At 66.5% G+C, this 57281-nt stretch carries 51 protein-coding genes, 1 tRNA gene and 1 pseudogene (2 of these 53 running past the window's edge); 25 read left to right on the forward strand and 28 right to left on the reverse strand.

Going from position 1 to position 57281, the window contains the following annotated elements:
• Positions 1-735: the 3' portion of a DUF1214 domain-containing protein gene (locus GOARA_RS03445; RefSeq protein ID WP_007320900.1), read on the forward strand. It extends 615 nt beyond the left edge of the window; only the last 735 of its 1350 coding nucleotides appear in the window; its start codon lies off the left edge, out of view; the stop codon is at positions 733-735.
• A gap of 78 nt (positions 736-813) precedes the next feature.
• Here GOARA_RS03445 and GOARA_RS03450 read toward each other — a convergent pair.
• Both GOARA_RS03450 and GOARA_RS18815 read right to left on the reverse strand, forming a co-directional pair.
• Positions 814-887: transfer RNA gene (locus GOARA_RS03450), tRNA-Leu, on the reverse strand.
• A gap of 68 nt (positions 888-955) precedes the next feature.
• On the reverse strand, positions 956-1501 hold the full coding sequence (locus GOARA_RS18815; RefSeq protein WP_050947146.1) for a nitroreductase family deazaflavin-dependent oxidoreductase: 546 nt from the start codon (positions 1499-1501) through the stop codon (positions 956-958).
• 95 nt (positions 1502-1596) lie between these two features.
• On the opposite strand from GOARA_RS18815, the gene GOARA_RS03460 reads away from it, so the two are divergent.
• Together GOARA_RS03460 and GOARA_RS03465 are read left to right on the forward strand one after the other, a co-directional pair.
• Positions 1597-2514, forward strand: coding sequence for a helix-turn-helix transcriptional regulator (locus GOARA_RS03460; RefSeq protein ID WP_007320902.1), 918 nt, complete (start codon positions 1597-1599; stop codon positions 2512-2514).
• Positions 2505-3071 (forward strand): dihydrofolate reductase family protein, encoded by a 567-nt coding sequence (locus GOARA_RS03465; RefSeq protein WP_007320903.1) that lies wholly within the window; start codon positions 2505-2507, stop codon positions 3069-3071. The genes GOARA_RS03460 and GOARA_RS03465 overlap by 10 nt, the downstream gene beginning before the upstream one ends.
• 19 nt (positions 3072-3090) lie before the next feature.
• Here GOARA_RS03465 and GOARA_RS20880 read toward each other — a convergent pair whose 3' ends face one another.
• Entirely contained in the window at positions 3091-3885 is a 795-nt protein-coding gene (locus GOARA_RS20880) for an efflux permease Rv1217c-related protein (RefSeq protein WP_007320904.1), read from the reverse strand.
• On the opposite strand from GOARA_RS20880, the pseudogene GOARA_RS20885 reads away from it, so the two are divergent.
• Positions 3772-4014: pseudogene (locus GOARA_RS20885) on the forward strand (acyl-CoA dehydrogenase family protein); the annotation flags it as partial. The gene GOARA_RS20880 and the pseudogene GOARA_RS20885 sit on opposite strands and share 114 nt — an antisense overlap.
• 37 nt (positions 4015-4051) lie before the next feature.
• On the forward strand, positions 4052-4786 hold the full coding sequence (locus GOARA_RS03475) for a dienelactone hydrolase family protein (RefSeq protein WP_007320906.1): 735 nt from the start codon (positions 4052-4054) through the stop codon (positions 4784-4786).
• A 10-nt stretch (positions 4787-4796) separates the two neighbouring features.
• Here the strand turns inward: GOARA_RS03475 and ykgO are convergent, their stop codons facing one another.
• The 3 genes from ykgO to GOARA_RS03490 form a co-directional block, all read right to left on the reverse strand.
• Positions 4797-4919, reverse strand: coding sequence for a type B 50S ribosomal protein L36 (gene ykgO / locus GOARA_RS03480; protein WP_040521608.1), 123 nt, complete (start codon positions 4917-4919; stop codon positions 4797-4799).
• Positions 4920-5005: 86 nt separating this feature from the next.
• Positions 5006-6139 (reverse strand): Rv3169 family protein, encoded by a 1134-nt coding sequence (locus GOARA_RS03485; protein ID WP_007320908.1) that lies wholly within the window; start codon positions 6137-6139, stop codon positions 5006-5008.
• A complete protein-coding gene (locus tag GOARA_RS03490; protein WP_007320909.1) occupies positions 6136-7284 on the reverse strand; it encodes a phosphotransferase family protein in 1149 nt (382 codons plus the stop codon). Before GOARA_RS03490 ends, GOARA_RS03485 begins: the two co-directional genes overlap by 4 nt.
• 136 nt (positions 7285-7420) lie before the next feature.
• Between GOARA_RS03490 and GOARA_RS03495 the strand changes: the two genes are divergently transcribed.
• From GOARA_RS03495 to GOARA_RS03505, 3 genes are all read left to right on the forward strand, one after another.
• The gene (locus GOARA_RS03495; protein ID WP_007320910.1) at positions 7421-9625 is read left to right on the forward strand and encodes an MMPL family transporter; all 2205 of its coding nucleotides are present in this window, start codon (positions 7421-7423) and stop codon (positions 9623-9625) included.
• 106 nt (positions 9626-9731) lie between these two features.
• Entirely contained in the window at positions 9732-10379 is a 648-nt protein-coding gene (locus GOARA_RS03500) for a TetR/AcrR family transcriptional regulator (RefSeq protein WP_007320911.1), read from the forward strand.
• 96 nt (positions 10380-10475) lie between these two features.
• Positions 10476-11339 carry a Bax inhibitor-1/YccA family protein gene (locus tag GOARA_RS03505; RefSeq protein ID WP_007320912.1) on the forward strand — a complete coding sequence of 288 codons (864 nt, stop codon included), beginning with the start codon at positions 10476-10478 and terminating at the stop codon, positions 11337-11339.
• A 97-nt stretch (positions 11340-11436) separates the two neighbouring features.
• Here the strand turns inward: GOARA_RS03505 and GOARA_RS03510 are convergent, their stop codons facing one another.
• Complete coding sequence (locus tag GOARA_RS03510; protein ID WP_245548344.1) at positions 11437-11964, reverse strand: VOC family protein; 528 nt, start codon at positions 11962-11964, stop codon at positions 11437-11439.
• 65 nt (positions 11965-12029) lie between these two features.
• Here GOARA_RS03510 and GOARA_RS03515 point away from each other — a divergent pair, with 65 nt between their 5' ends.
• A complete protein-coding gene (locus GOARA_RS03515; protein ID WP_007320914.1) occupies positions 12030-12980 on the forward strand; it encodes a helix-turn-helix transcriptional regulator in 951 nt (316 codons plus the stop codon).
• A 73-nt stretch (positions 12981-13053) separates the two neighbouring features.
• On the opposite strand, the gene GOARA_RS03520 is transcribed toward GOARA_RS03515, so the two are convergent.
• Together GOARA_RS03520 and GOARA_RS03525 are read right to left on the reverse strand one after the other, a co-directional pair.
• Positions 13054-14277: an acetyl-CoA C-acetyltransferase gene (locus tag GOARA_RS03520; RefSeq protein ID WP_040521656.1), complete on the reverse strand. Its 1224-nt coding sequence runs from the start codon at positions 14275-14277 to the stop codon at positions 13054-13056.
• A gap of 24 nt (positions 14278-14301) precedes the next feature.
• Complete coding sequence (locus GOARA_RS03525) at positions 14302-15243, reverse strand: SGNH/GDSL hydrolase family protein (protein ID WP_007320916.1); 942 nt, start codon at positions 15241-15243, stop codon at positions 14302-14304.
• 88 nt (positions 15244-15331) lie between these two features.
• Here GOARA_RS03525 and GOARA_RS03530 point away from each other — a divergent pair, with 88 nt between their 5' ends.
• The 4 genes from GOARA_RS03530 to GOARA_RS03545 all read left to right on the forward strand — a co-directional run bounded on the left by GOARA_RS03530 (position 15332) and on the right by GOARA_RS03545 (position 19772).
• Complete coding sequence (locus GOARA_RS03530; protein WP_007320917.1) at positions 15332-16741, forward strand: cystathionine beta-synthase; 1410 nt, start codon at positions 15332-15334, stop codon at positions 16739-16741.
• A complete protein-coding gene (locus GOARA_RS03535; RefSeq protein ID WP_007320918.1) occupies positions 16734-17891 on the forward strand; it encodes a cystathionine gamma-synthase in 1158 nt (385 codons plus the stop codon). The genes GOARA_RS03530 and GOARA_RS03535 overlap by 8 nt, the downstream gene beginning before the upstream one ends.
• Before the next feature lie 164 nt (positions 17892-18055).
• Positions 18056-18376 (forward strand): hypothetical protein, encoded by a 321-nt coding sequence (locus tag GOARA_RS03540; protein ID WP_007320919.1) that lies wholly within the window; start codon positions 18056-18058, stop codon positions 18374-18376.
• 121 nt (positions 18377-18497) lie between these two features.
• The gene (locus GOARA_RS03545) at positions 18498-19772 is read left to right on the forward strand and encodes a glutaminase (protein WP_007320920.1); all 1275 of its coding nucleotides are present in this window, start codon (positions 18498-18500) and stop codon (positions 19770-19772) included.
• Here GOARA_RS03545 and GOARA_RS03550 read toward each other — a convergent pair.
• Entirely contained in the window at positions 19762-20259 is a 498-nt protein-coding gene (locus GOARA_RS03550; RefSeq protein WP_007320921.1) for an SRPBCC family protein, read from the reverse strand. The two genes, GOARA_RS03545 and GOARA_RS03550, sit on opposite strands and share 11 nt — an antisense overlap.
• Before the next feature lie 124 nt (positions 20260-20383).
• On the opposite strand from GOARA_RS03550, the gene GOARA_RS03555 reads away from it, so the two are divergent.
• A complete protein-coding gene (locus GOARA_RS03555) occupies positions 20384-22288 on the forward strand; it encodes an amidohydrolase (RefSeq protein WP_138947516.1) in 1905 nt (634 codons plus the stop codon).
• 24 nt (positions 22289-22312) lie between these two features.
• Here the strand turns inward: GOARA_RS03555 and GOARA_RS03560 are convergent, their stop codons facing one another.
• Positions 22313-22915 carry a TetR family transcriptional regulator gene (locus GOARA_RS03560; protein WP_007320923.1) on the reverse strand — a complete coding sequence of 201 codons (603 nt, stop codon included), beginning with the start codon at positions 22913-22915 and terminating at the stop codon, positions 22313-22315.
• 2 nt (positions 22916-22917) lie between these two features.
• A complete protein-coding gene (locus GOARA_RS03565) occupies positions 22918-25137 on the reverse strand; it encodes an MMPL family transporter (RefSeq protein WP_007320924.1) in 2220 nt (739 codons plus the stop codon).
• Positions 25138-25355: 218 nt separating this feature from the next.
• Here GOARA_RS03565 and GOARA_RS03570 point away from each other — a divergent pair, with 218 nt between their 5' ends.
• On the forward strand, positions 25356-25712 hold the full coding sequence (locus GOARA_RS03570) for a helix-turn-helix domain-containing protein (protein WP_007320925.1): 357 nt from the start codon (positions 25356-25358) through the stop codon (positions 25710-25712).
• A 12-nt stretch (positions 25713-25724) separates the two neighbouring features.
• Here GOARA_RS03570 and GOARA_RS19645 read toward each other — a convergent pair whose 3' ends face one another.
• From GOARA_RS19645 to GOARA_RS03590, 4 genes are all read right to left on the reverse strand, one after another.
• Positions 25725-27584 (reverse strand): hypothetical protein, encoded by a 1860-nt coding sequence (locus GOARA_RS19645; protein WP_040521616.1) that lies wholly within the window; start codon positions 27582-27584, stop codon positions 25725-25727.
• 8 nt (positions 27585-27592) lie between these two features.
• Positions 27593-30943 (reverse strand): DUF499 family protein, encoded by a 3351-nt coding sequence (locus tag GOARA_RS03580; RefSeq protein WP_245548345.1) that lies wholly within the window; start codon positions 30941-30943, stop codon positions 27593-27595.
• A gap of 111 nt (positions 30944-31054) precedes the next feature.
• The gene (locus GOARA_RS03585; RefSeq protein WP_007320928.1) at positions 31055-33835 is read right to left on the reverse strand and encodes a DUF1156 domain-containing protein; all 2781 of its coding nucleotides are present in this window, start codon (positions 33833-33835) and stop codon (positions 31055-31057) included.
• Positions 33836-33910: 75 nt separating this feature from the next.
• Complete coding sequence (locus GOARA_RS03590; protein ID WP_007320929.1) at positions 33911-37396, reverse strand: helicase-related protein; 3486 nt, start codon at positions 37394-37396, stop codon at positions 33911-33913.
• Positions 37397-37546: 150 nt separating this feature from the next.
• On the opposite strand from GOARA_RS03590, the gene GOARA_RS03595 reads away from it, so the two are divergent.
• Entirely contained in the window at positions 37547-38743 is a 1197-nt protein-coding gene (locus GOARA_RS03595; protein WP_007320930.1) for a Fic family protein, read from the forward strand.
• A gap of 87 nt (positions 38744-38830) precedes the next feature.
• Here GOARA_RS03595 and GOARA_RS03600 read toward each other — a convergent pair whose 3' ends face one another.
• From GOARA_RS03600 to GOARA_RS03625, 6 genes are all read right to left on the reverse strand, one after another.
• Positions 38831-39319, reverse strand: a complete 489-nt coding sequence (locus GOARA_RS03600) for an Rv0361 family membrane protein (protein WP_007320931.1) — start codon at positions 39317-39319, stop codon at positions 38831-38833.
• Positions 39320-39427: 108 nt separating this feature from the next.
• On the reverse strand, positions 39428-40144 hold the full coding sequence (locus GOARA_RS03605; protein ID WP_007320932.1) for a hypothetical protein: 717 nt from the start codon (positions 40142-40144) through the stop codon (positions 39428-39430).
• The gene (locus tag GOARA_RS03610) at positions 40141-40998 is read right to left on the reverse strand and encodes a hypothetical protein (RefSeq protein ID WP_007320933.1); all 858 of its coding nucleotides are present in this window, start codon (positions 40996-40998) and stop codon (positions 40141-40143) included. The genes GOARA_RS03605 and GOARA_RS03610 overlap by 4 nt, the downstream gene beginning before the upstream one ends.
• A 121-nt stretch (positions 40999-41119) precedes the next feature.
• Entirely contained in the window at positions 41120-41605 is a 486-nt protein-coding gene (gene greA / locus GOARA_RS03615; protein ID WP_007320934.1) for a transcription elongation factor GreA, read from the reverse strand.
• 156 nt (positions 41606-41761) lie between these two features.
• Entirely contained in the window at positions 41762-42565 is an 804-nt protein-coding gene (locus GOARA_RS03620) for a queuosine precursor transporter (protein ID WP_007320935.1), read from the reverse strand.
• The gene (locus tag GOARA_RS03625; protein ID WP_007320936.1) at positions 42562-43011 is read right to left on the reverse strand and encodes a DUF4307 domain-containing protein; all 450 of its coding nucleotides are present in this window, start codon (positions 43009-43011) and stop codon (positions 42562-42564) included. Before GOARA_RS03625 ends, GOARA_RS03620 begins: the two co-directional genes overlap by 4 nt.
• A gap of 23 nt (positions 43012-43034) precedes the next feature.
• Between GOARA_RS03625 and mca the strand changes: the two genes are divergently transcribed.
• The 3 genes from mca to GOARA_RS03640 all read left to right on the forward strand — a co-directional run bounded on the left by mca (position 43035) and on the right by GOARA_RS03640 (position 44818).
• Complete coding sequence (gene mca / locus GOARA_RS03630) at positions 43035-43895, forward strand: mycothiol conjugate amidase Mca (protein ID WP_245548346.1); 861 nt, start codon at positions 43035-43037, stop codon at positions 43893-43895.
• Positions 43892-44245: a hypothetical protein gene (locus GOARA_RS20510; protein WP_040521621.1), complete on the forward strand. Its 354-nt coding sequence runs from the start codon at positions 43892-43894 to the stop codon at positions 44243-44245. The genes mca and GOARA_RS20510 overlap by 4 nt, the downstream gene beginning before the upstream one ends.
• 84 nt (positions 44246-44329) lie before the next feature.
• On the forward strand, positions 44330-44818 hold the full coding sequence (locus tag GOARA_RS03640) for a hypothetical protein (protein WP_212763254.1): 489 nt from the start codon (positions 44330-44332) through the stop codon (positions 44816-44818).
• Between the two features lie 2 nt (positions 44819-44820).
• On the opposite strand, the gene GOARA_RS03645 is transcribed toward GOARA_RS03640, so the two are convergent.
• Positions 44821-45231 carry a helix-turn-helix domain-containing transcriptional regulator gene (locus tag GOARA_RS03645; protein ID WP_007320940.1) on the reverse strand — a complete coding sequence of 137 codons (411 nt, stop codon included), beginning with the start codon at positions 45229-45231 and terminating at the stop codon, positions 44821-44823.
• Between the two features lie 240 nt (positions 45232-45471).
• Here GOARA_RS03645 and GOARA_RS03650 point away from each other — a divergent pair, with 240 nt between their 5' ends.
• Both GOARA_RS03650 and GOARA_RS03655 read left to right on the forward strand, forming a co-directional pair.
• The gene (locus GOARA_RS03650) at positions 45472-47460 is read left to right on the forward strand and encodes a thioredoxin domain-containing protein (protein ID WP_007320941.1); all 1989 of its coding nucleotides are present in this window, start codon (positions 45472-45474) and stop codon (positions 47458-47460) included.
• Between the two features lie 252 nt (positions 47461-47712).
• Positions 47713-48795: a 3-deoxy-7-phosphoheptulonate synthase gene (locus tag GOARA_RS03655; RefSeq protein WP_007320942.1), complete on the forward strand. Its 1083-nt coding sequence runs from the start codon at positions 47713-47715 to the stop codon at positions 48793-48795.
• Between the two features lie 27 nt (positions 48796-48822).
• On the opposite strand, the gene GOARA_RS03660 is transcribed toward GOARA_RS03655, so the two are convergent.
• The 3 genes from GOARA_RS03660 to trhA form a co-directional block, all read right to left on the reverse strand.
• A complete protein-coding gene (locus tag GOARA_RS03660; protein ID WP_007320943.1) occupies positions 48823-50232 on the reverse strand; it encodes a PepSY-associated TM helix domain-containing protein in 1410 nt (469 codons plus the stop codon).
• Between the two features lie 82 nt (positions 50233-50314).
• A complete protein-coding gene (locus GOARA_RS03665) occupies positions 50315-50866 on the reverse strand; it encodes a hypothetical protein (RefSeq protein ID WP_007320944.1) in 552 nt (183 codons plus the stop codon).
• Between the two features lie 28 nt (positions 50867-50894).
• Positions 50895-51569, reverse strand: coding sequence for a PAQR family membrane homeostasis protein TrhA (gene trhA / locus GOARA_RS03670; RefSeq protein ID WP_007320945.1), 675 nt, complete (start codon positions 51567-51569; stop codon positions 50895-50897).
• Between the two features lie 60 nt (positions 51570-51629).
• Between trhA and GOARA_RS03675 the strand changes: the two genes are divergently transcribed.
• Positions 51630-52415 carry an isoprenyl transferase gene (locus tag GOARA_RS03675; RefSeq protein ID WP_007320946.1) on the forward strand — a complete coding sequence of 262 codons (786 nt, stop codon included), beginning with the start codon at positions 51630-51632 and terminating at the stop codon, positions 52413-52415.
• 36 nt (positions 52416-52451) lie between these two features.
• Positions 52452-53105: a CYTH domain-containing protein gene (locus tag GOARA_RS03680; RefSeq protein WP_007320947.1), complete on the forward strand. Its 654-nt coding sequence runs from the start codon at positions 52452-52454 to the stop codon at positions 53103-53105.
• On the opposite strand, the gene GOARA_RS03685 is transcribed toward GOARA_RS03680, so the two are convergent.
• Entirely contained in the window at positions 53106-53678 is a 573-nt protein-coding gene (locus GOARA_RS03685; RefSeq protein WP_040521625.1) for a TetR/AcrR family transcriptional regulator, read from the reverse strand.
• 53 nt (positions 53679-53731) lie between these two features.
• Between GOARA_RS03685 and kstD the strand changes: the two genes are divergently transcribed.
• Positions 53732-55399, forward strand: a complete 1668-nt coding sequence (kstD, locus tag GOARA_RS03690) for a 3-oxosteroid 1-dehydrogenase (RefSeq protein WP_007320949.1) — start codon at positions 53732-53734, stop codon at positions 55397-55399.
• Between the two features lie 11 nt (positions 55400-55410).
• Here kstD and pdxR read toward each other — a convergent pair whose 3' ends face one another.
• Positions 55411-56856, reverse strand: a complete 1446-nt coding sequence (gene pdxR / locus GOARA_RS03695; RefSeq protein ID WP_007320950.1) for a MocR-like pyridoxine biosynthesis transcription factor PdxR — start codon at positions 56854-56856, stop codon at positions 55411-55413.
• Positions 56857-56950: 94 nt separating this feature from the next.
• On the opposite strand from pdxR, the gene GOARA_RS03700 reads away from it, so the two are divergent.
• Positions 56951-57281, forward strand: partial view of an SDR family oxidoreductase gene (locus GOARA_RS03700; RefSeq protein ID WP_007320951.1) — the 5' portion only. The gene runs 434 nt beyond the window's last position; 331 of the gene's 765 nt are visible here — the first part of the coding sequence; its start codon is at positions 56951-56953; the stop codon falls past the right edge of the window.

Here is a 57281-nt window from a genome sequence, read left to right on the forward strand (position 1 = left end):
TGGGAGAAAATCAAGGCCTCGCTGGATGCGGATGTGGCCTCGCGCGAGTACTACCAGACGATGGGTATGCTGGCCGACCTCGGTTTACGTAAAGGAGAACCGTTCACGCCGCTCCCGTCCACCAAAGAACTCCTCGCCGAGGCGGCTCGGATTGCGAACGAGCAACTCGTTGTCGCGGCGTTCGCCAGCGATTCACCCGACCGTCTCGTCTGGCCCGATCGCCAGTGGGAGTGGACCGTGCTTGCCTCGGGGGATCAGGGCTATTACGAAACCGGCTACCTGCGGTTGGCTGCGCGCGAGCGTTGGTTCTACCAGGCCACGCTCGAGACGCCCAAGATGTTCAAACGGGCCCCTGGGGCGGGCTCGCTCTACTGGCTCGGCAACCGTGATACCAGCGGTAGCCCCCTTGACGGGGGTGCCATATACACACTGACGGTCTCTACACCGGTCCCCGCTGCACAGTTCTGGTCGGTGACCGTCTATGACCTCGATACGCGCTCGGAGATCGTGGCGCCGCAGAACAAGCCGCTTATCACTTCGCTGCGTGACGACGTGATGCCCGACTCGGACGGCAACATCGTTCTCCACTTCGGCCCTGACCGGCCTGCCGACGAATCCGTCCCGTGGGTTCAGACGGTCCCAGGACGGCAGTGGTTTGCCTACTTTCGCATCTACGGTCCCGGCGACAGGGCCTTTGATGGCTCGTGGAAGCCGTCGGACTTCGTTCGCCGATAGGCCCTTCGCACTTCGGCGATCTCAGAGATGAGTTACCTAGTCCCACTGACACCGCACCACAAACCGGGGATGCCACGGTGCCCCCAGTCGGACTCGAACCGACACTGAACGGATTTTAAGTCCGCTGCCTCTGCCAATTGGGCTATGGGGGCGCGACCCATGACGATACCGGTCGATCTCGCCGATCAGCGGTCTCCACCGGTGCGTGGGAGCGGCCGGGTCAGTCGGCTTCGAGGATCAGCGCGGTTCCACCGTCGAGCCACGCCTTGTGCAACTCGACGATCTTCTGCCGATTCGGCAGGCCGCGCCGGTGAAACATGTTCTCCATGTAGTCGAACGGATGCGTCTGGCAGAACGCGTCGGCGATGGCGCGACGCTCCTCGTCGTCGCGCGGATCGCGTGCGGCCCCGCTCAGCGTCGTACCGCGGAAGCGCAGAGTGATGTGCGGATCGGCGCGAATGTTCTTGAGCCACAACGCATGCTCGCCGGCAATCGACATGAGGCAGGCGCGCTGTCCGTCTCGGTAGGCGCGGACGAGCGTCGAGCGAGGCTGACCCGACTTGCGGGTAACGGTCGTCAGTTCCGCGACCCCGTCCGGCATCCGGACGGCGAACCACGGGCGGTGAATGGCTCGAAGGAATCGGGTGAACCGTTGCCTGGTGCGCAGCGAGGCCGTGGTGGCGGCCGTGCCCGCGAAACGCTCGAAGACGTACTGCCCGTCGCGGTAGCGAAGGTGCTCGGGGATGTCGACCGACTCCTGGTCCATCGAGCCCCAGGCTAGCAATCCGGGGCTGATTCGATCAGGCCATCGGAGCAAGAACCGTCAAGCATGCGGCCCGTCCAACGACCACACTGAGACACATGGGCGAATCACGGGACCGGTTGCGAGAGCTGCTCGACGCCGTCCTCGACGAGGACAACCGCACACTGGCCGACATGGCCGGCGATGCCTACGCATCGCCGTTCCACTTCACCAGGCAGCTTTCGCGCGACGCGGGCGAAGCACCGGTCGCCATGCGCCGCCGGGTGATGCTCGAGCGCGCGGCGTGGCAGCTGAAGCAGGGGAGCACGGTCACCGACGCGGCGTGGGAGGCCGGCTACTCGTCGGTGGAGGGCTTTAGCCGAGCCTTCGCCCGCGCGTTCGGTCATCCGCCGAGCACGGCGTCGTCGTCGCACTGGTTGCCCGCGCCCAACGGCATCCACTTCCATCCGCCCATGTCGCTTTGGGTGCACACGAAGGAGTCCGCGATGAATCCACTGACCGAACAGCTGGTCGCCCACGACCTCGACGAGACGCGCGAGTTGCTCGACAAGGCCAAGCAGGTGCCAGACGAGACGTATAGGCGCATCGTCCTGACCGATCACACGCTCGCGGAATGGGAAGGGCCGGAAGGGTCGCTCGCCGAGGTGCTCACGAGACTCGTCTTCGCCAAGGAGGTCTGGCTCGCCGCGATCGAGGGCACCGACTTCCCGCCCGAGCGCCCCGACGACCCGTCGTCACTGATCGAGCGCCACGACGAGGTCGCACCGCGGTGGCTCGCGACCGTCCGCGACATCGACCGGCGCGGCGCCTGGGACGACCGCTTCATCGACGCGCTCTGCGAGCCGCCGGAGAGTTTCGTCGTCAGCGGCGTCATCGCCCACGTGCTGACCTACGCCGCCGTCCGTCGTCACCTGGCCCGTCATCTGCTGACCGTCGCCGGAATCGAGGCGGGTGACGGCGATCCGATCAACTGGGCCCGCCGACTGCGGGGAGAGGAGACCAACCCATGCCCGTGACCAACGTGCACTACTACACGGCGACGACGCTCGACGGCTTCCTCGCCGATCCCGACGACTCCCTCGACTGGCTGTTGCGCCAGCCGCAGGACGAGGACGGCTACGGGTCCTACGACGAGTTCATCAAGAACATCGGCGCGATCGTCATGGGGTCGACGACCTACGAGTGGGTGCTCGACCATCTGGATCGGTCCGGCGAGAAGTGGATGTACGACATGCCGGCCTGGGTGATGACCACCCGCGACCTCAAGCCCTTTCCCGACGCGGACATCCGTTTCGCGGCAGGGGAGATCCGGCCGGTGTACGAGGAGATGGTGGCCGCGGCCGACGGGAAGGATCTCTGGGTGGTCGGCGGCGGAGACCTGGTCGGCCAATTCGCCGACGCCGGGTTGCTCGACGAGATCTTCGTGTCGATCGCGCCCGTCGTCCTCGGCGCGGGTCGGCCGCTGCTGCCGCGCCGCTACGACCTCGAACTGATCGACACCGGTCGCAACGGCGCGTTCGTCTGCGCGCGGTACCGCTTCACCGGAGTTCTCACCGAGGACCGCCAGGCTTGAGTGCGTCTCGGTCGGCGCCTCACTCCAGGTCCCGACGGGCGAACGCGAGGACGCCGACCGCCGCCAGGGCGACACCGGACGCGAGCAGGATCAGGCTCGGCGTCGCATCGACGGCGACCCCCGGCAGTCGCGGCACGTGGTGGAAGACGGACAGGTTCATCACCGCCGTCGGCAGATTCATCGGCGGTCCGACAATGGTGACGATCGCCGACTCGGCCAGTACCACCCACGGAAGCCAGGAGAACTTGGGCACCAGGCCGACCGCCGCGACGGTCAGTCCGATGAAGAACACCACGGCGGGCAGTTGACCGAGGGCGGCGCCGACCAGCCGGGGGAGTTGTCCGGCGTCGCCGGAACCGAACCCGTGGCTGGCGCCGATCGTCGCCCCGATCACCAGGAGCAGCCAGAGACCGGCCATCACCGCCAGCGCGATGTGCAGCATGGGCAGGCGCCAGCGCTGCACCGTGCCCGCCAGGACGAGATCGGCACGACCGGACAACTCCTCCGAGCGAAGACTGAGCGCGAGGGCGATCGCCGCACCGGTCGCCGCCAGCGCCAGCAATAGCGTCGACACGGCGAGGAAGCCGTCGACGGCGTCGGAGTTGAACTCTTCCAGCAGTTTCCGCATGCCGGACGGTCCCTCCGCGATGCTGCCGACGTCGCGGGCCGTCACACCGAAGCCGACGCCGAGCACCGCCAGGGTCGCGACGCGGCGTGGGGGCGGCGGCTGCAATCGGCCAAGTTCCACGCGACCACGGGTGCGAAGAAGGTCGTCGATCTCAGCATCCAGGTCGTCGGTGGCCGCGCGCTGCACCAGGGTTCGGTGATCGAACGGCTCTACCGCGACGTGGCTGCCGGACAGTTCCACAACCCGACGCCCGATACCGTGCGGCGCACGCTGGGCTCGCCCGAATCGCTCGACCGCGCCAACTTCGACCGTTGACCCGTCTCATCGACCTCCACAGACAAGGACTCACGACATGACCGATACGACCGCCGACCCCGACGATTTGCGGGGCCGGGCCATCGAATCCGACGACAGCGAGCACAACGTCACCTTCGACAGCGGCGGGCGGACCGTCCACGGCTTCCTCAAACTGCCTCCGTCGGGCAGTGGACCGGGGGTGATCGTCATCCAGGAATGGTGGGGGTTGACGACCCACGTCGCCGATCTCACCAGACGGTTCGCCGCCGAGGGTTTCGTCGCATTGGCACCGGATCTGTTCGGCGGCCGGACGACCCATGACTCGGCCGAGGCGGCCGGCCTCCTCGAGGCGCTTCCCGTGGATCAGGCCGCCGCCGACCTGTCCGGCGCGGTCGACTACCTGCTCGAGCGGCCAGAAGTCGTCGGCGACGCGGTCTCGGCGGTGGGCTTCTGCATGGGCGGCGGATTCGTCCTCGTCCTCGCCGCCCAGCAGGCGGAGAAGATCGCCAAGGCGGTGCCCTTCTACGGACTGCCGAGCGTGCCGCAGGACTATCGCAACCTCAAGGCGCGGGTGCTCGGCCACTATGCGGAGACCGACGAGTGGCTCGACCGCGCCGATATCGACGCGGTGGCCGAGCAGATCGCGCGGGAGAGCGGCCAGGAGGTGACGTTCCACTTCTACCCGGCCGGCCACGCGTTCCTCAACGACGAGAACCTGCTCGGCACCTACGACGCCGAGCAGGCGGATCTCGCGTGGCGTCGCACCATCGAGTTCCTGCGCGACGCGTGACGTCTGCCGACTAGCCCTGCCGGCCCTTGAAGCGAGGGTTGGTCTTGTTGATCACGTAGGTCTTCCCGCGTCGCCGCACCACCTGTGAACCCGGCTGCTTCTTCAGTGATTTGAGTGAGTTCCGGACCTTCATTGCGTCTCCCTTATTGACAATGGTTGCCATTAGGGTAGCCGATGGGTGGATGCGACGTGATGGCCGACCGCACGGGCTGAGCCGGTTCAGGGTGCGACGGCGCCCCAGTCGCCGAATCCCGACGGGTCGTGACGGCCGAAGCTGGCGTGCTCGAACATGCCCCAGCCTTCACGCTCGGTGCCGTCGGCCTCGCGGCACACCGCGTGTCCGACGTGGTCGATCACACCGAAGGCGGTGCGCCCCGCGACGGCGGGATCGGCGAGGTCGTAGGTCACGCGCTCGACGAAGCCCTCGCCTTTCCAGAGGCCATGAGTCCAGTCGGGATCACCGCCGTAGCCGCCGCCCACGTGCAATGGAGTCGCCAGCTTGGCGTCGACCTCGATGGTGACCGGCGAACCGTCGGCGGCCGTCGCGTCGATGGTGGCACCGGTCGGCAACCGGGTGCCGGATCGATAGTGGATCGTGACGCGCGGCCAGCCGAGCTGCTCGACGCGTCCGTCGCGCCACACGCGTGTGCAGTCGTTGAGCGTGCGGAAGCCGGACGGATCCTCCTGAATGATCAGCACCAACCCGAAATCGTCGAAGGCCATCGGCACATACAGCCACCACATGCCGTCGAACGGCGGGTCGGCCGGACGCCCGGGGGTGTCCGGTTCGCCGACCGGGCGGATACCCCACGACCGGTCCCGGGTGCCGATCCAGTTCTGCGGGTCGACGGTGAACTCCTCGCCGTCGACGACCAGGCGGCCGGCCCACGTACCGACCTGTGCGAAGCGCTGGGCGTCGAGGGTGACCCGGGTGCCCTGTCGCATGAGGTGGCGCTGCTCCTGGACGACGTCGAAGAGCCCGGTCCACGTCAGATCCGCTGCGATGCCCTCGGTTTCCTCGAGGGTGACGCGCAGGCTCCTCAGCGGCTCGACGACCTCGAGTCCCAGTCCGCCGACGCGCTGGTTGAGGCGGTCGCCGTCCATGGCGTCGGAGAGGTGTACGGCGGTCTGGTTACCTGCGCCGTCGGCTCCGCCCGGTCGGCTAACCAACAGGAACGCGTCTTTCACGCCGAGGATCGGGTAGTACCCGACGCCGATGATGACGAAGATCTCGCCGGTGCGGTCGTGGGCGCACATGTAGGAGCGGTCGTAGAAATTGCGGTCCGAGGTCGTCGGCCAGGCGATGGGCAGCGGCGCCTGGTGGATGGGGTATTCGTCGGCCGGGGTGATCATCGGTTCGCCCCCACTCCGCCCCAGTAGGTGCCGTCCATCATGGCGGCCAGGGTCGCCTGGTTGAGAATCTTGTCGTCCGGATTCGCCGGCTCCTCGGCCTGGCCGAAATCGACCGCGCGGCACTGCACTCGGAACAAGACGATCGAGTAGCACAGCGTCGCGTAGGTGATGAAGAAGTCCATGTCTTCCAATGTGGCGCCGGAGATCTCGGCATAGGCCTGCTCGACGTCGGAGCGGCGCCAGAACGCCGGCAGGCCCGGCATGCCGGCCATTTCGGCGATGTCCTGGAAGAAGCGGTGCAGTGCGATGCCCCACGCCACGTCGAGTTCGCGCGGCGCGCGGACCGCCATCTCCCAGTCCAGGACCGCGACCGGGCCGAAATCGCGGTAAATGACGTTGCCGATGCGCGCGTCGCCCCAGCACAGCACCTCGTCGCCGGTGGTCGGCAGATTGTCGCGGCACCAGGCCAGCGCGCGTTCGAGAAGCGGTGACCCGGCCCTGCCCCGGGTGATCCACGCGTAGAGGTCGTCGAGTTCGCGCAGATGGGCCGCCATCGGTGTCTCGCCGGGGCGGGGAGCGCTGAGGAGGTCCGCCGGGATCGGCGCGGCGTGGATCGCCGCGAGCGCCTCGATCGTCGTTCGCTGCAGCGTCGCACGGTCGTCGTCGGTGGCCTCGGTCAGCCAGGAGCCGAAGGTGTAGGGGAGGACGTCGGGCGGGATCTCGCCGTCGACGCGGCCCATCACGATGAACGGCGCACCGATGACCGCCTCGGAGGGTTCGCTCCAGTACAGCGGCGGCACCGGGACGCTCGTCGTCTTGCCGACGTAGTCCATCAACCGGAACTGGTTGTCGAGGTCGTACGACGGGAAGATGGGGTCGCTGTCGGGCGACGGCGCCACCCGCACCACGAGATGGTGCGGCTGCCCGTCCCACTCGGCGTCGACGATGATGGTTTCGCTGGACATGCCGTTGCCGTCGGGCGGGTGGATCTCGGTGAGTGTCACCGGTGCTCCGGCCTTGGAGGTGAACCATGCGGTCAGCGCCGGAGCGATCTCCTCGGGGTGCAGTCGTGATGCCGAAGGTCTGGCGAGTTCGGCGGAGTTCTCAGGGACGGCGTCGTCGGGTATCGCGGGCTGGTCGGGCATGCCAAAAGTAGAACACGTTCCAGTTTGATTCGGTTGTGATTCGCGACTTCTCCCGCATTTGCTCGCCGGAAGATATTGACTGCCTAAGTTAATGCCGATAACTTAACGCGGGTAACCAAACGTTGTGGAGGTTCTTGTGGAGCGACTGACCCGCGCCGTCCTCGCCGCGCCGAAGGCCATTCTGGCCGGTGCGTTCGCCCTGCTGATCTTGTTCGGCGTCTACGGCGCCGGGGTGGCCAGCCAACTGCTCGGCGGCGGGTTCGAGGATCCGCACGCCGAATCGGCGCAGGCCAGCAAGATCCTGGAGGACGAGTTCGAGCGCGGCGGCATCACCGTGGTGTTCAAGCTGGACGCGCCGGACCGCGACGTCACCGACGACCCTGTCGTTGCGAAGGTCGGGCAGCAGTTGGTCGCCGAGCTCAAAGAATTCGACTTCGTCCAGGACCCGATCCGCTCGATCTGGACCGATCCCGCCTCCGCGACGGCGCTGGTCAGCAAGGACAAGTCGTCGACGATTATCGTCGTCCCGCTCGGCGGCGGCGAATCGGTGGCTCCCAACCACGCCGAGGACCTGTCCGATCGGCTGGCCGGCGAGCGCGACGGGGTGAAGATCACCGCCACCGGTCAGGGCAAGGTCTTCGCCGACACCAACAAGCAGGTCTCGCAGGATCTCTTCATCGCCGAGGCGATCGCCATCCCGATCAGCTTCATCGCCCTCGTGGTGATCTTCGGCGGCGTCATCGCGGCCTCCCTCCCGCTGGCGGTCGGCATCTTCTCGATCATCGGCACCCTGGCGCTGCTGCGGCTGTTCTCGGTGTTCACCGATGTGTCGATCTTCGCGATGAACCTCGCCACCGCGATGGGTCTGGCGCTGGCGATCGACTACACACTGCTGATCATCACGCGCTACCGGGAGGAAGTCGCCGGAGGGATGACCCGCGAGGCGGCCATCCACCGCGCGATGGCGACCGCGGGGCGCACGGTGACATTCTCCGCGATCACCGTCGGACTCTCGCTATCGGGTTTGCTGCTCTTCCCGATGTACTTCCTGCGCTCCTTCGCCTACGCCGGTCTCGCGGTCGTGGTGATCGCATTGCTCGGGTCGCTGGTCATCACCCCCGCGCTGCTCACCGTCCTCGGTGACCGCGTCGACGCGTGGGATCTGCGCAAGCCGGTCCGGCGCTTGCTGGGGCGCCCGGAACGCGGATTCGTGCCGACCGAGCAGACCTGGTGGTACCGCTTCGTCCAGTGGGTGCTGCGTCGCGCGGCGCCGGTCGCGATCATCACCACGACGGTCCTGCTGATCCTCGGTGCGCCGTTCCTGTCGATCAAACTCGGTTTCCCCGACGACCGGATCCTGCCGACGTCGCACAGCTCTCGCGTCGCGATGAACGAGATCCGCGACGACTTCACTCAGAAGCTGGGCAGTGAGGTCACCGCCGTCGTCACCGGGTCGTCGAACGAAGCGGTGGACGACTATGCGGCCAAACTGTCCGGCGTCGCCGACGTGGAGGCCGTGACCAGTCCCGGTGCCGTGTTCGGCAAGGGCCGGGTCATCGCGCCGCGGCAGTCCGACGACCAGCACGGCGAGCACCGCGTGCTCACCGTCGTCACCAATACCGATCCGTTGGAGGAATCCGGGAAGACGCTGCTGGCCAACCTGCGCGACGTGCCCAAACCCGGTGATGCCGACGTCAAGTTCACCGGTATCGCCGCCTCCACCGAGGACACCGTCGCGTCGATCTACCGTCACCTGCCCTGGGTGCTGCTGTGGATCGCCATCGCGACCTTCATCCTGCTGTTCCTCTTCACCGGAAGTCTGGTACTGCCGCTGAAAGCCCTGGTGCTGAACCTGCTTTCGCTGTCGGCGACCTTCGGTGCGATCGTGTGGATCTTCCAGGAGGGGCATTTCGGTGCGCTGGGCACGACCGCGACGGGCTTCATCACGGCGACGATGCCGATCTTGATGTTCTGCGTCGCCTTCGGCTTGTCGATGGACTACGAGGTCTTCCTGCTCGGCCGGATCAGAGAGGAATGGCTCAAGTCCGGCAAGACGCGCGAGGACAGCGACCATGCCGTGGCATTCGGCCTCGCCAGCACCGGTCGCGTGATCACGGCCGCCGCGCTGCTGATGTCGATCGTGTTCGCCGCGATGATCGCCTCGCAGGTGTCCTTCATGCGTATGTTCGGACTAGGTCTCACGATCGCGGTGCTGATGGATGCGACGCTCATCCGGATGCTGCTCGTACCGGCGTTCATGCGGTTGGCCGGACGAGCCAACTGGTGGGCGCCAGCGCCGTTGCGGAGGCTGCACGAGAAGATCGGACTGTCGGAAGCGTGAGCGAGGAACCATGAGGATCGGTCGAGCGGGGGGAAGTCCATCACGACGGGCCCGCTCTCCGCGCGGCTCGGGCGACCAACTGCGGGGCGAAATCCTCGATGCGGCGATGGCGCTGCTCGAAGAGCACGACAGCGCCGAGGCGGTATCGATCCGCGCGGTCGCCAACGCGGTCGGGGTGAGTTCGCCGGCGATCTATCTGCACTTCGCCGACAAGGATGCGCTGCTCGACGCCGTGTGCGGCCAGTACTTCGACCGCCTCGACGAGGCCCTCGCCCTGGCGGAGGACGACCAGACCCATCCGCTGGACCGCGTGCGCGCCCTCGGCCGCACCTACGTGCAGTTCGCCCTCGACCACCGCGCCGTCTACCAGTTCGCCTTCGGGCACACCGGCAGCGACGGCACCCCGATGGTCGACGAGGCGCTGCGCACCGCGGCGTTCAATCGGCTCGCCGGCACCGTGCGCGAGCTCGTCGACATCGGCTGGGTGGCCGAGGCGTCGTCGGGTGTTGACGAGGATGCACACACGCTGCAGGTCGCACTGGAGCTGTGGACCGTCGTGCACGGCGTGGCGTCGCTGATGATCGCCAAGCCAGACCTCCCGTGGGGCGACGACCTGGAGGTCGCGGAATCCGTCATGCGGTCGGGGTGCCTGGGGCGGGCGCTGCTGCCGGTCGTCGGCGAGCGGGCAACCGGTGCGGAAGTGGAGCGATTCGTCGACGATGTCCGATCGGCCGATGGGCATCGAGCGAAATAGTCAAGAAAGGGTAAAGTTGGAACTGATCGGCGGCTCCGGGCGTTAACGGTAATGATGGAGCCACCGTGCTTTCCCTCTACCAATAAGGAGCCTGCTGTGCGAGAGTCCAGCAACCCCGTGATGCGCGGCGTCGTCCGCGACAACGAGAAGTCCGCGTCACCCTATGCCGGATTCGGGCAGATGGTGCCAGGCGCGCAGAGCGTCATCCTCGATTCGGCCGGTCAGCCGCAGTACGCGCCGGCGACGCCCGGCCGGGCTCTGACCATCGATGACGTGGTCACCAAGACCGGCATCACGCTGGCGGTGCTCGCGGCGTTCGCGGTGGCCGCCTACGCCGCCATCTCCGCCGAGATCGTCCCCGCCTTCCTGCTGTGGGGCGTCGGCATGATCGGCGGCCTCGGCCTCATCCTGTACGCGACGTTCAAGCGCAAGCAGGACAACCCCAAGATCGTGCTCGCCTACGCGGCCTTCGAAGGCCTGTTCGTCGGTGCGTTCTCCCACCTGCTGGCCAACATGGACATCGCCGGCGGTCCGGGCGACGGCGGCGCCAACGCCGGAATGCTCATCGGCCAGGCGGTACTCGCCACCTTCGGCGTGTTCTTCGGGATGCTCGTCGTCTACAAGACCGGCGCCATCCGCGTGACGCCGCGCTTCACCCGCATGCTGGTCGCCGGCATCATCGGCGTCGTCGTCCTGATGCTCGGCAACCTGGTCATCAGCCTGTTCACCGGCGAGGTCGGCATGCTGCGCGACGGCGGACCGATCGCGATCATCTTCTCGCTCGTGTGCATCGGCCTCGCGGCGTTCAGCTTCCTGGTCGACTTCGACCAGGCAGACCGCCTCATCCACGCCGGTGCCCCGTCCAAGGCCGCATGGGGAATCGCGCTGGGCCTGACCGTCACCCTGGTCTGGCTCTACACCGAGATCCTGCGCCTGCTCTGGTACTTCCAGGGCGACTAGGCAAACATTCCCGGCCACTGCCGGGAGTCGCGAACGGCCCCGAGGTTCACCTCGGGGCCGTTTCGCAATGCTGACACCGCGTGGTCGCGTAGTTTGCTTAGGTGTGGCGACGGGGCTCGACATCGATGACCCAGGTCAGGCCGAAGCGGTCAGTAAGCATCCCGAACCCCGGGCTCCATGCCGACGCAGCCAGAGGTTCGACGATGTCGGCTCCGTCTGCCAGCTCGTTCCAGATGCTGGTGACTTCCTCGAGACTTTGACCGCGCACGGACTGAAAGAAGGTGCGGTCGGTGATGGTCGTGCCATTCTCGCGCCGTGTGGCTCCGGCGACGGTCGAGGTGTCGGTGGTGTCTCTACCGGGGACGTCGTAGGCCATGAGGCGGAAACCGCTGCCGTTGTCGATCTGGCCGAAGACGACCTTGTCCGCACCGGGAGTGTCCTGAGGCGCGCCGAAATCACCATAGGTGAGGATGGTGACGGTTCCGCCGAAGACGGACTGGTAGAAGTCAAGCGCTTGTCGTGCGGTGCCGGGAAGATTGAGGTGTGTCGTTGAGATGATGCTCATCTGTCTGTCCAATCTGTAGGTGGTTGCGGCGGGCGCCGCCAATACGAGACTGCACGGCATTCCGGACAGGATGGGTCCGCTATTTCTGCGACACTTGTGACATGCCCTCTGGAACGTCATCTCGGATGCTCATGTTGTTGTCACTGTTGCAGTCGCGCAAAGACTGGCCCGGCCAGGCGTTGGCTGAGCGCCTTGGGGTGACGACTCGCACAGTTCGTCGTGATGTCGAACGGCTCCGCGAGCTGGGGTATTCGATCGGTGCGGCCAGGGGGCCCGATGGCGGATATCGGCTCGCCGCAGGATCCGAATTACCGCCGCTGCTGTTCGACGACGAGCAGGCGATAGCCATCGCGGTGGGGTTGCAGTGCACGCCGTCGACGGGGGTCGATCTTGACGAGGCTGCAGATCGCGCCCTGGTGACCATCAGGCAGGTGATGCCGCCGAGACTGCGGCACCGAGTCGATAACCTCCGCTTTGCGGACACCCCGACCGCGTTCCCAGATGTGGACCCGAAGGTACTCGAGACGGTCAGCACCGCCACTCGTGACCGTCAGATACTCTGCTTCGACTATCGTGATGACATCTCCTTTCCACCTCGGCGTGTGGAGCCGCATTCCGTGATCGCGCGACAAGGTCGCTGGTACTTGATCGGCTGGAATCTGGACGCATCCGAATGGCGCGTTTATCGGTTGGACCGAATTGTCCCGAAGTTCGCGGGAGGCCCGACCTTCGAGCCCCGCGAACTCCCGGCCCCTGACGCGCCGACATTCCTGGCGGCGCGCTTCAAAGGCTCCGATGAGAAGGATGCTTGGCCATGCACGGGCGAGTTTCTGTTGCACTTGGCGCCCCATCAGATCTCCCCGTGGCTCGACGACGGCGAAATGGAGAAGGTAGCGGACACAGTCTGTCGCCTACGGGTCGGATCCTGGTCGTGGGCCGCCCTGTTGTCATGGATCATGCGATTTGATGCGCCATTCAGCGTTCTTGGACCTGAGTCGTTCCTAGCGTCGATGCCGGGGCTAGCAGCTCGTGTTTCAGCTGCGATACCCGACACCTGCGGTCTATCGGGCGGCTAGACCGGGATGTCGGAACCGACTGCGCGGGCCACGAGGATCTCCTCGTGGCCCGCGCAGCGGTTGGTATCGATGGTCAGCTGAGTCGTTCGAGCACCATCGCCATGCCCTGACCGCCGCCGACGCACATCGTCTCGATGCCGAAGGTCTTGTCGTGGGTCTGCAGGTTGTTCAACAGCGTGGTGGTGATGCGCGCACCGGTCATACCGAACGGGTGGCCGAGGGCGATCGCGCCACCGGACACGTTGAGCTTGTCGTGGTCGATGTTCAGCTGCTGAGCCGAACCGAGAACCTGGACCGCGAAGGCCTCGTTGATCTCGAACAGGTCGATGTCGGAGATCTTCTTACCCGCGACGCGCAGCACCTTGCGCACCGCCTCGATCGGGCCGAGACCCATGATCTCCGGCGACAGACCGGTCGCCGCGGTGGCGACGATGCGCGCCAGCGGGGTCAGGCCCAGCTCTTTAGCCTTGGTGTCGCTCATGATGACCAGTGCGGCCGCACCGTCGTTGAGCGGACAGGCGTTACCGGCGGTGACCGTCCCGTCGGGACGGAACACCGGCTGCAGCTGGCTGATCTTCTCGTAGGTCGTCCCGGCGCGCGGGCCGTCGTCGGCCGTCACGGTGGTCCCGTCGGCGAGCGTGATCGGGTCGATCTCGCGGGCGAAGAAGCCGTCCGCGATGGCCTTCTCGGTGCGGTTCTGGCTCAGCACGCCCCAGCGGTCCTGGTCCTCGCGGGAGATGCCGGTGTAGGAAGCGACGTTCTCGGCGGTCTGGCCCATCGCGATGTACACGTCGGGCAGCAGGCCGTCGTTGCGCGGGTCGTGCCAGGTGCCTGCTCCGCCCTCGGCCGCCTTGGCGGTCCGGGCCTCGGCCTCGTCGAACACCGGGTTCTTCGAGTTGGGCAGGCCGTCGGCCGCACCGGAGACGCCGAAGGACGACACGCTCTCGACACCACCGGAGATGAACACGTCGCCCTCGCCGGCCTTAATGGCGTGCAGCGCCATACGGGTGGTCTGCAGCGACGACGAGCAGTAGCGGTTGACCGTCACGCCGGGGACGTGGTCGAGGCCGAGCTCGACGCCGATGACGCGGCCGATGTTGTAGCCGCCCTGACCACCGGGCTGACCGATGCCCCAGTGAATGTCGTCGATGTCCTTGACGTCGAGCTGGGGCACCTTGCCCAGAGCCGCGGCCACCATCTGGCGGCTCAACTCGTCGGGACGGACATCTTTGAGGGACCCCTTACCGGCGCGGCCGATCGGGGAGCGGGCATGGGCGACGATGACTGCTTCAGGCATGCCGGTCACATTACTCCCGCGCGTTCATGACGATGACAGCGATGGCACCAAACGCCGGATCCGGTTCACCAGCCGGCGCGACTCGGCCACCTCGGAGACCTCAGGCGGTGTAGGCAGCGGCCCGCCCCACTCGCCGACGGCGTCGAGCACCTCCGGCAGCAAAATGCTTGCGGCAAGGGCGTATCCGGCCGCCGACGGGTGGTAGTTGTCCGGTGAGAACATGTGCTCGGGGCGGGCGAGGAATTCCTTGGCGAGCACGTCCGCGAGCGGGACCGGGCGCCCGCCGTGCGAGGCGACCGCCGACCGCTGTGCGGCGGCCAGCCGAAGGCTGTACTGCCGGATCACCCACCGCAACGGCTGCGGGATCGCGGTGACCACACCGAGATCCGGACACGTTCCGACGACGACCTTCGCGCCGGCGTCGACGAGGAGTTGCACGGCCTGGCCGAGCCGACGTGCCGACGACCGCACCCGGTTGACCGCGGTGACGTCGTTGGCACCGATCAGGATCACCGCGACGTCGGGTCGCGACCGGGTGATCAGCGAGGCGTCGATCTGCGCCGCCAGTCCCTTGGACGTCGCACCGACGATCGCCTTGTTGCTGTAGCGCACGATCTTCCCGGTTTCGCGCACCAGGTTGCGCACGAGCTGAACCCCTGGAGTCTCGTCGGCGGTGTCGACGCCGAGGCCGGCGGCCGTCGAATCCCCGTACACGGCGAGGTGCAGGTCGACCGTCATGCTGCGGGTGAACGGCACCGGCCCGCGGCCGTCGGGGTAGTAGACGCCGTCGCCGTTGGGCGGATTGTCGGTTCGGTGCGGGATGATCTGGCGCGCGTGCGCGGCCTGCGAGTTCAGGTAGCTGTAGGCGGCGTAGGACGCGGCGGCACTGGCACCAGCGGCCACGACCGTGGCCCCGACATCGCGGAGCAGCCGGTCGGCCTTCTCGTCGGAATCAGCTGACGGCACAAGTGAAACTCTACTGTGTTCCGCTCACCCTGACCGGGAACCGCGGGGCCGGTGCGCCCGGGCGCCCCACAGGTGGGACGATGGAGGTATGCGCATCGCCAATCACGTGATCGATCTGGTCGGCAACACGCCGCTCGTCAAACTCAACTCGGTCGTCGAACCGGGCTCTGGCACCGTGGCTGCCAAGATCGAGTACCTCAATCCAGGCGGAAGCTCCAAGGACCGCATCGCGGTGAAGATGGTCGACGCCGCCGAGGCGTCCGGAGAGTTGAAGCCGGGCGGCACCATCGTCGAACCGACGTCGGGCAACACCGGCATCGGCTTGGCCCTGGTGGCCCAGCAACGCGGATACAAGTGCGTGTTCGTGTGTCCGGACAAGGTCGGCGAGGACAAGCGCAACGTGCTGCGCGCCTACGGCGCCGAGGTCGTCGTCTGCCCGACGGCCGTCCCCCCGGAACACCCGGACAGCTACTACAACGTCTCCGATCGACTGGCCCGCGAGATTCCGGGCGCGTGGAAGCCGAACCAGTACGCCAACCCGGCCGGCCCGGAGAGCCACTACGAGACCACCGGGCCCGAAATCTGGCGCGACACGGACGGCAAGATCACCCACTTCGTCGCCGGCGTCGGCACCGGCGGCACCATCACCGGCACCGGCCGCTACCTCAAAGAGGTCTCCAACGGTGCGGTGAAGGTCGTGGGCGTCGACCCGGAAGGTTCGGTCTACTCCGGCGGTTCCGGGCGGCCCTACCTCGTCGAAGGCGTCGGCGAGGATTTCTGGCCGCAGGCCTACGACCCGAACGTGCCGGACGAGATCATCGCGGTCTCCGACGCCGATTCCTTCGACATGACCCGGCGCCTCGCCCGCGAGGAGGGTTTGCTTGTCGGCGGGTCGTGCGGGATGGCCGTCGTCGCCGCCCTGCAGGTGGCCAAGCGCGAAGGACCGGACTCGCTCGTCGTCGTGCTGCTGCCCGACGGGGGGCGCGGCTACCTCGGCAAGATCTTCAACGACGAGTGGATGAACAGCTACGGATTCCTGCGCTCGACGCTCGACGGGAAGGACGCCGCCGAACCGACGGTCGGAGACGTGCTGCGCGGCAAGTCCGGCAAGCTTCCCGACCTGGTGCACACGCATCCGCAGGAAACGCTGCGCGACGCGATCGAGATCCTGCGCGAATACGGTGTTTCGCAGATGCCCGTCGTCGGCGCCGAACCGCCGATCATGGCGGGGGAGATCGCCGGTGCGGTGACCGAACGCGACCTGCTGTCGGCGGTGTTCTCCGGACAGGCGAACCTCGCCGATCCCGTCTCGCAGTTCATGGGGGAGGCATTCCCGCTGATCGGCGCGGGCGAACCGGTGTCGGCCGCGACCAACGAACTGAGCAAATCCGATGCCCTGATGGTCGTCGAAGACGGCAAGCCGATCGGCGTCATCACCCGTCACGACCTGCTGGAATTCGTGAGCAAAAACCCCATCGTCGGAGGAAAGAATGACTGACCAGGATCTCTCGGGACAGGGCTTCGCCACCCGGGCCATCCACGCCGGATACGAGCCGGACCCGCAGACCGGTGCGGTCAACGTGCCCATCTACGCCAGCTCGACTTTCGCCCAGGACGGCGTCGGCGGACTGCGCGACGGCTTCGAGTACGCGCGGACCGGCAACCCGACGCGCCGCGCGTTGGAGGCCAATCTGGCGGCGCTCGAGGGCGGTGCCTACGGGCGCGCCTTCGCGTCGGGCATGGCGGCGACCGACGCGACGTTGCGCGCGGTGCTGCGTCCCGGCGATCATCTGGTGATCCCGAACGACGCCTACGGCGGCACGTTCCGGCTGATCGACAAGGTGTTCAGCCAGTGGGGGATCACGTACTCGGTGGCCGCGGTGAACGACGTCGACGAGGTGCGCGCGGCGATCACCCCGCAAACCAAGCTGGTGTGGGTCGAGACCCCGACCAATCCGCTGCTCAACATCGGCGACATCGAAGCGATCGCGGCGGTCGCCCACGATGCGGGGGCGAAGCTCGTCGTGGACAACACCTTCGCGTCGTCGTATCTGCAGCAGCCGCTGGCGCTGGGCGCCGACATCGTTCTGCACTCGACGACGAAGTACCTGGGCGGGCATTCCGACGTCGTCGGCGGGATCCTGGTGACCGACTCGGCCGAGATCGACGAGGCTGTCGCCTTCCTGCAGAACGGCGCCGGCGCGGTGCCCGGGCCGTTCGACGTGTACCTCACGCTGCGCGGCATCAAGACCCTCGCCGTCCGGATGGACCGGCACTCCGACAACGCCGAGAAGATCGTCGAGTTCCTCGGCGCGCATCCCAAGATCGAGAAGGTCCTCTACCCGGGCCTGCCCGACCATCCCGGCCACGCCGCTGCCGCCAAGCAGATGAAGCGCTACGGCGGCATGGTGTCGGTGCTGGTGGCCGGCGGCCGTCAGGGCGCGCTGGACCTGTGCGCCGGGACAAAGGTGTTCACGCTGGCCGAATCGCTGGGCGGCATCGAGTCGTTGATCGAACACCCGGGTGCGATGACCCACGCGTCGACGGCGGGGTCGCTCCTGGAGGTGCCCGACAACCTGGTTCGCCTGTCGGTCGGCATCGAAGACGCCGACGACCTCATCGCCGATCTGGACCGTGCGCTCGCCTGATTCCATTGGTGGACGGGCTGGTCACGCGAGTGTGATCCCTCGGGGGCTGACCTTGTCGTGTGCGGGTGTGATTCCATCGGTGGTCGGCCTGGGGTCGCGCGTGGGTGTGATTCCATTGGTGGTCGAGTGAATTCGAGCGGAGCGAGAATTTGTATCGAGACCCCGTGACCCGGCATGCCGACTCGGCGTATCGGCCGTTGTACAACGCCGCGTTGTCGGCCGATCCCGGTGACGACATGTACGGCAACTTGTTGCCGTTGCACCTGCGCTACCTCGCGGCCAACGGTCGGATGTCGGGCAGCACCGGCGGGATCAGCGCTGACGGAATCCGTTTCTTCCCGCAGTGGATCGGAGTGCCCGACGACGCTGGCGGCTTCCTGTATTCGCCGTCCGGGTCACCGGAGGGCTACGACATGTACGGAATGCAATGCCGCGGCCCGGTCGCGCTGGGAGGCGGCTGGTGGATGTGTGGCATGCGCGATTGAGAGCCGCCTCGTGGCAGGCTCCCCGATCGCTGGCGCTGCAATAACCCAACTGGCGTGTCACTATTGCTGGGGCCAGTCGACTGGCCGCCCGGCTGTCGCCCCGATTGAAAGTGTGGTTTGCATGCGGTCACCGATCCTCGACTACCTCGACACCGTCATCACCGAGACGGCGCACGTCACCTCCGGGGCGGTCGCCGACTACATTCCGGAACTGGCGTCGGCCCCGACCGACCGGGCGGCGGTGGCGCTCTGCACGGTGAACGGCGTCGTCTATGCCGCCGGCGATGTCGACGTCGACTTCTCCATTCAGTCGATGTCCAAGCCTTTCGCCTATGCGTTGGCGCTTGCCGACCGTGGTATCGACGACGTTGTCGCCCGAGTCGGTGTCGAGCCGAGCGGGGATGCGTTCAACGAGCTCTCGCTCGATCCGGAGACGGGGACGCCGCGCAACCCGATGATCAACGCCGGCGCGATCGCCACCCATGCGCTGATCGACACCGAGGACGCCCCGGCAGTGGACCGGGTGTTGGACTACTTCTCGCGGATGGCCCAACGTGAGATTCGGATCGACGAGGAGGTCGCGGCGTCCGAACTGGCCACCGCCGACCGCAACCTGGGTTTGGCCTACCTGCTCCACTCGTCTGGCGTACTCGAGGCCGAGCCACGCGCCGCGGTCACCGGCTACATCCGCCAGTGCGCGGCGTCGGTGAACGTCCGTGATCTCGCACTGATGGCGGCGACGCTGGCTAACAACGGCGTCCAGCCCAATACGGGCGAGCGGATGCTCAGCCGTGTTGAGAATCGTCAGGTGCTCAGTGTTATGGCTGCGTGTGGCATGTACGATGCCGCGGGCGATTGGTTCACGAACGTCGGCATTCCGGCTAAGAGCGGTGTCGCTGGCGGCATCATCGGCGTGTTGCCAGGGCAAGTCGGCCTCGCGGTGTTCTCGCCTCGGCTGGACTCACACGGCAATAGCGCCCGAGGCGTCGCGATGATGGAGATGCTGTCGGAGGATATGGGTCTACACCTCATGGATGTCGGACGTCCTGGCCGCACTTCGCTGCGCGAAACCCAGCTCGCCACCGTCGAGGGCGTCGACGCGACGGTCTACGTGCTGCAGGGTGACCTTGTTCTGAGCAGTATCGAAGCGCTCATCCACGAGATTGTTTCGAATCCCCCGACAACTCCGTTGGTGGTCTTCGACATGGGCCGGGTCGACGAAGTGCTGCCGGTCGCGCGCCGCACGTCATCGGCGATGGCGACCAAGCTGCACGACGCCGGACACCGCGTGGTGGTGATCGACCCCGAGGAGACGTTGACCGGCTTCACCGACGATCAGGGGCGTCCGGTCGAGCTGTGGACCGCTGAGCGTTTGGCGCGCGGGATCAGCCGCTGAAGTGCTTGAGCGTGTCCTTCTTGACCGTGCCGAAGGCAGCGGCGGAGATTTTCGAGGAGAGCGCTGACGGCAGCGCGACGCCACCGAGCTGCATCGCGAACTTCCACACGATGCGGCTGCCGCCGTCCGGCGCGGGCGTCACCTCCGTGTACTCGCCGAACTTCTTGAGCCAGGGGACCGATGAGTCCTTGGCGTAGAAGGCGTGCCGGTAGCGGTGCGCGGCCGGGTCCTCATCCCAGATGAAGAACTGCTCGTGCAACGTCACCCCGCCGGGGGCCAGCGCGGCCGTGCGGGTCGTCGTCTCGTCGTAGGGTTCGGCGCTGGTATAGGTCACCTTCTTCAGCGCGCGGCACCAGTCCAGCGTGTTCTGCCTGGTGAATTCCGACCAGACGTGGTCCGGGGCGGCGGGCACCTCGACGTCGATGACATAGCGCACCGGAGCATCGTCGAAGAAGGCCTCGGTGATCGGCTGCAGGGCGAACGGCATGAGGATGAGTGTATCGGCGCCCAGGGACGGCCGAAATGGATAGAGTGCATCGGACTACCGGTTCACTTTTCTGGAGGCGGCCATGCGGACTGGCGGGCGCGTATTGGGGATTCTCTCTGCGGCAATGCTTCTCGGCGTCGCCGCCGGATGCGGCACTCCCGACGACTCGGGCGAGCAGGGCGGGGCCACGACGGTTTACGTCGGCACGATCCTCACCGTCGACGCCCAGGACACGGTTGCCGAGGCGATCTCGGTGAACGATGCCGGGCACATCGTGAAGGTCGGTTCGGAGAGGCACGTTCGCGAGGGACTGCCCGCCGACGTCACGACGGTGCGACTCGATCCGGGTCAGGTGCTGGCTCCGGGCTTCATCGATCCGCACATGCACCTGAGCTTGACGATCATTCAGGATCTGTTGGGCACCAACAACATTGCGCCGTGCCTGCCACCGCCCTACGAATCGCGAAGCACCGAGGAATGCGGCAGGCTCGCCGATATCGGCTCGGCCCTGCAGTCGATGACGGCGGCGCCGGCCGACGGTAAGGACGACAACGAGTTCATCCTCGGCATGAACCTCGACCCGTCGCGTCAGCAGTTCGTCCCGGGCAAGTGCGGAACCAGCGGACCGACCACCTTCGCGCAGCGTCCCAGGGACTTCCTCGACGCCTGCGTGAGTAAGGATCGCCCGGTTCTCGTCCTCGACCAATCCGGGCACCTCGCCTACGCCAACGGCAAGGCGTTCGAAGTCGTGTGCGGCGGGCAGCCCACGTGCGCACCACCGGCGTCGGTCGCCGAAGGCGGCGGGTCCTGGGTGAAGGACGACAAGGGCGAGTACACCGGGGTTCTCGAGGAGTTCGCCGGCTACCAGTCCTTCGTGGCCGCGATGGAGAAGACGCACCTGGCTGGGCTCAGCGAGGCGAACCCGAAGAAGCTGGTCGCTGACCACTTGCCAGAGGTGATGAAGTCGATCGAGAAGCTGCGCGCGGCGGGTCTCACGACGATCGCGGACGGCGGCGTGCAGGGGCGTACGCAACTCGACATGGACAAGCTGTTGACCGACGGCAAGGAGTTCCCGCTCCGGATGACCGGTGTCGTCACCTTCGATACCGCCAACCGCGACGGCATCACCGCGACCGGCCCGGGCTGCGACCCGAAGTCCGACGCCGACTGTGTCCTGCCCAAGTGGCTCGGCGCCGGCGGCATCAAGCTCTGGGTCGACGGCTCGACCCAGGGCTGCACGGCCAAGCTGGCTCCGCCGATCTCGTATCGGCAGGGCGGTCACTGCGATGGGGCGGGCGAAGGCCGTGCGGACGTCTCCGGTCCCGACGAGATCGTCAAAGACCTGACCGACTACTGGATGGCGGGCAACTGGCGGATCCAGGTGCACGCGAACGGCAACGGCGCCAACCGGTGGATGATCGAGGCGATCGCGAGGCTGCAACTGCAGAAGCGGGCGACCGAGCCGGTGCTGCTGATCCACCACACCGTCGGCGACGAGTCGGTGTCGGCGGACCTGGCGAAGCTGCGTCGGGGCGAGTACGAGATCGACGGGAAGAAGGTGCCCGAGCTGGACGTGAGGGTGACGCACCTGATCGGACACGTCGGCTACTGGGGCGACGCGTTCAACAACATGCTCAGTCCCGGAGCCGGGGAGAATCTCGACCCGGTCGGGTACGACAAGAAGTACGGGACGCCGTGGTCGTTGCACAGCGACTCGTCGGTGACGCCGGCCAAACCGTTGTGGTTCATGCAGCAGGCCGTCACCCGCCAGACGTGGGCGTACCCCGACTTCGCGAAGTCCTACGTCCTCGGGTCACAGCATCGCGCCACCGCGCGAGAGGCGCTGCGCGCGGTGACGATCGAGCCGGCGAACCAGCACAGTATGCAGAAATGGATCGGATCGCTGGAGCCGGGCAAGGTGGCCGACTTCGTGGTGCTGGGCGGAAATCCGCTGACGGTGGCACCGGACAAGATCGGCGCCATCCCGGTCGTGAACACCTATCTCGGTGGGGTGCCCACTAAGAAGTAGCGCGGTGCGGGTTCCGCCGGGTGCTCAGCCGCGCAGCGGGAGGCCTCGTTCGAGCAGGTCGATCGCGGCGAGCAATCGGGCCAGCGCCTCCTCGTGATCGATCACCTCTTGTGAATTGGCGATGTAGAACATCACCCCACTGATTGCGGCGACGAAGACTTGCAGGTGCAGGTCGTCGGCCGGCACGCCGGCGTAATCGGCGATGAACTCGGCGGCTTCGGAGATCGCTCGCTCGGCCTCGACCTGATTGGCGCGATGTAACTCCGGCTCGCTGTTGATCAGTTCGACCCGCTCGTGACATGACGCCCACTTGTCGGCAAGTGCGATCTCGAATAGGTCGGAGATCATCCGGCGCAGCAGGTCGAAATGGTTGAGGCCGGGTGGTATGGCGGCCAGCGCCGCGTCACGCTGCTCCTGCAGGTCATCGCTGATGATGACCTGTTCCTTCGATTGGAAGTAGCGGAAGAAGGTCGTGTGGGAGACCCCGGCGGTCTGGGCGATCTGCTCGACGGTCGTGGCGGCGAAGCCCTGCTTGGCGAACAGGTCCACGGCGGCCGCGCGGATGGCGGCGCGGGTGCGAGCCTTCTTCGCGGCCCGCACCCCGCCGTCGGTGTGTGTTGTTGCCATGGCTAGACCGGGGCTGGTTCGAGTCCCCGATCGCGGACGGCTTCCCCCTCGATGTCGAAATTGACCACCAGCTTGTCCAGCCACTTCGGCAGACCCCACGCACGGTCGCCCAGCAGCGCGATGACCGCGGGCACGACCGTCATGCGGATGATGAACGCGTCGAAGAAGATCGCGATCGCCATGGCGAAGCCCATCATCTTCGCCATCGTGTCCGGGGCGAGCATGAACGCGGAGAACACGCTGATCATGATGATCGCCGCCGACGTCACCACGCGCGCTCCGTGCCGATAGCCGGCGACGATAGCGTCCTTGGCGCTCATGCCGTGGATGTACTCCTCGCGCATTCGTGTCACGAGGAAGACTTGGTAGTCCATGGCGAGGCCGAACACGACGCCGATCAGGAAGATCGGCAGGAAGGACAGGATCGGCTTGGTGTGGTCGATCAATCCGAGCGCACCCTCCTGGAAGAACCACACGGTGGCGCCGAAGGTCGCCAGCACCGAGAAGATGAACCCGAGCGTGCCGATGAGCGGCACCCACAGCGACCGGAAGACGCCGATCATGATCAGGAAGGCGAGACCGACCACGACCACCAGATAGGGGATCAGTGCCTTGTCGAGCTTGGCGGTCAGGTCCGACATGATCGCGGTCTGCCCGCCGACGTGGATTTCGGCGTTCTGCTTGGCGATGTCGGGACTGGTCGCGCGGATGCGCTCGACGAGATCGTGTGTAGCTTCCGACGACGCCGAACTGGTCGGGGTCACCTGGATGAGGGCAGTGTTCGCCTCGGCGTTCGGATTGGGTGCCTTGCCGTTGCCGATCCACTGAATCGCCTCGGGAACGGCCACGCCGGGCAAGCCCTTGATCTGGCTCACGGCGGCATCGGCCGCGGCGTTGACCGTGCCCTGCTTGGTGTGGACCACGACGAACAGGTCGGCGCCGGTGCCCTCGCCGAAACCGCGCTTGAGCAGCGACTGCGCCGCGACCTCGTCGTCGGAGACGGTGTCCATGCCCAGTTCCATGCGTCCCATCGGAATCGCCGCCAGCAGCAGGATGAGCAGGCCGCCGAGGATGAACGGAATGGGACGTTTGACGATCGCCCGTCCGTACTTCACGCCGAGCGTGTCCGCGGTCGCCGACTCCTCGGCATGCCGGATCCAGGGGATCTTCGGGGTGAACGCGAACCGGCCGGTCGCACCGAGCAGTGCGGGGATCAGCGTCAGGGCCGCGAGGACGGCGACCGCCACGGCGATGGCGGCGCCGAGACCCATCTGGGTGATCAGCGGGATGCCGATGACCATGAGCGCCGCGACGGCGACGATGACGGTGAGCCCGGCGAAGACGACGGCGGAGCCCGCGGTGCCCACGGCGCGCCCGGCAGCGTCGGCGGGATCGCCGCCGCGACTGCGTTCGGTCCGGTATCGCGACACGATGAACAGCGCGTAGTCGATGGAGACGGCGATGCCGAGCATGGTGACGATAGCGGTCGCGGTCTGGTTGACCGTCATGAACTTCGCGGACACCATCAGCAGCATCATCGTCAGGCCGACGCCGACGATGCCGGTGATCAAGGGGATGAAGGCGGCGATGATGGCGCCGAAGGCGACGATCATGACCACGAAGGCGACGGCGAAGCCGAGCATCTCGGCCTGGCCGGGCTCCTCCTGGGCCTGCATCACACCCATGGTCGCCTCGACCTGGAGACCGTGGCCGCGATGCTTGGCCAGGACTTCGGTCAGGGCTTCCTTGTCCTTGGTCTTGAGGTCCATGACGTTCAGCGACTGGTGGACCGTGATCAGGCCGACGCGGCCGTCGTCACCGAGAACCTTCGGGGCGATCGCCGGCATCTTATGCGCGGTGGTAACCGGGTTGGCGATCGTCTTCCGGTCGGCGACCGCCGGCAGATTCTGCAGATCGGCGACGAGCTTGTCGATCTCCTTGGTGTGGTTGGCCAGCGTGTCGCCGGGGTTCTTCTTATCGGTCGCGATGACGACGATGGTGTTGGCCTCGGTCTGGGACTTCGTCAGATCGGGGAAGTACTCCTGCATTTGCTCCATCGCGACACCGCCGTCGGTGCCGGGCAGCTCGAAATCCTTGGAGAACTTCGGCTGCAGGCCAACGATGAGGCCGAGGAGGATGGCGAGCGCGGCGACCCAGGCGCCGATCACCCACCACTTGTGACGGAATGAGAAGCGTCCGAGGTTGAACAAGTATGACGACATGTCGACAAGTGTTACTGACTAACACTTTTTCGCGCAACAGGAAATCTGGGCCCAGTGGCGAGCCTCACCCGCCGACCGTGCCCACTTTCCCGCCGACCGTGCCCATTTTCGCGCCGACCGTGCCCAGTTTCGCGCCGACCGTGCCCACTACCCCGCCGACCGTGCCCGCACATCACGGTGTGCTGACAATGTGATGTGGTTCGAGAAGATTGGACCGCGTGCCGGAACGAGTTCGCGGATCCCTCGACTGGGGGACGTACGCCAACTCATTCGCATTCCGATTGGCGCTGGTCAGACGCCAACGAGGCCTGTCGCAAGAGGCGTTGGCCCACAAGGCAGGTATGCACCGCAACCAGGTGTCCAACCTCGAGCGGGCGCGCAGCAACCGCGAGCCGTTCATCTCGGACCCGCAGCTCTCGACGGTGTACCGGCTTGCCGTCGCCCTCGACGTTCCGCCGACGTACTTGTTGCCCGACGCCAACGGCCTCCTTCCCGAGCAGTCGCCGGAGCTGACGGATGGTTCGCGGGTGGAGAAGGAGTTGTACGAGCGCCTGGCGGGCGAAGCCGACGGTTAGCTCGCGGCCGAACTATGTCGTCCGGAAGTTGTCGAGGTGCTTGCCGATGTAGCCGACGTAGATCTTGCCCGAGCGCGATGCATCGCTGTAGTAGTGCAGGCGCGGGCTGATCATACCCAGCTTTGCGATTGCCACGTGAGCACCCATGAATACCTTTCCTTCCGGATTGACCGACGTCGGAACGGGCAGCGTACGAATCCTTCGGTACTTGGGGTGGTTTTGTGTCTGCGGTGTTTCGCCCGCCTTGTGGCCGGTTATCCCCACACATCCCATGGGCGTGTTGGCCGCGTAATCATCGACAGACCCGGCGAACGCCCCGGTCGACCTGAGGTGCGCATAGTCGTTGAGAGCCCTGATGATGTTCCACGTCTTCTTTGCCCAGGTGCCCAGGTGGTCATGATCATCGAGTTCGACCGTTTGTTTTGGGTCGCCAGTGAACTCGATGTGATCGAGATCGTCGATACGCGCAAGCAGGTCGCGGAACGATTCCGGCGGGAACTCAAGTGCTGTGCGCTCGGTGGCCCATTCGACAGACCCTTGATCGAGCTTGGCCAGTTCGCTGCGCAGGTGGCGGAGTTCTCGGTTGGCGTCGTCGAGGCGCTCTTGATCAACTGCTTGATCGAGCTGGGCATCTTCCAACTGGCGCTGCAGTTCGGTGTGTTCGTCCTCAAGGACGCCGCGTTCAGCTTCGAGCGCCCTCAACCTTTGCCTCAGCAGGTCAAGGTTCTGTCGATTCCTTATTCCGTCAAGAGCAACCGCGACGAGTTGGGAGACAGCTTCGATTGACAATTCGGCCTGGCCCACGACCTTCTCTAAGCCGTCTCGCAGCGCGTTGACAAGTGCTGGGGTGAAGCGCTCCCGTTTCGACGCAGACCGGGCACGAGAGGAGTCGGCGGGGACCTTGTTGCTGGTGCCGGCCTGGCCCGCGGAGAGCGGTGGTGTGGCCTCGAGTGCCACGGCAGTTGCCGAAGCGCGTTGAACTAGCGCGTCATCGAGCATGGCCCGAAGACGTCGGTCGACACGCACGAGTTCCCTCGGCAGTGGCAGCTCCGTGGAGTTGCGGAGAGCTGCGTTCCTAAGGATCTGAGCGACGCCACGATCGTCCGACGACGCTATGCGGTTCGTACTCAGAATTCGATGCCGCAGGGCATCGTCCGCGCTGCTGAAGTCTGGATTCGGGTAGAAGGTCCGGATCGTCCATGGCTTGACCGCATGGGCGGGGGACATCCGCGAGTTCAGCTCTTCGGTTGTCTCTGCGTCGAGGATGTAGGCCGTGGCCAACCCGTTCGTTCCGTTGAGCAGTTTCGTAACGTGTGCCACCCACTGTGAGATAGGGCCGAGACGGTCGTCGGACCCGGCAAGAAAGACGAGACCGCGTCGCCGCTCGTCGGTGAGCGTTCCCAAGATGGTGTCGACGTCGTCCGGATATGCGCGCACCGGCGCGGCCGGGGAGTGGTATCCACCGTCCAGTGCGTCGACGACCTCACTGATGTTCCGAATGACCCTTGGGGGTGCCGGGCGTTTGTCGCCCGGAGCGTACAGGTCGATCCACACGACACCTGATCTGTCGCGATGGAGCACGGTCGTGACCTGGGTTGTCCAGGTTCCGTCGGACCCGGTCTGGGTGAAACGCCAACGTGCGATAGTGCTGTCGTCCTGGCGTTCTTCTTCGACAAACGACGCGTGCACGCCATTTGCCACCGCGGCGATTCCTGGGTCTGCGATCGCGTTCGCGTCCCACCGTTTCGACAGGCACCACGAGCGCACTTGTTCGCGGACCTTGTCGACGAGCCGGGGATCATGTTCGACGCTGAATATCGACCGACACGCGAGGCGAGTGGATATTCGACGGAGGCCATCGCTGTCCGTCATTCTGCCTCCTACTCGAACTCGTTCTGCGTGAACCGCAGAGTTGTTCCATTCTCACGAACCGTACGAATCACGTTCTCGGGGAACCCATCCGAAGCGGTTGTCTCGATCTCCAAGGTGATCTGAACTCTAGACCCGGGCACTGACAAATGCTGGAGCACTTCGCGATGGATCTCGTTGAAGGCCTTCGCCGGCAGATTCGGATCAAGAGTGACCGAGCCGAAGTAACGAGTTTTCGACGGCGATGACTCGGACCCAGGAGATGGCGTTCGGGGTTCCGCCGTGCCAGCGGCGCCACTGACGGTCTGATCGTCGTCGGGCGTGGCCGCGTAGTCTCGCACCTCCTCGTCGCGTTGCTCCTGCGCGATGTCCGGCTTGATGATCAAGGTGGATTCGACGACGTGAGCGGCCTCGGAGTCGCGCGGTAGACGGAGGCCGACGAATCTGCCGGCCGTCGGGTCGTACGCCTCCGCGAAGGCGAAACCGTCGTTGTGCCAGAGCATCTCGTCGTCGACGGCGCGCAGGCCATCGAACAATGTCTCGCGGTCACGCAGCCGCGGTAGGTACGGGTACGTCGCGTAGTAGGTGTGCAACTCACCCGCGGTGATGCTGCCCGACTCCCAGGCGGGCGCCAACGGCCCGTCGAGATCCATTCGAATCAGGCTGGCTGACCTCGCGGTCGCGATTTGATCCTCGAGTTTGCGTGCGGTGCGCTCGATGAGATCGGCAGCCGTACCGCTAGTCGACGACGTATCGACGGAGTACGTGGGCTCGCCCGGAGACTGGCGAGGGTAGATCCCCCAAACGTAGGTGTCCAGGAGGCGGGTGGCGACTATATCGTCGGCGCGCTGCATTCGGGTCCTGGCCTGTGTCGTTTGCTGTCCTCCCAGACCCAGACTTTCCGCATTCTGGTACACGTGTCGCCACGCGAGGAACTCGCGGACCGCGGCGTCGAGTTCGGGCGCACGATTGGCATCAGCGGCGACGAAGACAAGCGAGTTCTTGAACGTCCGATTTCCTTCGCCGCGGCGCTCTATGACCTCTTTCGCCCAGTCAACGGCCTTGCTGGACTTAGTGCGAGCGGAGTGGGAGTAGCGCATCGGAACGATGACGAGCCTGGTGCTGGCCTCGTCGGGAACCTCGGCAGACGAGGACGGACTCACGTGGACGGCGGCGAAGGTGCGGTCTGGGGACGACTTTCGCGCGTCGGCGAGGCGCCGGTCGACTTCGGCCCAAACATCGGCGTCGGGGAGGTTGTCCGCGTGGTCGCGCGCCGTGCGGGTTGTGTTGGCCTGAGTGTCGTACCAGAAACGCGAGGCCTCGGTGTAGAGGTAGGTCGACTTGTTCGCGAGGTGGTCAAGCGCTGAATGGAAGTTGCCCGGGGTGTCGCCGGGGATTGCTGTGCCAAGGAAGATCCGTGGCTTGTCGACTCCTTTGTGCGCGGTGTGTAGCGCGGGCGTCGCGGCCATAAAGACGGTGCGGGCCAAACGCTCGGCGATGCCGCGCTTGCCGAATACGTCGTTGTCCTTGTCGACGTGAAACGGGACCGACCTGGTACCTGCGACATCGCTGTCGATGATCGGCCCCCAGTTCTCGTCGAGGTAGTAGCGGATCTCATCGACAAAGTCCGGGTTCTCCAGCGGCACTCCGCCCGGAAGGATAAGCGGCGCCTTGTCCTGCGCGCGCCACAGCGACCCGACGATCTGGTTCATCACCCTGAGGACGCCACGGGTGCGCTGGAACCGGTCGAGAGTGGACCAATCTTCGTAGAGCCGGTCGAACAACTCGGGGTGGATCGGGTAGCACTGTTTGATCCGGTCGGCGTACGAGTTGTCGCGCACTTCGCTCGGGAAGTCTGCTGCATGCTTGCGGTAGAACTCGACGACGCTCTTGGCGATCGCACCGATCTTGGTCATCGCCTCCGCGTCGGGGGTCGCGAAGATCCGACGCCGGACGATCTCGAAGCTCTCCTGTGCGTTGGCCGGCTGCCACTGGTCGGCGGTGCGGCCGATGATCTGCCGCAGCCGCATCAGCGCCTCGCGGCCGTACTCGCCGCCGACCTCTTCGTCGGAGATCTCGTCGCCGCCGTCATTCGGGTTCGACGAAGCGGGAATCGAGACGACGACTTGGACGCCTTTGGTGGCCTTGGCGGCTTCGGTGAGAGTCTGGGCGAAGGTGAACTGTGTGTCGAAGTCGCCGCCCGGAAGGTCGGAGGTGTTGACGAGTTGGCGTGCATAGGCGACCCACTCGTCGATGAGAATGACCGCGGGCGAGTACAGCTCGAATAGTTCGCGGAGTGCTGCGCCGGGACTGGTGGACGTGCGGTCGGCGTCGGCGACGATCTCGAAGGCTTCCTGCCCGCCGAGTTGCCAGGCGAGCTCGCCCCACACGGTCCGGATCCCGGGGCGCCCGTCACGTGTATCGGGCTTTGCCGGTTCCAGCTGATTGCCAACCAGGGCGACGCGACGGATCTTCGTTCCGCGCAGCGCATCGAGCGGACCTGCGAGTGCGGCGACGTCGTCGGGATAGGCCGAACTCGGTGTATCGGACGCGAGGTGCCACAGTGCCAGCATCGAGTGCGTCTTGCCGCCGCCGAAATTGGTTTGCAGATTGACGACGGGCGACGCGTTCAGGTCTCCGGACAGCCGCGCGACGTTGCGTTTGATCAAATCCTGCAGGCCGTGCGTGAGGTAGGTGCGTTCGAAGAACTGGACGGGATCTGTGTACTCGGGATTCTTCTTGGCGTCGGCGTTCGGGTTGGCAACCGAGTACAGGTCAGCGGCGAATTCGGCGGCGTTGAAGTTGCCGCTGGCGACGTCGGGGTGAGGTGACAGCACCTCGCGCCACGGCGGCAGGTTCTCCGACCCGACGGCGAGGCTGGGATTGCCGCGAGCGGTGGCGACATCTTCGCGGTCGTGGGCGATGCGGACCACGTCGTTTCGCAGTTTCCGCACCTGCTCGGCCTCGGTCGGGGCGCCGATCGCCATGAGGAAGCGTTCGGTGGTGTCGAGTGCGCGCTGTGCGTCCTCGTTGGTGAACGGCTCGTTGTGCGAATCCCTGTTGCGGACCTCTCGCAGCTCAGTGGCCCAGCTCGATTGGACGCGGGAGAGATGGTCGTTGAACGGGTACCACCCTTTCCGGACCGCGTTGGGGACATTCTCGGTGATGATGCGCAAGCCGACCATCGGGTCGTCGGGGTTGTAGAGCTTGTCGGTCGAGGCGCCCTTGTTCTGATCGCGTAGGCGGAGAAGGTTCACCCAGGGACTGTCGCCGAGGTCGGGAGCGAGGACTTTGGCGAGGAAACGGTTCAACGCCGGGCCGAGCAGATCCATCGCCTTGTGGACGCGATCTCGATTGGTCATTGCCACGGCGTTTTGCTCCTGTCGCACAACAGATTGTTCGGGCTCAATATAGCTTCCGGTACCGACACGCATGTCCTGCTGGTGGTAGCGGTGCTCGGCGACGCTCGGCGATCAGATGAGCGTCCCCTGGGTTCCGGTGGTTTCGGCACCGCGAGCGATGTCGTTCCAGGCGGCGCCGAGTTGGTTGAAGTCGACGGCGAGGGCGGTCCTCTTGCGGTCTTCGGCGAGTTTGAACAGCAGGCTCGCGAGTTCTCGGCAGAGATCCCGGTCCACGGCGGACGGGACCTGGCCCAAAAGAGCCGAGGCGGCCGGGATGCCATCGGTCGCGAGCGCCCGGGTGAGGTGCATGACGACCTCCCACTGGCTGATCGATTCGTCGCCCGACGGGTCGTAGTCGACGGGCATATCGCGCGGCGCGATCAAGGTGACCTTGCCGCCGCCCTTGGTGAGAATGCCGGCGCGTTCCAGGTGGTCGAGAGAGATCCCGCGCCCGTTCGCGATGTTCTCCGCGTCGCCGAACACTCCAGTGCCGAAGTCGTGCTGGCGGAACCAGGTAAGCGCGAAGCGGGTCTCGGAGTCGAAGTCGTTCTCCAATTCGGTGAGCACTTCGTCGAGGATGACGTTGATCCGTTGCAGTGCCGTGCGGACCGTCATCGACGATCCGTCGTCCTCCATCACCCGGCTGTAGCGGGAAAACACCGCCATGCCTGGCCCGATGGCTGCCTGCGGGAGGTCGACGGGAGCGATCGATCCTTGCTGGAGCTCCCGGAGCTTCTGTGGCAGTTCGGCTTTCAGGGCTGCCGTGAATCCGCGACGGTCAATGCGGGGTGCGTTCTCGGGGCGTGGACGGAGGGCAAGCACGATGGACGAGGCGAGAGCATTGGTGCCCTGGCTGAGCATCCGGTTGCCGAGTTCCGAGCGCATCGGCCAGGTCGCGGTGATTTGCCATCCGGAGGTGATCATGCCTTCTAGCAACGTTTCCCAACCCGTCGACGCCTGGCCGTCTTTCGAGGCGTCCTGCTGCTTGAAGGCGTAGTAGACGGTAATGGGGAAGTCGGGCAGCGCATTCTCGCGGGCCCGACGGAAGACCTCGCGGAAACCGTCTTCGAAGAACTCTTGCGCCCCTTCCTTGCCGCCGTGGCGATAGGGGTTAGCGACCAGTTCGTCTGCCTTGGGTACCAGCATGGTCGAGAGAAGACTTGGGTGGACGTCTCTAAGAGAGCGGCGCAGCCACACGTAGAAGAAGTCGGACAGGTCGGAATAGCCGATGTTGCCGTAGTACGGCGGGTCGGTGGAGATCACGGAGTTGGACAAGTCGACGCGGGCAGCGTCGGCTTGCGTCGCGAACCCATCTGCAGACGCCGGTAGCGTTGCGACGCCATCCGAGGTCAGTTTCAGATGCGCCACCCACGATCCCAAAGCGTCGCCTACGAGATTCGCCTCAAGGAAGTCCCATGTCATCGGAATGGCCTGTCGGGCAAAGGTCGAACGTATCTGTTCGTTCTTGTTATGCCATGTGGTGATCGAGGATGACTGATCAACGGTACGGAGCAGTGCCAGGCCGAGATACGTCGCAACCGCATCGGCGTAGGCAGCAGCGCCGGTGCCGCCGGCTTCGAGACGTTCGCCCCCGGGCATTCCGGCGGCGACGGCGTCGCGCAGAACATGCTCGCGGGCCTCGCTGACGAGGTCGCTGAACGTCGTGAGCGCGGTGAGTTGGCGTGGGGTGAAGAGGTCGGCGAACTTCGCGAGCCCGTAACGTACAACGTTAATGCGACCGGGCCAGTCAAACAGTTCGCCGGGAGGCGAATCTGCGGGCCGTGCGACGTCGGCGGCTGCTGCGTGCTCCGGTGACGGTTCCAGGTAGACCCGTCGACGGTCGCCTTCGGCGACCGTAGCCATGAGTTGCGATCCCATCCGACCGGCTTGGCCTTCGCCACGGATGTACTTCAATTCGACGGCCGAGCCACACCGAACGCACGTCGCACCGTTTCGCCCAACAGTTCCGTCGGTCTCGGCCGTCGGCGCGTTAGCCGGATCATGACCAATCTCGAACCGCACGGTCTTGCCCTCGACGACCGGAACGACGTAGGACTCTTTGCCCTTCTTCTTGCCCAGCCACCACGATCGGACCAGCGGCATCGCGATGCGGCACTCGGGGTTGGGGCAGGTGACTGTTCGAGCCCAGATCCACGCGATGACTGTCGCCTCGGAACCATCCGGCAGCGTGGCATTCGGATATAGATGCCCGATGCGCTTCTCCGCTTCGTCGCGCATCCATTGGCCGTAGCGTCGGACGTCCTCGGCCAGACCGGTTGCGCGGGGCCAATCCTGGAAGGTCTCGTCGGCGGCACCGGGGAAGACTGGCCGCTGCCCGGCGAACTTCGGTGGAATCTCGATCAGGGCCTTGTTGATGAGCACTGCCACGGGATTCAAATCGGACGCATGCGCTTCCAGGCCCAGTCGTTGGGCCTCCAAGGGAATCGTTCCGCCGCCGGCAAAGGGGTCCAAGATCGGCGGCGGGTTGCCGTCGGTCGACTCCAGGATCTTTCGATGAGCCCGACGCAGCAGCGCTTCGTCATTCGAGTTCTCCCAGACGACGAGCCGCTCGATGAGCTTGAACAGCTTCTTGCGCTCCAGCTCCTGATCCTCGACGGTGGGGTACAAATCAGGACGCGACGCCGGATCATCGACGAGCTGGGCGAACAGGACTGCGCGAGCGGCGGGCAACGGACGACGAGCCCACCAGTACGCAATGCTCCACGGATGCTTCACCGGCCGTTTGCTGGCTGCCGCCTCATTGATCTTCTGCAGCGGGATGCTGACCTCGATGAGCTTGCGCCGCTGAGAGGCGGGAATCGATGAACCAACATGATGTGCGGCAGCAGACACGAATACCCCTTAGCGAGATGAGCAGAACGCTAGAGCGTACCGCACAACAGAATGTGCGTCGCGGTGAAGCCGGGTTCAGTGCGGTGGCAGGCCCCGCGCCCAGACCTTCTTCCACTGCAGTTGAACCCCGGCGACGTCGGCATCGCCGAGGTGAACTTCGCTGAAGTAGTCCGTCAGGTACCGGATTTCGTCGTGTTCCGGTCCGTCTGGACTCACCGAAACGAGCACCAGCCGGTGTTGCGGGCCGGTGTTCAGCGCGTGCAGCACCTCGTTGTAGGAGACGAAAACGCTGTCGGCGCCCTCGACCCTGCCCTTGACCTCTAGAAAGACCGTCGGCTCGGCCGTTCCCGGGGTGGTGGACCGGATGTCGAAGCCCTTGTTGTTGTGCGCCATCTCCTCCGGTGAGCGACCCAATCCTCGCTCGGATGCCAGTGCCAGGTCGACGGCGCGGCGCTCGCTTACCGTCGTGTCCCGTGCGTACCGCGCCACCGATCCACCGAGCATTCCGGCCGGGATGACGAGCATGACCGCCGCCAGCTCGGGACGCTTCGCGGTCAGCGCCCGCTGTCGCTCCAATTTCGCCAACCGGCGTTCCAACCGCAGCTCCAGATCCTCCGCCCGTGCGGCGAGCGTGTCTGGACTGTGCCGGCGCTTGCGGCCTCGACGGCCCGAGGCGTCTTCTTCGCGTAGCCGCGCGACCTCGCTGTGCAGATGATTGATCTGCCCGTGCAGGCGCGAGCGAACGGCGTCGGCTGTCCGGTCGATCTCCGGCAGCAGCCGGCCGCGAACCTGCGCCAACTGCTCTGGTTGCGCAACCCCAGCCGCCCAACTCATCGCCGCGTCGGCGAGCTGTCCGGAGATCCATTCGGACGCCAGCGCGCGGTCAGCCGCCCGTCGCGCGGCAACGGGATAGGGGGAGAAGTCGATGGGCGCCAGATCGAGGTGGGGAGCCGGACCGGCGTCGCTCGCGGTCCCGTCGGGATGGAGATCGACGAAACTGAACCGCTTGCTCACCACGCGGCCGGTGCCATCGACGACCTCACCGGTCATCGCGACGATGATCCGCGGCTGGTCCCCGGGATCAGACGGGTCGACGAGGATCGCACCGCTGCGCAGCGACGCGAAGCCGCGCTCGACGGTGGTGTCGACGACCGCGTCGAGCAACGGATGTCCCGGTGCCAGCAGATCGAGCCGATGTCGAACGCCTTCCGCGGCGGCCGGCTCGAACGCGACGCGCTCGTACGCCCGGACGACGGGCCGCCCGCAGTGCTCTCGGCGAACCGGCCGGTCCCGCAGGACCAGCGGGACGTTCGAGATCTGCCACTGGCCTTTCTCGCGTTTAGCGAGGCGCCCGCCGAGTGCCCCGAACGCCTCGCGGAAGAAGCGCTCGATGTAGTGCGGTTGTAGGCGACGCGCTTGTGCTTCGTCCATCTCGCGGCGCAGCTGCTCCAGTTCCAGCGGGCCGAGCGTCTCGCGCGCGAGCGCCCGTGACTCGACAAGGTCGCGACACCCGTCGGCGACGGTTGCGTCGACGACCCGTTCGATCTCCTCAAGGCGCTGCGGGTCGTCGCCGTATCGGATCGCGTCCATCAGGAGTTCTCGCAGTGGCCGCTCGGTGAACGATTCGCCGAGGACGTCGAACAGTTTGCCGCCGTATGCCTTTCGTTGCTGCTCCATCTTCTCGAGCAGCCGCAGATAGACCTGTCCCTCGCGGGTTTGGTCGGCCACGACATTCCACAACCGGCACACCTGCTTCTGCCCGATGCGGTGGATCCGGCCAAAGCGCTGCTCAAGGCGGTTCGGGTTCCACGGCAGGTCGTAGTTGATCATCAGGTTTGCCGCCTGCAGGTTCAGGCCCTCGCCCGCGGCGTCGGTAGCGACCAGCACTTGTCGTCGCGGGTCGTTGGTGAACTGCTCGCGCAGCGCCACGCGTTCGCGTCGGGGAGTACCGCCGTGGATGGTGAGCACCGCCTCGTCGGCGCCCAGCACATTGCGGATCTGCCGCGCCAGATAGTCGAGGGTGTCGCGATGCTCGGTGAAGATGATCAGCTTGCGCGCTGCGCCGTCGGGGCCGCGGAGCAATTGGCGGTCGATCAGCAGGTCGCGGACTTCCGACCACTTTCGGTCGATGCCGGAGTCGCGCACGCGGGAGGCCATCGCGACGAGGTCGTCGAGCAGCGCGATCTCCACGTCGAGTTCGGCGACGGTGCGCGCTGCGGTGGCAGCATCGACGACCTCGTCGGCCGCGGCTTCGTACTCGGCGGCGTCGTAGTCGTCGGCGTCATCGAGGTCGACGGGATTGGGTGGCGGGCCATCGATGAATGGATTGCGTCCGGCTTGGATGTCGGCGCGCATGGTCGCCAGACGATGGCTACGGCGTTCGAGGCTACGCAGAATGGCGTGCGTGCTCGATGCCAACCGTCGCTGCAACACGGTCAGCGCGAAGCCGACCGTCCGTCGCTGCGGTGAATCACCTTGTGATTCGGCACGATTCATCTCCTCGCGCACGTAATGAGTGACAGCCTCATACAGCTCCAGCTCGCCGTCGGAGAGGTCGTACGGGACGGTTTCGGCGATTCGTTCGGGAAACAGCGGTCGGCCTTCGAAGGTCAGCAGCTCTTCCTTCACCATGCGTCGCATCAGTCCCGACGTGTCGGGTGTGGGCGCACCTGGGAGCTGGTGACCGGCGAATCGGTCTTCGTCTAGCAGGGAGAGGAAGGCGGCGAAGTTGTCGTCGTTGCCGGCATGTGGCGTGGCCGTCATCAGCAGCAGGTGGCGGCTGATCGTGCCGAGGAGCTGACCGAGTTCGTAGCGCCGCGTCATCCGCAGCTCGCCGCCCCACCAGTTCGCGGACATGCGATGCGCCTCGTCGACGACGACGAGGTCCCAGTCGGTGCGCGACAGCGCGTCGAGGAGGTCTTCGTTGCGGGCGAGCTGGTCCATCCGCGCGATCATGATCGGGTGACCGGCGAACGGATCACCGTCGACGCTGGTGTCGACCATGTCGCGGGACAGCAGCGTCGCAGCGATGCCGAACTTGGTGTCCAGCTCGTCCTGCCACTGTTCCACCAACCCGCCCGGTGCGACGATGAGCATGCGCGCGAGGTCTCCACGAAGCATCAGTTCTTTGGCGTATAGGCCCGCCATGATCGTCTTGCCCGCGCCCGGGTCATCGGCGAGGAGGAAGCGCAACGGTGTGCGGGGGAGGAGTTCTCCGTACACCGCGCGAATCTGGTGAGGAAGCGGGGAGATGTCGCTGGTGGCCACCGCGACCATCGGGTCGTGGGCACCGGCCATGCGGATGCGCAGCGCCTCGGTAGCCAGTTTGAACCGCGCCGGATCGGCATCGAATGTCCATCCCGATTCGGCCTCGGACGCGATCGCCAGATCGTCGAGTTCGGATTCGTACAGCATCTCCTCGGCAACGCCGGTTTCCTCGTCGCGCACGACGATCGCCAGTGCCGCGTCGCCGTGCGGCGCGACCGCGACGACGGTGACCGGACGCGGCCAGCGGCCAGTCAGTCGAACGCCGCTCGTGATGTCGGCAAAGGTGAGTGTCATCGGCCGTCCTTGTCGTGAAGGTGTAAAGCCGACTGACCCTACATGTATTCGCAACAAGATGTGTGTCCTTGGAAGCCCGGACTGCGTCAAGTGATGCCATCCATAGACTATTAGCATCACTTAGTGAATAAGTGATGCTAACATCTCTAGATGGCATCACTTGGCACGGCGGTGGCCTACGAGGAACTGGTGTGGCCCATGCCGGTCGAGGTTCGATACGGCGTGGCAGATCAGCGTGCCGCCGTGCGTCAATCGGGTCCGTACCACGCAGCCGTCCCTGCCGAGATCGCGCCGCTAGACCTGGCCCTCCGCCAATCGGTTCTCGCGGAGGCCGAGGAGGCGGCGAACGAGGTAGCGCGATTCGACGCTGAGCTCGGCTCTGAGATCGCCCCGTTCACCTCGATCCTGTTGCGATCTGAGGCCGCGGCGAGTTCTAACATCGAGAATCTGACTGCCTCGGCCCGCGCCATTGCCGAGGCCGAAGTGTTGGGCGGTGTCCGCCGGAATGCGAGTCTGATCGTCGCCAACGCCGACTCCATGCGCGCGGCCATCGACCTGGCCGACAGCATTGACGCCACGGCGATACTCGCCATGCACCGCGCATTGATGGAGCCGAGTGAACCCGGGATCGCGGGGAAGTGGCGCAACGAGCAGGTGTGGGTGGGCGGCGGTCCATTCGGCCCGCGTGGGGCGGACTTCGTCGCACCGCAGCACAGCCGGATTCCCGCGGCGATCGACGACCTGGTCTCCTTCGCCACTCGCACGGACATGCCGGTGCTCCCGCAGGTCGCGATTGCTCATGCCCAGTTCGAAACGATTCACCCTTTTCCCGACGGAAACGGGCGGACCGGGCGCGCGCTTCTCCAAGCGATGCTGCGGCATCAACGGTTGACCCGTCGCATTACGGTTCCGGTCTCGGCCGGCCTACTCGCGGACACCGAGGAATACTTCGCGGCGCTGACCGCCTACCGCGACGGCGATCCGGGGCGGATCGTCTCGGTCGTCTCGACTGCTTCGTTGCACGCTGTCGCCAATGGAAGGCGGTTGGTCGCCGATCTGAGGGAGGTGCGGCAAGGGTGGACCGAGCGCATCGCGGCACGACGCGACTCGGCGATCCACCGAGTCGCCGATCTCCTGTTGAGCCGACCCGTGTTCAACGCCGCACTACTGCAACGTGAACTCGGAATCCGAACAGGCAACGCTAGACGGTATGTGGATCCGCTGGCTGAAGCCGGGATCGTCGTCGAGTTCACCGACCGAGCGCGGAACCGCGCCTGGCGCGCCCCGGAAGTCCTGGCGGCGCTTGACGCCTTCGCCGAGCGGGCCGGGCGCCGCACACTTCAGTAAGGGCGCGCCGCGACCGCGAGCTGTTCCTCTCGGATCCGCAGCTCTCGGCGGTGCATCGCCTCGCCGTCGCCTCGACGTAACGGCGACCTAGGGCCCGAATGCCGTTTCGGCATCCGAGCACACCGTCCACCTGCGCTCCTCGCGCCGGAAGAAGAGCGTGGATGTTCGCCCATCAGACGTGAATGTCAGCTGTGCTCTCGCGACATCGTCTTTGACTTCGACCGCGGCGATCTCGAACTTCTCCGGCTGCGCGTCGGACTCGTCGTCGGTGGCCTCGAGGTCGGCCTGAACGTGTTGAGCTTCGGACTTGCACAGCAGCTTCGTCATCTCGCCCGTGTCGCCTTGGGCGACGGCTCGGGAGAAGTCGGCGGTGATCTGTTTGATGGCCTTCTCGTCGCCGAAGCCGCCCGCGAAGAAGTAGACCGCGCCTGCCGCACCGCCGAGCAGGACGACAACTGCGGTGATCGCCAGCGCGATGGTCAGGGGGCGCCGCGGTTTGCGCGGCGGTGGAGGAGGCGGAGGGAACGGGGGATGGCCCGGAGGCGCACCATAGCCCGGTCGTGGGCCGAATCCCATGGGGCCGGGCGGCGGCCCGACCGGCCCGTTCGAGGGAGGTGGCTGTGGCGGCGCCGGGGGTGTCGGCCACTGCGGGGCGGGCTGTGGACCCGAGGGATGTGGATACATCTAGCCTCCCTCCACCAGACGATTGACGAGTTCTTCATCGAGGGACTCGCCGACCGGCCGCACCGGATCGGGCGGGTCGGAGCGGTAGACCGCGACCGCCATCCCGTCGGGCAGGTCGGGCGAGACGCACACCCGGAGTTCGCTGTACGTGGTGAGCAGCACCAAGAGGCGACGAGGCTGGGGCGCATGCTCCCAGTCCGGCAGGTCCGCGGAACCCAGACCCCATTCGTCGACCAGCGTGGTCATCTCCACCACTGGTCGAAAACCGTAGCTTTCGAGATCGGGGGCGGTGAACCGCCGATGCACCTCGGACTGGAACGTCCGCACCGGGGCCGGAATCGCGGAGACTAGTTCGGCACCGCCGCCGTCAGACTCGGTGGCGGCATCTGTGCCCGGCGTCGTTCCGATCCATAGCGACACGGTCCGGTCGTCGGCGTAGCGATGCTCCACCGCATAGGCCAGCATCGGTTCGTTGCCGACCAGGACGACGCGCACGTCGGCAAGTTCCTCACGCAGCATCCGGGCGAAGTCGGGCAGCAGCTCGAACATGTCGCCGTTCCACAGGCTCCGCGCGATCTCGGCCCGGCGCGCGGCCTCGTCGGCCTCGATGATGGGCCGCCATGGTGCTGGCACGGACGCGTCGTCGCCGGTTGCGAATCGAACGGGCTGCCCGGTGTCTTCGAGCCCGACGAGAATCTCGTCGTCGCTGACGGTCACGGCGTCTTCCCCTCACTGCGCAGAAGTCGACTGATGAGGTCGGTGAGCTTCTGTTGCACTTGGTCTTCCAGCTGGCGCTGCGATTTCACCCATGCGGGATCGGCTCCTTGGACGCGGGCGCTGCTGTCGGAGTTCTTGGCACTGTTGGCGCGCCGCGACAACCACTGCAGATTAGCCGGTGCGCGCGAGACGTAGTACATCGATTCCGGGCTCAGCCTGGTGAATCCCGGCAGGTAAACCAAGCGCGCGAGGGGCACGATGTGGTCCGGGGAGACCATCGGATCGCCATTGGTCTTGCGTCCGATCTTCACGCCGCTGCCGGGCGGGAACGCGGGATCGGGATCTCCGACGCGCGGGCGGGACGTGTTCTGCAACGAGCCGGAATAGTTCTTCGGCGGGTTGTTCCGTCTGAGTTCCCGGTACAGCGCGTCGAGTTCACGCGGAGCCGAGACGATCCGGCCGGCGGGAAGCGGTGGCGGCGGCGGGACGCGGTAGCCGGGCGGGATCTGGCCCGCGGCGTTGCGCAGCCGGTCGAGCTGCTCTTGGTTAGGGCGACTGATATCGCGGCCGGCGCCCAGCTCTGTCATCGCGTTGGCACAGGCGAGGAACGCCGCCCTGGCAGCATCCCTGGCGCTATTGAGTTGCTGTGCCCGGACGTTGTAGGCGTTGTACTGGGCCTGCTGGCTGGGCAGGACGAAGACGTGCGGTTGGGCGTTGTGAGCGTCGATCTGGCGCTTCACATCCGCCGCGCGCTGCATCTGGGCGGCGCACGGCGGCGCGTCGGCGTCAGCGGCCGCGCTCGTTACGGTGCTGACAGCGGTTGCGATGACTGCACCGACGAGCGCGGTCGCCAAGAGGCGCGGCAGTCGACAAGATGAATGGTTTCGCACGCGCCGGACGCTACCGCCGCCGGCCTAACCGCGCTCATGTCCGTCGGGTCGTTGAATGAGGGCGGGCGCGAAGCGCCCCGATCGATCAGCCGTGGTAGGGCTCGGCCTTGACCAGGGTGACTTTGACCTGCGCGCCCGACGGCACCGAGTACTCGCGGGTGTCGCCGACCTTGGCGTTGAGCAGCGCGGCACCCAGCGGCGAGCTGGGGGAGTAGATCTCCAGCGAGTCCGCGGCACCCTCTTCGCGGGTGGCGATCAGGAAGGTCTCGGTGTCCGACTCGTCGCCGTCGTAGTACACGGTGACGACCGAGCCGGGCAGTGCGACGCCGGACTGCGTGGGGGCCTCGCCGACCTTCGCGTTGTTCAGCAGTTCCTGGAGCTGGCGGATGCGCGCCTCTTGCTGACCCTGCTCTTCGCGGGCAGCGTGGTATCCACCGTTCTCCTTGAGGTCGCCTTCTTCGCGACGCTCGTTGATCTCGGCGGCGATGACCGGACGGTTGGCGATCAGTGCGTCCAACTCGCCCTTGAGGCGGTCGTGCGACTCCTGCGTCAGCCACGTGGTGTCGGTCATGGGTACTCCTTTGTCCCGTCCAGATTCTCGCCGACCCCTCGTCGGGGCGGTGTCACGGAAACGGACATGCTCCTAAATGCAACTGAACACGGCCCCACGCGTTGGGGCCGTGCTTTCACGTCAGCTTACCAGCCGTTGTGTTGCAAGGCACAACCGTTATCCGTTCGTTGCCGTCGGCCGGCCGTTCACCGGGTGGAGCTGGTATGTCGGTTCGTGGCGTTTCAGCCATCCGCACGCGGCGTAGGTGGCCGGCATGACGGCCACTTCGACGAGGACCTTCCACACGAAGCCCACCACCGTGTACGAGAGGAACGACGAGAAGGTCGTGAACCCGAGCGCGGGCGCGGCGATCGCGCAGAACACCACGGTGTCGGCGGCCTGCCCGACGACCGTCGACCCGAGCAGGCGCGCCCACAGGTGGTTCTCGCCGGAACGTTCCTTCATCCGCACCAGGACGTAGGAGTTGAGGAACTCCCCGACGAGGTATCCGGCCAGGCCTGCGATCAGGATCTGCGGGATCACCCCGGAAACGGTGCTGAAGGCGGTCTGCAGCTGATGGGTTTCGGCGTCGGTGACCGGGTCCGACATCGGCAGCTGATCGGCGATCCACAGACTTGCCGACGCGAGGACGAGGATGCCGAAGCCCAGCGCGATCACCCGGCGCATCGCCCGGAAGCCGTACACCTCGCTGATGACGTCGCCGAGTACGTAGGCCAGGGGGAACAGGAAGAAGGCCCCGTCGGTCGGCAGGCCGTTGACGTGCAACGGGCCGATGTCGAAGGTGAGCCACGACGAGAAGAACACCGCGGGCCGCGACGCCGTCACGTTGCTGATGAGCATGACGCCGACGAACAAGCCGACGAGCACCGGGAAGTAGCGGCTCCCGGTCGACGCGAAGGCGACCCGCCGAATTCGAATCGGCTTGCTCGTTTCGCTGTCCGCGCCTGGGGTTCCGGTCACTTATCGTCGTCCTTGGAGGTGAGGTAGGGCGGCACAGTGGGGCCGCAGCCGAAGACCTCGCCGATCACGGGCCGGGCCGAGGTGTGCACGGTGGCCCGCACCCCGACCTGCGGGGCGGTTCCACCCTCGACGAGAACCTCGCGTCTTCCGACCTCGCTGCCGTCTTTTGCGCGCGCCTTGACGACGCATGCGACGGGCAGCGTCGGATCCGATCGGTTGACGGTGAACTGGACGTCGACGGTGGTGGGGCCGGTGATGAAAAATCCGGTGCCCTCGCCGGACACATCCGGGTTGCCGAACTTCTGGAAGCCGAGGATCGCCAGGCCCAGCCCGGCGGCGAGGACGAGGCCGGTCAGCACCAGAAACCATCGGCGGCGCGACGACGACGATTGCTCGCCCGGGTAGTAGGCGCTCGGTCCGGAGGCGCCCCCGTCGGATGCGTTCACCTGTCAATACCTACCATGAACGCATGGCCAGACTGATGGCGGTTCACGCGCATCCCGACGACGAGTCCAGCAAGGGCGCTGCGACAACCGCGCGCTACGCCGCCGAGGGCCACGATGTCCTGGTGGTCACGCTGACCGGCGGTGAACGCGGCGACATCCTGAATCCGGCGATGGATCGGCCGGGAATCCTGGAGAACATCGCCGAGGTCCGTCGCGAGGAAATGGCCAATGCGGCGGCTGCCCTTGGTGTTTCGCAGACCTGGCTGGGTTTCGTCGATTCGGGGCTGCCCGAAGGTGACCCTCTGCCACCGCTGCCCGACGGCAGTTTCGCGACGGTGCCGCTCGACGAGGCCGCCGAGGCACTGGTCCGCGTCGTGCGCGACTTCCGGCCGCACGTGATGATCACCTACGACGAGCACGGCGGCTATCCGCACCCGGACCACATCCGATGCCACGAGGTGTCGGTCGCCGCGTACGAGCAGTCCGGCGACCCGGACGCCTTCCCCGGAACCGGGGAGCCGTGGACGGTGAGCAAGCTCTACTACACGCACGGATTCATCCGGGACCGCATGGTTCGCTTCTCCGACGAGTTCGAGCGCCACGGCCAGGAGAGCCCGTTCAAAGAGTGGCTCGACAAGTGGGATCCGTCGAGCGGCGACCTGATGGGGCGGGTGACGACGCAGATCACCTGCGGCGACTTTTTCACCCATCGCGACGACGCTCTGCGCGCACACGCGACGCAGATAGATCCGAATGGTGTTTTCTTCGCAGTACCCTTGGAGTGGCAGCAGCGATTGTGGCCGACGGAGGAATTCGAGTTGGCCCAGACACGAGTGACGACGTCGATCCCCGAGACCGACTTGTTCACCGGGATCGAGGAATGATGAGCCCGACGATCAGCATCGTCGCGACACAGGCCACGATGATGCTCGCCAATCCCGACGGCGGCGAGACGAAGGGGCCGGAGTTCGGCAAGGCCTCCCCGCTCGGCCTGCTGGTGATCCTGGTGCTGCTCGCCGGGACCGCCCTGTTGATCCGTTCGATGAACTCCCAGCTCCGCAAGCTGCCCCAGACCTTCGACGCCGAGCACCCCGAGCCCGACCAGGCCTTCGACGAGGGCACCGACAAGGTGAGCGTCCCCGACGACGGAGCCGAGGCCGAGTCGCCCGACGCTTCCTCGTCGACGTCGACGTCGACATCGACATCGACGTCGACGTCGTCGCCGGAGAAGTAGCCGGGCCCGATGGTCAACCGCCTCGTGACAACCGGCCGCTTGCCCAAACGATGATGTCGGTCGGCGCCGATACCGTCGTCGTCGATGGTGACCTCCAAAAGAGGAAGAAAGAGGAAGGAAGCCCCGGCGCAAAGCGTGCGGACGGGGCCCTCTGCTGATGACGCGCACGACGTCGTCTACTTCAAACGGCACGCCAAGGACGACCCCAAACAGACCGAGCCAGGGCGCGACGCGCTGCGGGCCTGGCCGGCCTCGGTGAGGGCGAAGGCCTATTCCGTCCTCATCGCCGTCGCGACGGCCCCGCCGAAACGTTTCGCCGGTGGCGGATATTGGGAGGCGATGAAGGGGGACATGAGCGGATGGTTCGAGGTCCGCATCGACGGCCCGAAGCGGCACCACTACCGGCTGTTTTGCCTGCTCGACTATGAGGCGAAGGACAACGAGAAGCCGCTGTTGGTCGTTGTTGATGGGCGGGACAAACCGTTCCGGACCACACTCAACGATTCCGACTATGCGGAGGTGCGCGCGATGGGTGACGAGTACCTCGCGCGAAACCCGCGTTCGATCGGCTGAAGTCAGGCCGGAACGTTGGAGTGGGTACTCAGGTCGTGAAGGTGTCGCGCGAGCCCAACGGGATCAGCGGTGCGGCCTGCGAGCAGGGGTTCGGTGACTTGGGTGCGCTCGTCGTCGGCCAGTGGCTCCAGAGTGATCCGCATGCCGAGAGCAGCGGCTACCTCGGCCAGCGTGCCGAGCGTGGGGTTGGACTTCTCGGAGGAGAAGAGTCGGCGGATGGTCGCAGGCTCGACCTGGATCGCACGAGCGAGCTCCGCCTTCGACAGGCCAGCCGCTTCGCGCGCATCGTCAAGAGCGTTGACGACCTCGTCGATGGTGGCGATACGCATGGACTCCACGACGTACTCCCGCAGGAACACGGGGTCCTCGAGGTCGCGTGCAAGGTCTTCCCAGAAGGCGTTGGTTCCGGTCATGGTGGTCACTCCTCTCAATCTGAGCGTACCATATATGTTACGCTCTGTGGCGGGCCATCGCGATAGGCGCGCTGCCGGTCTGTCGTATCCAGCCCAGGCCTCCGGGCTTGCCCAGGGGCCGGCCACCGCCACGCGTACTGGCATCGGCGTCCTAGGCTGGACGAAGGGAGTCGCACCAGGTTTCCCGGAGTCGTTCGTGTGTCACTCGCACGCGAGAACGCACTAGGCAGGAGTCATGGAATGGCCAACCGTCTCGCGACCGCGACGAGTCCTTACCTGCGCCAGCACGCGGACAACCCCGTCGAGTGGTGGGAATGGTGCGACGAGGCGTTCGCGGAGGCGGCTCGCCGCGACGTGCCGGTCCTGCTTTCCGTCGGGTACGCCGCCTGTCACTGGTGCCACGTCATGGCGCACGAGACCTTCGACGACGCCGCGCTCGCCGCGCAGATGAACGACGGATTCGTCTGCATCAAGGTCGACCGCGAGGAGCGCCCGGACATCGACGCGATCTATATGAACGCGACGATCGCCATGACCGGCCAGGGCGGCTGGCCGATGACCTGCTTCCTGACCCCCGAGGGCGAGCCGTTCTTCTGCGGCACCTATTACCCGCCGGCCCTGCGCAACGGGCAGCCCGGATTCGGCGAGGTGCTCGCCGCCATCGGCGAGACGTGGACTCAGCGGCGCGACGAGATCGACCGCGTCGCGGGTCAGGTCCGCGACCATCTGGCGCAGACGGCTTCCGGTCTGCCCGACGCGCAACTCCTCGTCGACGGTGATCTCGCACGGGCAGCCGTCGCGGCGTTGATCGCCGACGAGGACCCGATTCACGGCGGTCTCGGCCGCGCACCGAAGTTCCCGCCGTCGTCGTCGATGCTCGCCCTGCTGCGCCACGACGAGCGCACCGGGTCGCCGGAGGCGCGCGAAGTCGTCGAACGCGCCGCCGAGGCGATGGCCCGCGGGGGCATCTACGACCAGCTGGCCGGTGGATTCGCTCGCTACGCCGTCGACGAGGCCTGGGTGGTGCCGCACTTCGAGAAGATGCTCTACGACAACGCTCTGCTGCTGCGCTGCTATGTGCAACTCGCGCGGACCGAAGGCGCGGCACAAAGCCTGGCGACACGAGTCTGCGAGCAGACCGTCGCCTTCCTCGACGAGGCGCTGGGCACCGACGGCGGGTTCGCGTCCTCCCTCGACGCCGACACCGAGGGGGTCGAGGGCGCGACATACGTGTGGACTCCCGCCGAACTCGTCGATGTCCTCGGTGAGGATGACGGGGCCTGGGCGGCAACGGTTTTCGGGGTCACGGCGCAGGGAACTTTCGAGGAGGGCGCGTCGACGCTGCAGCTGGCGCAGCTTCCCGACGACGCCGAGAAATTCGGCCGGGTGGTCGCGGCGCTGCGGGCCGCCCGCGACGAGCGGCCGCAGCCGACGCGTGACGACAAGGTCGTCACCGTGTGGAACGCGCTCACGATCACCGCGCTGGTCGAGGCGGGCATCGGACTGCGCCGACCGGAGTGGGTGGCGCGTGCGGCATGGTGCGCCGACGAACTGGTGGGCAGGCACATCGTCGACGGCGAGTTACGCCGTGCGTCGCTCGGCGGCGTCGTCGGCGAGCCGCGCGGCATGCTCGACGACCATGCCGCGCTGTCGACCGCGTTGCTCTCGCTGTACGCCGCGACCGGCGAGAATCGCTGGCGCACAGCCGCGCTCGACCTGCTGGATCGTGCGATCGACGTGTTCGCCGATCCGGCGGAACCGGGCTCGTGGTTCGACGCTCCGGACGGCGGCGGGCTCATCGTGCGACCGCGCGACCCGGCCGACGGTGCGACGCCGTCCGGCTCGTCGTTGATGGCCGAAGCGCTGGTTCTGGCGTCGATGCTGGCCGAACCGGATGTGGCCGGACGGTACGGCGATCTCGCGGCGCAGACGCTGGGCCGGGCCGCGATTCTTCTCGACCGTGCGCCCCGCGCCGCCGGGCACTGGCTGACCGTCGTCGAGGGCTGGCTCGGTGGACCCACCCATGTCACCGCGTCGTCGGAGGAGATGCTGGCCCTCGCCCGCGACGCGGCGCCGAGCTATGCCGTGGTGACGGCTGCGGGAGACACAGGGTTCTCGGCGGACCAGCCGGCCGGCACCGTCCTGGTCTGTCGCGGGACGACGTGCTCCCTGCCGCTCGAAGATCCCGACGAGGTACGCCGCGAATTGCGCCAATTTCGTCCGCTGTAGAGGTCGGCGTGGTCACTGTGTCCTCGGTTACAGCCAGATCGGAAGAATTTGGTACCGTGGGCGACGTGAACAACAGCGTGCGCGCCTATTGGCGTTTTACCGAGGCTCCGGGTGAGCCTGCGGTGAAGCGTTAGTTTCGCGCGCACATTCCACATCCGGAGCCCGAGCAGTGACCGCATGGTCGCTGCTCTTGTCGTTTTCAGGGCTCCGACGCGGGGCCCACAGCGGGTACCAACGCGAGAGGCAAAGACCGTGACCACCACCCCTGACCTGACAGTGTCTGACCCCGCTGGGCAGACCTCGACCTCGGATCGGCGCATCCGGGCCTTCCGCCCGATTCCGACCCCCGACGCGCTGCGCAGCGAACTGCCGCTCACCGCTCGTCGCGCGGTCGCGGTGCAGAGCGACCGCGAAGAGATCGCCGACATCCTCGCCGGGCGCGACGACCGGCTGCTCGTCGTCGTCGGGCCGTGCTCGATTCACGACCCGGTCGCCGCGCTCGACTACGCGCGACGACTGGCGCCGCTGGCCGGCCAGTACGCCGACCGGCTGAAGATCGTCATGCGCGTGTACTTCGAGAAGCCGCGCACCACCGTCGGATGGAAGGGGCTCATCAACGACCCGGGTATGGACGGCAGCTTCGACGTCGAACGAGGCCTGCGCACGGCGCGTTCGCTGCTCCTCGACATCATCGACCTCGGTCTGCCGGTCGGCTGCGAATTCCTCGAGCCGAACAGCCCCCAGTACATCGCCGACGCCGTCGCGTGGGGCGCGATCGGGGCCCGCACCACCGAATCCCAAGTCCACCGTCAGTTGGCGTCGGGACTGTCGATGCCGGTCGGGTTCAAGAACGGCACCGACGGCAACGTCCAGGTCGCCGTCGACGGTGTGAAAGCCGCTGCGGCACAGCATGTCTTCTTCGGCCTGGACGACTTCGGAAACGGAGTGGTCGTCGAAACCGCGGGCAACAACGACTGTCACATCATCTTGCGCGGCGGGACCGGCGGGCCGAACTACGACGCCGAGTCGGTCGCCGCGGCGGTCGCGGTGCTGGGTAAGGCGGGTCTACCGCAGCGGGTGATGATCGACGCCTCGCATGCGAACTCCGGCAAAGATCATGTGCGCCAGGCGATCGTCGCCGCCGAAATCGCCGAGTTGGTCGCGGCCGGCGTTCAGATCAGCGGCGTCATGCTGGAGAGCTTCCTCATCGGCGGTGCTCAGTCGCCCGACGCCGCCGAACTGGTCTACGGCCAATCGGTCACCGACAAGTGCATGAGCTGGGACGCGACCGAGGATGTGCTGCGCGTGCTGGCGGCCGCCCCGACCCGGGCCTAGCGGAGGCCGGGGAAGCGGAGCCAGCTCTCAGGGATCGCTCGATGCAGTTCGCGCGCCGACGGTAGCCGACACCTCCGGATCGGATGATTCGGCGACCGGCGGCGTCGCGGCGAACCGGCCGACGGCGGCGTCGACGACCAGGAACGCCAGCAACGAGATCCCGAGCAACGGGACGAACCAGCCGACCAGGACTGTGGCTGCGATGAGCAGCGCGAAGGCCGTTCGGGAACGCCGGTCGGCGGCGACCGCGGCGGTGCGCCACGTACCTCGCTTCGGTGCACGGCCCGGGCGTGTTCCCGGGCCGCGTCGCCACCACATCAGGTAGCCGCGGACGATCACGGTTGTCAGCGCTGCCATCAGGGAGAAAAGGGCGAGTGCGCTGACCCACCCGAACAAGATGCCCATATGCAGCTGGATGGCCCAGTCGGTGAGCTTCGCCGGCCACGACCACTGCGAGAACGGCAGCTGTGCGGTGACGTGCATCGAGACGGGGTCGACGGCGATCGAGTCGACCGTGTAGCGCCACGGCTGCCGGGTCTGGGTGATGGTCACGGGGCTGCCGGCCTCGGTCGGCAGGGCGATCTCCACCCGTCCGTCGAGTCCGTGGTTGCGGGCTGTCGTCAGCAGATCATCGAGCCGGTCATCGTCCACCGCGACCACCGGGCCGTCGTGGTGGTGATGGCTGCTCGGAGCCGACGGCAAGGATGGACGCTGCCAACTGAGGTGACTGCGCAGATCGGCGATGTTGGCGCCCGCATACTGCGACCAGGTGAGCCCGGTCGCCGACAGGAAGACGACGCCGACGACCAGCCATACCCCGACCGCGCCGTGCCAATTCAGGGTGCGGGCACGCTGGTTTCCCCGACGCTCCACGACGCCGACGCGCCACCAGGGCGCGCCGGTGTTCCGCCGACGCGTGCGAAACCGGTTGAGCCACAAAGCCAATCCGCCGAGGGCGACCACCCACAGCCACGATGCGGCGAGTTCGCTGTAGACGCGTCCCGGCTCGCCGAGGTGCAGATTGCGGTGCAACTGGCTGATCCACGCGCGCATCGGCAGGGCGCCGTTGCTGCCGTAGGTCACACTGCTGCCCAGGACGCGCGCGCTTGCCGGGTCGACGAAGACGGTGCGCCGCTCGGACTCGCCGAGGCTCGGATCGGTGAAGTAGACCCGGGTTGTCTGGCCCGGCTCGGCCGCCGGGTCGACGGCGGTGACTTCGCCGTGTTGGGCGGCACGGGCGGACTCGACCTGGGCGGCGATCGTTCGCGGCGGGCCGTCGTGCTGGGTGGTCAGGAGGTCGCGGTAGACGACCGCTTCGGCCGAAGGGGCGAGGGCGTAGAGGCCGCCGCTCACGGTGGCGACGAGCAGGAACGGGGCGATGAGGATGCCGGCGTAGAAGTGCAGCCGGCGGATCAAGGGCAGGAGAGGGCGGAACATGTGGGACTCGATTCGGGTGCGTCAGGCGCGCACGCGTCGACGACCGCTGGTCCGCGGTCGGGGCAGTACGGGTGCGCTGCGGCTAGTGGGAGACGGGTGCGAAGGCAGCCGGTGGGCCGCGTCTGACGTGCCGATTGGCGGCGGCGAGCCGTGCGATGAGGGGCTCGTCGGAGACGATCGGCGTCCACGGACGGGCGGCGGGCAACGGCGGGAGGAACTCGGCGCGCAGCAGGCGGTGCAGGAGCCCGAGGGCCCGGCGCGTCGCGCGGTCGGCGGCGGCGACGAGAAGGGCGCCACCCGCGATGGCGAGAGCGTGCGCCGCCAGCATCGTCGCCGACGGCAGGTGCAGGCCGTGAGTGGTACCGACGGACATGGCCAGGTGACCGACGAGCTGCGAGGTGCCGAGGATGGCGAGTAGTGCACCGGTGCCGTTCACCCGGGGAAGTGCGGTCACGGTCGCGCCGATGACGGCGCAGACCGCCAGGAGGAAGACGAAGGTTCCGACGCCCGGTGTCTCGCCGGGCATCGCAAGGCTGTGGCCCGCGACGGCGGTCAGCCCCGCCACCCCGCCGACGGATACGCCGCGCACGGTGCGCAGGACCCGGTCGGGCTGCGGGGCGGCGACGGCGAGCATGGGTCGAGTCTACGACCGCCCGTCGGGGTCAGCGCAGCAGGAGGAGCCAGATGGCGATGTAGTGGGCGAGGGCGGCGACGACGGTGCAGGCGTGGAAGAACTCGTGGTGCCCGAAGGTCTCCGGCCACGGGTTGGGCCAGCGCAACGCGTAGAGGATGCCGCCGACGCTGTAGAGGACGCCACCGAGGACCAGCAGCGAGATGATCAGCCAGCCGGAGTACTCGATGAGCGTCGTCGCCTCGGCGATGATGACCCAGCCGAGGCCGATGTAGAGCGCGACACCGAGCCACCTCGGCGCTTCGGGCCACACGATCTTCAGCGTCATGCCGGCCAGGGCGCCGCCCCACACGACTCCCAGCACCCACCACCGCGTCGGCGACGGCAGCGCGAGGTAGGAGAACGGCGTGTACGACCCGGCGATGAACAGGAAGATCATCGAGTGGTCCGCGCGCTTCATCAGCTTGGCCGCGCGCTCGGACCCCCACTTGTGACGGTGATAGGTCGCGCTGATCGCGAAGAGCCCGAAAACGGTGATCCCGTAGATGGCGCAGGCGACGGCCGCGCCCCCGCCTTTGAGCAGCGCGGCGCCGGCGATCAGTGCGGCGACGGCGATCGTCGAGATCCACGCCGAGTACTGGTGGATCACGCCGCGAAGGCGCGGCTTGAATTCCAGGTGCACCGGGGTGGGGATCTCGGAGGTCATAAACCTACGGTACCGTAAGTTACTCCCGAGTTGGCAAACTCCGGCGTACAGTGAGTCGCGATGAAACTCATTCCGGAAACGCTGCGTACCCCGATGTACGCGGTCTATGAACGACGGCTCACGCAGCTGTTGGACCGGGAGCGTCTGCCCAAGCACGTCGCCATCATTTGCGACGGCAACCGGCGCTGGGCGCGCGAAGCGGGTTTCGAGGACGTCAGCCACGGTCACCGGGTCGGAGCGGCCCGCATCGCCGACATGCTGTCCTGGTGCGACGAGCTCGGCATCAGGACCGTGACGATCTACCTGCTCTCGACCGAGAACCTGCAGCGGCCGTCGGAAGAACTCGACGCGCTGATGGAGATCGTGCCCGACATCGTCGACGAGATCGCGGCGCCCGAGCGCGGGTGGCGGGTACGGCTCGTCGGCAACATCGATCAGCTGCCCGCCGCGGCCGCCCAACGGCTGAAGTCCGCGGCCGACCGCACGTCGGCGCATGACGACCGCCTCAACGTCAACGTCGCCGTCGGCTACGGAGGCCGCCAGGAGATCGTCGATTCGGTGCGCGACCTCCTCGCCGAGCACGTCTCGGCCGGCGATTCAGCCGAGCAGCTGATCGAAGCGGTCACCGTCGAAGCGATCGACCGCAACCTGTACACCAAAGGCCAGCCCGACCCCGACCTGGTGATCCGGACCTCCGGCGAACAGCGGCTGTCCGGGTTCCTCCTGTGGCAGAGCGCGTATTCGGAGATCTGGTTCACCGATGCCTACTGGCCGGAGTTCCGCCGGGTCGACTTTCTCCGCGCGCTGCGCGACTACGGCGCGCGGAATCGCCGATTCGGCCGGTAACCGCGGATCTGCTGGTCGTCGCACTAGATTTGAAACATGTACGACGATGCCGACGAGCGCGAGGCCATAGCCGACCTCGGCGACTTCGAGTTCGAGCGCAAGTTCTTGCTGCGGGATCTGCCGTCCGAGGGGGCGAGCGACCCGACCCCGACGCTGATAGTCCAGGCCTACGTCTTCGCCGAGGACGGCTTCGCCGTGCGGGTGCGCATCAGCGGCGCGGCCTCCTCGGTGGACCTCGACCTGCCGCCCCGGGATCTGCCCGAGGCCCTCACCGCACTGCCCGACGCGGTTGGGACCATCGGGGTGAAAGGGCCGGCGGTGTCGGGGACGAGGTACGAGGCCGAGCGGGAGATCGACTCGCTGGTCGCCGGATCGATCGCCGGCCGGGCGTCGGCGCTGATCGCCAAGGTGCGCTACTCGATGTGGATGGGGGAGGACGGCTGGGTCGTCGACCGCTTCCTCGCCGACAATGCTCCGCTGCTGGTCGGTGAGGTCGAGCGCGCCCGGCCGGTGACCGATTTGGCCATCCCGGACTTCTGCGTGACAGAAGTCTCGGAGGACTCGCGATTCGGCAACGAGTACCTGGCGCACCACCCTTTCCCGACATGGGCTGCCGAGTTCGCCGACGAGTACCGGTTGCTCGGCCCGGGCTTCATGCAGTCTCTGGGGGAGAACCGCTTTGAGCGCTGATTACCGGTTGCGCGCCGCCAGCGCCGCATCGATGTAGTCCACCAGCGGCGCGTTGTCGCCCGCCGTCATCCACCGCCGATACCCGAATTCGACGACGGCGAGTACCGATATCACCAGCACGCCGGGGCGGAAATCGTCCTCGGCGGTTCGAAGCCGATGCGCCGTGATGGCGATGAGTTGTTCCCGGTCGTCATCATCGATCATCTGGACGCGGTCGAGAATCCCGGGGACTTGCGCGATGATCGCCCGCCAGTTGGCCGGCTCGGCGTCGCTCAACGATTGCGTCTGCTCGCGTATCGCTGCGACGAGAGCGGCTTCCGGGTCCGAGTCTTGGCTGGCGCGAAATCGTTCGAGAATCGCGGCGCTGCTGGCCCGGACCGGGCGCAGCAGCAGATCGTCTTTGGTCGGCACGTGCCGGTAGTACGTGCTCGGTGATACCCCGGCAGCGGACGCGATCTCGTCGGTCGTGACGGCGTCGTAGCCGCGTTCGCCGAATAGCCGGAGTGCGGCTGCGTCGATGCTTCGGCGAACTTCCTCGCGCTGCCTAGCGCGGAGCGGGGGGAGAGACGTCACTCCGCCACTCTGGCATATTGCGCCGCGCCCGCGCACGTGATAGTTACTATCATATGGATAGTAACTATCAGGCAGATGTGGTCGTCGTTGGTTCCGGCGCAGCCGGCATGACCGCAGCGATCACGGCGGCGCGTAGCGGCATGAAGGTTGTGCTGGTCGAGAAGTCGAACCGATGGGGTGGATCCACAGCCCGGTCGGGCGGTGGCATCTGGATCCCGGGCAACGACGTTCTCGCCGCTTCCGCGGGGATCGACAGCATCGACGACGCCCGGCGCTACCTTCATGCCCTGGCCGGCGACGTCGTCGACGTTGAGAAGCTCGATACCTACATTGATCGAGGTCCGGAGGCTCTGCGCGCACTGTGCGAGTGGACGCCGCTGCGACTGATGTGGGTGGACGGATACTCGGACTATTTGCCTGAACTGCCCGGCGGCCGTGCCGAGGGGCGGTCGGTAGAACCGCGGCCGTTCGATGTGCGGACGTTGGGCGACGACTACGCCACGATGGAACCGTTCTACACAAAGACTCCACTCAACGTGGTGGTGACTCAAGGCGACTACAAATGGTTGAGCACGGGCACGCGGCATTGGCGGGGTCCGGTACGCATGCTGAAGATCGCAGGTCGAACGGCGATCGCCCGTTTGCGCGGACAGCGGCTCGTGGGGCTCGGGGGCGCCCTCGTCGGGCCTTTGATGATCGGCGTCCGCCAGGCAGGGGTGTCGGTTCGGCTCGGTTGCGGCATGAGGGAACTGATTCAGATCGACGGCCAGGTGACCGGAGTGGTCCTCGACACTGGTGAACAACTCATCGCGAAGCGCGGCGTGATCCTCGGGTGTGGAGGCTTCGACCATAACGAGGCGATGCGCAGGCAATACCACCGAGCGCCGGCGGGGACGACGTACTCTCTTGGCGCGACGGCAAACACCGGTGACGGGATCACGGCGGCCACCGAAGTCGGAGCCGGGGTGGACCTGATGGACGACGCGTGGTGGGCGCCCTCGATTCCGCTTGCGAGTGGACCGTGGTTCGCCCTCTCCGAGCGCTCGCTTCCCCGCAGCCTCATCGTCAATGATCGGGGAGTTCGATTCATGAACGAGTCACTTCCCTATGTGGAAGCGACCCACGCCATGTTCGGTGGGGAGCACGGGAGCGGCGCGGGGCCCGCCGAGAATCTTCCGGCCTGGATGATTTTCGATCAGGGTTACCGTGACCGCTACGTCTTCGCCGGTCGGCCGGCGAAGACGCCGCTACCGCAGAAATGGTTCGACAGTGGAGCTCTCGTGCGAGCCGATTCGATCCCCGAACTGGCGGTGCGCCTCTCGCTGCCCGGCGACGCGCTGGCGGCAACAATCGCGCGATTCAACGAGTTTGCCCGCGCCGGCGTCGACGAGGATTTCGGGCGGGGTGCCTCCGCCTACGACCGCTACTACGGCGACATCACGAACAAGCCCAACCCCGGCCTTGGGGTGCTCGACAAGCCGCCCTACTATGCCGCCGAATTCGTGCCGGCCGACCTCGGCACCAAAGGTGGCTTGGTTACCGACGCGCGAGCCCGAGTCCTCCGTGCAGACGCATCGGTGATTGGCGGACTGTATGCGTCGGGGAACGTGTCTTCGGCGGTCATGGGGCATACGTACGCGGGGCCAGGCGCCACGATCGGACCCGCTATCGTCTTCGGGTACCTGGCGGCGCGTGATGTGGTGGAGGCCGCGAGTCGGTAGCGCACCACGCTTCACGCGATGTCGCGCAACAGACTTGTCAGCGCCGCGACGTCGGTTGTGTAAGACGAGGCCGACGGCGTGCCAAACCCGACGACTAATCCGTGCCGCGGCGGATCGGTCGCCGCGGGGTGAGCGAAGAACGAGAGTGCAGTTACGCCGATGTCGCGCTCGATCGCGGCCCTGATCAGGGCCGACTCTCGATCGGCGGTCGTCGCAATCACCGCGTGTAGACCGCCGGCGATTCCGGAAACGTTGATGCCGATCTCGGCGAGCGCCGCGATCAGCTGGTCGCGGCGCCGCCGGTAGAACTGTCGGGTCCGCCGGATATGTCGGTCGTAGGCACCGGAGTTGATCATCTCGGCCAGGACCAGTTGGTCCACGATGCTCGCATCTGGCTCGCGAAGCCCCTTTGACCAGGCGACCTGCTCGACGAGCCGGTGCGGTAGAACCAGCCAGCCGATCCGTACCGACGGCGACAGCGTCTTGCTCACCGAGCCGGTATACGCGACGACGTCGGGGCCGAGTGCTTGGAGGGCGCCGACACGGTCGCGTGCATAGCGGTACTCGCCGTCGTAGTCGTCCTCGACGACCAATCCGCTGGTCCGTCTGGCCCAATCGATGACCGCGGTGCGACGCGCCGGGGATAGCGACACGCCGGTGGGTGACTGATGGCTCGGGGTGAGGAGCACCGATGTCGCCCGCGGCGGAATCGCGTCGATGACCGCACCGTGGTCATCGAGCGGTACGGGGATCGTTGCTGCGCCGCGTTCTTCGATCGCCTCGCGATGAAACATCAGCCCGTGGCTCTCGACCGCCACTGATCGTCCGAGTACCGCCGGCGTCAGCAGTCGAAGCGAGTACTGGACGGCCGGTGTGAGGACGATCTGGTCCGCCTCGGCAAGTACCCCGCGAGCGCGGGCGAGGTAGTGTGCCAGCGCCGTGCGCAACTCCCAACTGCCGTGGGGTGGACACGGGTCGAAGGCGCTGTCCGGTGCGGTTCCGAGCGCGTGTCGGGTAGCGGTGATCCAATCGGCCCGGGGGAATCTGCCTGCATTCGGCTGACCGGTGAGAAAGTTGTGCCGCGGGGGTGTGGCAGTCGCCGACGACCTGGCTGCCGGCATCGGTGGGGTGGCGGTCACCCGTTCGGCGACCCGCGTGCCTGCGCCCTGGCGTGCCACTAGCCAACCTTCGGCGATCAGATCCGAATAGGCCGCCGCGGCTGTGCCCCTCGCGATGCCGAGGTCGGCGGCAAGCGAGCGATACGGCGGTAGGCGGCTGCCGGCCGTTAGCCGGCCGTCGGTGATGGCGGCACGCAGGGATTCGGCCAGGTCGCGGCGCTGTCGGGCACCGCGGCCGCGCGACGGTCCGTCCGCGACGAAGTCCAGATGCAGATCGGTGCCGGTGCTCGCCGCTGTGCCCCAAGCCTTGTTAGTCAGAGAATTGGCCCGATTATTCATAGGGTGATTGAACCATTTATCTGATTCAATCAGCCTCTATCCTGAGGGGGGATCGCAGTTGTGATCGGGATGGCTAGGGAGAAAGGGGCCGGCAGTGAAAGCAGTCGTGCTCGGGGCGACCGGAACGATGGGCGCCCTCGTGAGCAACCAGTTGGGTGAGCGCGGAGTCACCGTCGTGGAGGCGCACCGTGGCAGCGGGGTCGACGCGCGGACCGGTGCCGGATTGGCCGAAGCGGTCGACGGCGCCGACGTCGTCATCGACTGCCTCAACCTGACCACGATGTCGGCCGCGAAGGCGAAGGAGTTTTTTGCCCAGGCCGCCACCAACGTCGCCGAGGCGGCGACCGCGGCGGGAGCCCGCGTCGTCTGCTTGTCGATCTGCAATGCCGCCGATCCCGCCGTCAATCGTCGAATGGGCTACTACC

The organism is Gordonia araii NBRC 100433 (assembly GCF_000241265.1).
GTDB classification, from domain to species: Bacteria; Actinomycetota; Actinomycetes; order Mycobacteriales; family Mycobacteriaceae; genus Gordonia; species Gordonia araii.

Excerpts from the sequence above, each read along its gene's own strand:
- GOARA_RS18815 (WP_050947146.1), bottom strand. The coding sequence starts at position 1,501 with ATGGACCAGGAGTCGGTCGACATCCCCGAGCACCTTCGCTACCGCGAC.
- GOARA_RS03460 (WP_007320902.1), top strand. The coding sequence starts at position 1,597 with ATGGGCGAATCACGGGACCGGTTGCGAGAGCTGCTCGACGCCGTCCTC.
- GOARA_RS03465 (WP_007320903.1), top strand. The coding sequence starts at position 2,505 with ATGCCCGTGACCAACGTGCACTACTACACGGCGACGACGCTCGACGGC.
- GOARA_RS03475 (WP_007320906.1), top strand. The coding sequence starts at position 4,052 with ATGACCGATACGACCGCCGACCCCGACGATTTGCGGGGCCGGGCCATC.
- ykgO (WP_040521608.1), bottom strand. The coding sequence starts at position 4,919 with ATGAAGGTCCGGAACTCACTCAAATCACTGAAGAAGCAGCCGGGTTCA.
- GOARA_RS03485 (WP_007320908.1), bottom strand. The coding sequence starts at position 6,139 with ATGATCACCCCGGCCGACGAATACCCCATCCACCAGGCGCCGCTGCCC.
- GOARA_RS03490 (WP_007320909.1), bottom strand. The coding sequence starts at position 7,284 with ATGCCCGACCAGCCCGCGATACCCGACGACGCCGTCCCTGAGAACTCC.
- GOARA_RS03500 (WP_007320911.1), top strand. The coding sequence starts at position 9,732 with ATGGCGCTGCTCGAAGAGCACGACAGCGCCGAGGCGGTATCGATCCGC.
- GOARA_RS03510 (WP_245548344.1), bottom strand. The coding sequence starts at position 11,964 with ATGCCGTGCAGTCTCGTATTGGCGGCGCCCGCCGCAACCACCTACAGA.
- GOARA_RS03515 (WP_007320914.1), top strand. The coding sequence starts at position 12,030 with ATGCTCATGTTGTTGTCACTGTTGCAGTCGCGCAAAGACTGGCCCGGC.
- GOARA_RS03520 (WP_040521656.1), bottom strand. The coding sequence starts at position 14,277 with ATGCCTGAAGCAGTCATCGTCGCCCATGCCCGCTCCCCGATCGGCCGC.
- GOARA_RS03530 (WP_007320917.1), top strand. The coding sequence starts at position 15,332 with ATGCGCATCGCCAATCACGTGATCGATCTGGTCGGCAACACGCCGCTC.
- GOARA_RS03535 (WP_007320918.1), top strand. The coding sequence starts at position 16,734 with ATGACTGACCAGGATCTCTCGGGACAGGGCTTCGCCACCCGGGCCATC.
- GOARA_RS03545 (WP_007320920.1), top strand. The coding sequence starts at position 18,498 with ATGCGGTCACCGATCCTCGACTACCTCGACACCGTCATCACCGAGACG.
- GOARA_RS03550 (WP_007320921.1), bottom strand. The coding sequence starts at position 20,259 with ATGCCGTTCGCCCTGCAGCCGATCACCGAGGCCTTCTTCGACGATGCT.
- GOARA_RS03555 (WP_138947516.1), top strand. The coding sequence starts at position 20,384 with ATGCTTCTCGGCGTCGCCGCCGGATGCGGCACTCCCGACGACTCGGGC.
- GOARA_RS03560 (WP_007320923.1), bottom strand. The coding sequence starts at position 22,915 with ATGGCAACAACACACACCGACGGCGGGGTGCGGGCCGCGAAGAAGGCT.
- GOARA_RS03565 (WP_007320924.1), bottom strand. The coding sequence starts at position 25,137 with ATGTCGTCATACTTGTTCAACCTCGGACGCTTCTCATTCCGTCACAAG.
- GOARA_RS19645 (WP_040521616.1), bottom strand. The coding sequence starts at position 27,584 with ATGACGGACAGCGATGGCCTCCGTCGAATATCCACTCGCCTCGCGTGT.
- GOARA_RS03580 (WP_245548345.1), bottom strand. The coding sequence starts at position 30,943 with ATGACCAATCGAGATCGCGTCCACAAGGCGATGGATCTGCTCGGCCCG.
- GOARA_RS03590 (WP_007320929.1), bottom strand. The coding sequence starts at position 37,396 with ATGACACTCACCTTTGCCGACATCACGAGCGGCGTTCGACTGACTGGC.
- GOARA_RS03595 (WP_007320930.1), top strand. The coding sequence starts at position 37,547 with ATGGCATCACTTGGCACGGCGGTGGCCTACGAGGAACTGGTGTGGCCC.
- GOARA_RS03600 (WP_007320931.1), bottom strand. The coding sequence starts at position 39,319 with ATGGGATTCGGCCCACGACCGGGCTATGGTGCGCCTCCGGGCCATCCC.
- greA (WP_007320934.1), bottom strand. The coding sequence starts at position 41,605 with ATGACCGACACCACGTGGCTGACGCAGGAGTCGCACGACCGCCTCAAG.
- mca (WP_245548346.1), top strand. The coding sequence starts at position 43,035 with ATGGCCAGACTGATGGCGGTTCACGCGCATCCCGACGACGAGTCCAGC.
- GOARA_RS20510 (WP_040521621.1), top strand. The coding sequence starts at position 43,892 with ATGATGAGCCCGACGATCAGCATCGTCGCGACACAGGCCACGATGATG.
- GOARA_RS03640 (WP_212763254.1), top strand. The coding sequence starts at position 44,330 with ATGGTGACCTCCAAAAGAGGAAGAAAGAGGAAGGAAGCCCCGGCGCAA.
- GOARA_RS03645 (WP_007320940.1), bottom strand. The coding sequence starts at position 45,231 with ATGACCGGAACCAACGCCTTCTGGGAAGACCTTGCACGCGACCTCGAG.
- GOARA_RS03650 (WP_007320941.1), top strand. The coding sequence starts at position 45,472 with ATGGCCAACCGTCTCGCGACCGCGACGAGTCCTTACCTGCGCCAGCAC.
- GOARA_RS03660 (WP_007320943.1), bottom strand. The coding sequence starts at position 50,232 with ATGTTCCGCCCTCTCCTGCCCTTGATCCGCCGGCTGCACTTCTACGCC.
- GOARA_RS03665 (WP_007320944.1), bottom strand. The coding sequence starts at position 50,866 with ATGCTCGCCGTCGCCGCCCCGCAGCCCGACCGGGTCCTGCGCACCGTG.
- trhA (WP_007320945.1), bottom strand. The coding sequence starts at position 51,569 with ATGACCTCCGAGATCCCCACCCCGGTGCACCTGGAATTCAAGCCGCGC.
- GOARA_RS03675 (WP_007320946.1), top strand. The coding sequence starts at position 51,630 with ATGAAACTCATTCCGGAAACGCTGCGTACCCCGATGTACGCGGTCTAT.
- GOARA_RS03680 (WP_007320947.1), top strand. The coding sequence starts at position 52,452 with ATGTACGACGATGCCGACGAGCGCGAGGCCATAGCCGACCTCGGCGAC.
- kstD (WP_007320949.1), top strand. The coding sequence starts at position 53,732 with ATGGATAGTAACTATCAGGCAGATGTGGTCGTCGTTGGTTCCGGCGCA.
- pdxR (WP_007320950.1), bottom strand. The coding sequence starts at position 56,856 with ATGAATAATCGGGCCAATTCTCTGACTAACAAGGCTTGGGGCACAGCG.